Genomic DNA, 57,671 nt, shown 5'->3' with positions numbered 1-57,671 from the left:
TCAACTCGGCTGGATCGACAGCTATCTCCACGGCGGCGTGACTACGATGGTGTCCGCCGGAGAAGTGCATACGCCGGGACGTCCGAAGGATGTTGTCGGACTCAAGGCCATGGCCATCTTCGCGCAACGCGCATTCCATGCGTTTCGTCCGGGCGGCGTGAAAATCTATGCGGGGGCGCCGGTCATCGAGCATGGAATGGTGGAGGACGATTTCAAGGAACTCGCCGCCGCCGGAGTCACCATTCTCGGAGAAGTCGGACTGGGAAGTGTGAAGGACGGTAAGACCGCCCGCCAGATGGTCGGCTGGGCCCGCAAATACGGTATCCAGAGCACCATTCACACCGGAGGCCCATCGATCCCGGGATCAAGCCTGATCGACAAAGACATGGTCCTTGAAACCGACGCCGACGTAATCGGCCACGTCAACGGCGGCCACACCGCGCTGCCGGACGATCAGATCACAGCACTCTGCGAGAAATCCACCCGCGCGTTAGAGATCGTCCACAACGGCAACGAGCGCGCCGGACTGCTCGCGCTGCGCACGGCGCGTGAACTGAACCAACTGCACCGCGTGATTCTGGGAACAGATTCTCCCGCCGGATCGGGCGTGCAGCCGCTGGGAATCATCCGCATGATCGCGATGCTCTCCGCGCTCGGTGACATTCCTGCCGAAGTAGCGATCTGCCTCGCCACCGGCAACACCGCCAAAATGCGCAAACTGAATTGCGGCCTCATCGCGCCCGGCCGTGAAGCCTCCTTTGTATTGATGGACAAAGCGCAGCACTCGGCAGGGAAGGATCTGCTCGACAGCATTCAGAAAGGAGATCTGCCAGGGATCGGGATGGTTGTGATTGATGGGGCGGTCAGTATTCAGCGGAGCCGGAACACGCCACCAGCGGGGATGGTGCCAGTGGTGGTGGAGCGCTAGTGAAGCTGCAGACTAATGAGTTTAGCCGTCTGAGTACTTGAATCATCTGGAATCGCCTAGCTTCGCTTTCGTACTAGGCCGCGCAAAATAGCAAGTCGATTTGCTGGCGCGCTGGGGGAAAGGAAGTCAGGAATGGTGTTCTTCGTACGGCGAGGACGAGACAGAAACGCGACAGGCCATTCCGTTATTCGTCGTTTCTTTATATGGGTATACTGGCCTGGATTTGGTTCTGCGATGTGTTCCTTCTGCAGGATTAGAGCAAGTGGCTTTTCTGCTCCTCGGGATTCCATTGAAAACCGAAGGGCGGCGGGGTAGGAGGTGAATGCGCGGTAATAATCGCTTCCATCTGCTCTGTCAGGTGCGCCGCGCTCAGGATGGCACCACACGCGATATTCCAAGACAGCATCCCAGACAAATCCTCCCCCGGCGTAGCTAGATGCGCGATATTTGCCGACTCGTGCCGGATCGATTGCCCTCGGAAATCGTGTTCGCTCCATCATCATTGCCTATTGTAAAAGGTTACGTCACGAGGCGAACCCTGTACGTTTCAATAGCTAAGGGGCGGATGGGCATCGTTGAGTGGATTCCCGTCGCATTGTGTGTCGAACTCATTCCATCCCGAGCGAAGCCGCAATCGACTTCTTATATTCCCGAGCCTTCGCAATCGCCGCCGCTTCATCCACTGTAAGCAGCTTGTGATCCCGCATCACGACGCGCCCGCCGATCACGACCGTCTTCACGTCTGACCCCTTCAGCGAGTACGCAATCGCCGCATAGATGTCATACATCGGTACCGCATTAGGCTCATCGAGGCTGATCAAAATCAAATCCGCCTTCTTGCCAACTTCGAGTGACCCAATCTCTTTCTCCATGTGCAGAGCCCGCGCCCCGTCGATGGTAGCCATCTCCACCACCGCCTTCGCATTCAGAGCCAGGGGACTCATCTTCGTAATCTTCGCCAACTTCGCCGCCAGGTCGATCTCCTCCATGATGTCGAGATCGTTATTGCTACCCGCCGGGCCGTCAGTGCCGAGGCCCACCGCGATTCCCGCAGCACGCATTTCCGGCACCGGAGAAACTCCGCTGGCAATCATCATGTTGCTCGACGGATTATGCACGCACCCCACACCCCGCGCCGCCAGAGTCTTACGGTCCGCCTCGTCGACAAAAATGCAGTGTGCCGAAACCACATCCGGCCCCAGCAGCCCGATCTTGTCCAGATACTGCACCGGAGACATCCCACTATTTTTCAGGCTGTCGTCCCACTCCTTCTTCATCTCCGAAGTGTGAATCAGAATCGGCGCGTGATACTTGCGCGCCAGCGCCGCTGCGTCCTGCAATGTCTTCTGCGAACACGTGTAGATCGAATGCGGTGCAGGAGCCGCATGAATCAGCGGATCGCCCTGCCACCTCTTTAGGAATTTTTCCGTGTACTCGAGCATCGCGGCGTTGGTTTTGTTGTCCGGCGCCGGGAAATCGATAAACGTCTCGCCCAGCACGCCGCGCATCCCGGCAGCTTTCGTTTCTTCCGCTACAGCATCTTCGAAGTAGTACATGTCGGCAAACGTCGTGACGCCGGAGCGAATCTGTTCCGCCGCTGCCAGTCGCGTCCCCCAGCGGACAAATTCTTCGGTTACATTCTTTGCTTCCGCCGGGAAGATGTATTTGTAGAGCCAGTCATTGAGCGTGACATCATCGTGGATGCCGCGGAAAAGCGTCATGGGGACGTGCGTGTGCCCGTTGACGAAGCCCGGGAGAACGAGCGAATTCTTTGCGTCGATGGTCTGTCTTGCCGTGTACTTTGCTTCAATATCAGCGCGCGGTCCGACTGCAACGATCGTGTCGCCCGTAATCGCCACGGCACCGTCGTCGAGTATCGCGCGCGGCCCGTCCATGGTGACGACCATGCCGCCGGTGACGAGAACGTCGGCGGAGACCTTAGATTGCGTATAGAGCAACTGCGAGGCCAGGACCAGTGAGGCAAAGAGAACTGCGAACGATCGTAGAGAGAGTCTCATGGGTGATAAGTATCTTGGGGAAATTTCTTCTCGAAATCCTTCCACAGCCATCCGGCCCTCAAATATCCCTCAAACAGGAAGATCGGGAGTAGGACCAGCCATATAACAAAGAATTGGGCCGAAAAAGCATGTTCTTGGTGCCTAAATAGTTCCGCCACGGGCAAGACGATCAGCCACACGAAAATGCTGCCGAGTGTGGTGCGAAACCGGAAGCGACGTTTTCCTTGTAGCTTAATGTGGAGCCAATATGTCTCTTCCGTATGTTTCGAAATAGTCATGTTGACTCGCTTCTACTATAGCGGGACAGAGGTCAACCCAAACATTCTCTTGTTGCGGCCTACGTTAACACAATTCACTTCAGTCCATCCTCGCCCTTAATCTGATCCTTGGTCAGCCCGCCCACTCGCGCCAGAGGACGCCCGCTATCCGTCACCGCAATCGCCACCATAATCTCATTCGCGCGTGGAGCATCGTTGATCCGCACTTCCATCCCATCAAAATGACTGCGCACGTAAGCCGCGTCCTTATGTCCTAGAGGAATATCGAGCACCACGCCCAGTCCGCCGCGCTTCTTCGATGATGGAATTAAGGCCGCGCCTTTTCCCAGCACGCGCCGCACGGGAGTTCCCAGCTTCGGATGCAAGATCGCTGCTACATGTTCGAGTTCGCCATTTTCGCCCACGGCAGCTGCCTTGCCATAACTCTCCGCCGCCGGCCCCGCGATCCCAAGCGCTGAAACCGCCCGCTGCGTGAGCAGTTCGCCCAATTCTTCGCCGATCTCCATCAGCTCCGACAAATCCTCGACGTACTTTCCCGCCAGAGGATTCTCAATGACCGCCACCGCCGCTGCCCGCCGTGTTGGCGGAGTGATCGTGCGCTCCATCTCCGTGACCGTCTCTTCGACAAACGTCGCGATCTTGCGAATCTTGGCTTTCATCGGAGTCCATCCTCTCCCTTAATCTCGGACGCTTTCAGTCCGCCCACGCGAGCGTGCACGCGAGAGCCAGTCGTCATCACCAATGCCAAGAGAATTTCATCGGCGCGCGGAGCGTCGGTGATGCCAACCTCCATTGCGTCAAAGTGGCTGCGTACGTACGACGCATTGATATGCGTGATCGGCACGTCGAGTCGTGTGCCGGGGCCGCCAACTTTTTTGGTGGAAGCGACAATTGCCTTGGCACCGCCCAAAACCTCGCGCATCGCATAACCGCCGGGGACATGCCACAGGGCGCCATGTTCGATCTCGCCCGCCGATCCAACAATCGCTCCTTTGCCGTAGCCTTCGATCACTTTCCCATCGCCGCCCAGTGCCTTCACAAGCGATCGCGCCATTTCCAAGCCAAGCGGCTTCAGGTCGTCCATGAAGCTTTCGATTTTTTCAACATACGACCCGGCAAACGGATTTCTAATCACGACCAGCGCTGCCGCTCTGCGCAGAGGTGTCGCCGCAATGGGACCGCCCTCGTGGAAAATCTCCTCGACCGAGAGAAATTTCTTGCGAACCTGAACCTCAGGCATGAATCAAACTCCCGTGGAATGAAGTGGCGATCGTACTGGCGTTACGCTCTTGGCTGGAAATGTACGTCTCTCCTTGGAGTTTAAGCGCAGCGGAACGAATCAATCCCTCGCTTCGAAGCTGTTCTGCCTTTCGGAACCCCGCCGATAGCGCATCGTGAATCTCAGCAGGACTCAGTTCACCCACCGATTGCGTGACCATAAGTTCGCCCAAATCGCTGTCGGGCGCGAGTTCACAAGCGGCAACCCGCTTGATCTTCGAATACCCCGGCAAGTTTACGGCATTGGCAATGACTGTCGCTGCCGCGTCCGCCATCGCGGCATTGTCGGCGAGCACCGTGACCGCATCGGCAATTCCGAGGGAGAAACTCCGGCCGCGCCAGCCGCTGGTCGCGATGCCGCGTACCGGATCATTTGAGCTGATCGTAGTTGTCCCGAACAGTGATGGGCGCTCGGGTCGATCGACCATTCCTACTACGAACTTTTCTCCGGGAGCCATGTGAAGCGCGATGTCGCCGCCGTTGTTCACATAGGCGCGCGCGAGTTCCGCCGCATACGTCATCGAACAGAGAATCTCTTCAGCCACGGCTCCTGCTACGGCGGCCATCGGTGTAATAAAAATTGCCGAAGCGTAGGGAGAGACCGCATTCACCATCCTGCGCGCAACCGATCCCTGCGGTGACGCCCCATCCGCCTGGGTCGGTTGCCGAAGGAATTTGAGTTCACCGCACAGTTCGTCCAGAATCGTGAGAAAACGTTCGCTTGCGGCGCGATAGCTCGCCTCAACTTCAGAAGGAGCGCCGAAGGCTTCGATCACGAGATCGATGGGACCATCGTGAAGGTGCAGGCGGCGGCCGTCGGGGAGCAGTCGGATCCGAGCGCGTGTGTTCATTCTTCCGCACCCGTTTTTCGAAGTGGCCAAGGATTGTCGACTCGGGACGTCACACGCCGTTGCGCTTCATTGTCGCGTTGGATCGAACGCAACGGCCTCACGTGATCCATGTAGCCGCCCAGAGTTTTGTAATTCGACAATTTCAAAGTGAACTCAATCGGAGCCACCAGCGCGGGTGTGGGCACATAGCCGAAGGCGTTAGCGGGCATCCGGCTTACGTCTGCCATGATCGTGATCCCGCCGCCCGGCCACACGTACACAGGCGCGCCGCCGCACGTCACGCGAGTCAACGCCTCTCGTACAGAGTGGGTGAGCTTCACCGGATTTTCAGTGACACCCGCTCGCAGCGATCCACCTGCTCCACCCATAAACAGAACGGTGCAGAGCGCTGGTTCGCAATTTTCCCTGATGCGCTGGACTGACTCCCGCAACGGTGTTGGCAAATCTTTTTCGATGGGTTGCAGCGTCTCGTCCAATTCAAAATATGCGAACTGTTCTCCCGTGGTGCTGACCATCAACAAACGCAACCCCGGTTTCGCCACTTTCGGATCGAATGGAGCGAGGATCGAGAGCGGGTCGGAAATGTTCGTTCCTCCCCAGGATGTGCCGGGCTCGGCGACTCTGAAATATCTCCCTGGAGTGGACCGCCGCCCCAGCAGCTTGATGCCAGTTTCAGCGACGCCCAACAATTTCCCCGCTTGATGTTCCGAGAGCACTCCGGTGATGTGATCGTCGACCACCACGACCTCATCGACTTTGCCGAACCACTGCTTGGCAAACATGCCGATCGTTGCAGAGCCGCATCCGACGCGCATGCGTTCTTCTTGCATGCCATCAACAATCGGCGGCTTGTCGGCCTGAACTACCACCTTTGCGCCGCCATCGATCTCTAATTCGACGGCCTTGCCATTGCACAGATTCAGAAGTGCGTCGCAAGTCGCCGTTCCCTCCTGGCGGCTGCCGCCGGTGAGGTGGCGCACGCCGCCGAGAGAGAGCATCTGCGATCCATATTCGCCCGTGGTCACATGGCCGACGGCTTCACCCTGTGCCCGCACCGTGTTGCATTCAGCTCCCAAATGCCGGTCGGTGTCGATCTTCAGCTTCACGCCGCAATAACTGAAGATCCCTTCGGTAACGATTGTGACCATATCGATGCCTGCAACTTCCGATGAAATAATGAACGGCGCTGGCTTGTAGTCGGGATAGGTTGTACCCGCGCCAATCGCAGTCACGAATGTATCTTCGTCGCGGACGAGCGTGCCGTCCCACTCGCGGCTCTTTTCAAGAAACGGGACCAGCGACTCTCCGCGTGATCGGGCTTGCTCCAGCATCACGTGGGGATCGAGGCGCACGAGTTGTCCATCGCGATTGCCGTAGCGATCGCAGGAACCGGTTCGGCCGGGCTTGATGTAGCAAAGCACGGGGCAAGCGTCGCAACGAATGGCGTCGTCAGCCAACTTTGCCTCCCATTTTCGATTGAGCCAGAATCGCCGCCCGTACTCGGTCCGGCGTCGCTGGAATCTTACGTAAACGAATTCCTGCCGCATCGTGCAATGCATTCAGGATCGCGGGAGCAGTTGGAATCACGGCCTGTTCGCCAATCCCTTTCGCTCCAAACGGGCCGACCGGCGAGGGATCTTCGATCAGGATTGATTCGATCGGCGGAATATCCCCGGCGGAAGGAATCAGGTAGTCGTGAAGATTCTCGCCCTTGCCAGGGAAGAATTCCTCCATCAGCGCCATGCCCAGACCTTGCGCCACACCGCCTTCAATCTGTCCTTCGATCAGGGTCGGGTTGATCGCCTTGCCTACATCATGTGCCGCCGTAATGTTCAGAACGCGCACCGTGCCGAGTTCGATGTCCACCTCAATTTCAGCCATGTGTGCACCATACCCGAACACGGCATACGGAGATCCTTGCCCATCCTGGTCGAGCGGACTCGTAGGCGGATCGAACGTAGCTTCGGCAGTGATCACGTATCCATGCTGATCGAGCGGCAAGCCGGCGAGATCGAGCACGTGAGAGTTGTCTCCGTCTTCAAGGACGACGCGGCCTTCCTCGAAGCGAATATTCGCGCTCTCGGAACGCTTAGCAAGCGCACGGATCGAGTTGCGCAACTGTGTCCCCGCCATGTGCGCGGCTTTGCCGGTGACGAATGTCTGGCGCGATGCGGAAGTCTTGCCGCAGTCGGGAGTGATCGCGGTGTCGCCGGAGAGTAGGTCAAAGCAATCAATGGGCGCGCCGAGCGCGTCAGCGCAAATCTGCGTGACGATCGTGTTCGATCCTTGCCCAATGTCCACCGCCCCCTGGTGCAGTGCGATTCGTCCGTCGCGCTTCAATCCGATACGAACCGTGGAAGGGTTGGGAAGGGAAGTGTTGCCGCAGCCATACCACATGCCCGCCACTCCCACGCCGCGACGCAGCGGTGCATCGGTGTTGGAGTTGAACGCCGCCGCCTCAGTCCGCGCAGCCTGCCATCGTGGACGCAAGGCTTCCAGGCAAGCGCGAATGCCGACGCCCGCTCCCATCACCTGTCCAGTGACGGTGGGAGTCTGATTGTCGAGTGCATTCAGGATGCGAAACTCCAGTCGATCCATGCCCACACGATCCGCGAGTTCATCATAGAGTTGCTCTTGCGCGATGGCCGCCTGCGGCACTCCGAAGCCGCGAAACGCCCCGGCTGGCACCAGGTTCGTGTGCACGGCCCGGGTCAGCGCCCTGTAGTGCGGAACATAATAAGGACCAGAAGCATGCACGGGAACTCGTGCCGATACGGTCGGACCCCACGAAGAATACGCTCCGGTGTTGAAATCAGCGGAGAAATCGAGAGCGAGCAACTTGCCGTCCCGCGAGCAACCCGCCCGCAGACGCATTCTTGCAGGATGCCGCTTGGTCGTCGAGAGGATTGACTCGGTGCGTGAATAGACCATCCGTACCGGCTTCCCGAGATGCCACGCTGCCAGCGCGAGGAACGGCTGGACTGACAAATCGAGCTTCGACCCGAAACCTCCGCCGACTGCAGTGGGAATGATACGGACCTTTTCCGGAGCGATCCCGAGAATGGTCGCGATGTCGGCGCGGTCCATGTATGGCGCCTGCGTGCACGCCTGAATTTCGATTCCGTCGCCAACGCGCCGCGCGAAGCCTGCTTCGGGTTCGATGTAAGCGTGCTCGACGAAGCCAGTCTCGTATTCGCCTTCGGCAGTAATGGCAGCGTCGGCGAGTGCCCGGTCAACATCTCCGCGGACAACTCGTCCCCGCACCAGCACGTTGTCTTCGCGCCCCTCGTGGATGCGCGGCGCTCCTGTTGCCAGGGCTTCGTCGATTTCTTTGAGGGCGGGCAGTTCGCTCCATGTGATCGGAAATTTTGCCGGGTCGAGAGCTTCGACAACTTCTGTTGCTCCCACGATGGCCGCAACGGCTTCACCCCGGTGACGCGCTTCCTGGTGCGCAAACACTGGCTGGTCGGCGAAACGCGGAATCACTCCATAGCAGTCTTTACCAGGCACGTCTTTTGCGGTGAGGACGGCCTCGATTCCCGGATGCGTCCGAACGAATTCGTCGAGATCCCCAAACTCAAATCGCGCACGATGGTAAGGGCTGCGGATCACTCGAACTGATAGCGCTCCGGCGGGCACTTCGTCCGCGCCAAAAACCTCGCTGCCTTCGACTTTCTTCTTTCCGTCGAGGCGGACTAGTCGCTGGCCGACCGCGCCACCAGCTGGCGGCGAGACTTCATCCGTGCCTGACGATTGCGAATCAAGAATGGCAGAGACAATCTTGCGATAGCCGGTGCATCGGCATAAAACGCCGCCGATGGCGTCCATAACCTCAGCTTCGCTGGGTGCCCTTTTTGTTTCAAGCAGCGCCGCGGCAGCAATCAGCATGCCCGGAGTACACGCTCCACACTGGGCAGCACCATGATGCAGGAATGCCTGCTGCAGCCGCATTCCGACTGGCGATTGGTGCAATCCTTCGATGGTGGTGACTTCACATCCGTCAACTTGCCCCGCCGCCACCAGGCACGCGCACACGGGATCGCCGTCGAGCAGGACGGTGCAGGCTCCGCAATCACCTGCGTCGCAGCCAACCTTGGTCCCGGTCAGCCCAAGATCCTCGCGCAGCACGCGCGAGAGGCGTTGCATCGGTGGAGTACAGATCGAAACACCGTGTCCGTTCACGGAGAACGCGATTATTTTCTGGTCGAGTCCCGCGCGTAGGTCGTGGGTTGTCGCCATCAGCGGGTCTCCACGCAGGCATCAAGGGCGCGTTTTGCCAGAGTCAGAGACGCATCGAGGCGATATTCAGCGGTGGCCCGAACGTCGGCGATCGGAGAAAGCGGAGCGAGGTGCGCCGGCGTCACAAGCGCGCTCAGTCCATCGCGCACAGAAGCGCCTGACAAATCGCTTTCCAACTTATGTAGCCGTCTAGCGACCGCCGAGCACGATCCAACTGCGATGCGAGCTGTTTCGACTCGGCCGCCTATGGTGGAAATGATCGCTGCCACCATCGAGATGGAAATCACCAGATAGCGTCGCGCTCCCAGTTTCAGGAATGACGAATGCGCCTCCTCGATCGTGCGCGGAATCCAGATTGCCGTCAGCAGTTCGTCCCCGCGACGGAGTGTCTTCCGGTTCCCCACAAGGAACTCCGCCAACGGCATGCGACGTGTTGCCGCACTCGACGTCAGTTCTATTTCCGCATCCAGAGCGAGCAGAGGAGGCACTCCGTCGGCAGCCGGAGAGGCGTTGCATAGATTTCCGGCAACCGTGCCCCGGTTCTGGATCTGCACTGAACCGACTTCACGGGCTGCGCTCTTCAATGCATCGAAGCAGCGGGGAAGAGGAGCGCGAATCACGTCGGTCCATGTGGTTAAGCCACCGATTCGGATGTGGCTGGCAGTGCTCGATATTCCGCGAAGTTCTCCGATGCCGGAGATGTCCATGACGGGGTCTTGCGCGACCCGATCCCCCAGCGAGGGATAGAAATCGGTGCCGCCGGATAGGACTTGAGTTCCCGGCAGGGCAAGTTGGACCACCGCTTCGTCAAGGGTTTTGGGCCTGAGATACAAGTTCGAGATCCTGGGCCGGGTGGCCGCCCGCGGAGAATGATAGCGCCCATCTTATACGAACGGCTCCATTTGTACAGGTCAGGTGTCGTCCGTTGAAATCCCCGATTACTCCCCCTCACCGACAGAGAGTTTGGTGTATGTCGATTGCCCTTCCAGACCGTAAAATGGAGTGGGGATGGTCTAGGCTCGGGGAAAGTCCTGCCTGATTCAGCCGATGAAATCCCATAAGACCCTAAGTTTGCTTTACGGAGGCATTACCAGTTTGGACCAACACCAGGAAGCAGTTGAGGATCGGGAGCTGGATGTGAATTTTCAAGGCGCAAGCCGCGTTCTCAGGCTGGACGAAATTGCCAATCTGGCGGCCGAGGGGGGCAAGCCCGCCGAAACCCTGATGAATGTCGTGGCCTTGATCGCGCGGCGATTTGAGACCGACGTTTGCTCGGCCTACTTGCTCGAGCCTGATCGCGCCAACCTGGTGCTGGCCGCGACGCTTGGATTACGCCGCGAGTGTATTGGCACGCTTCGCATGGGCATTCACGAAGGCTTGGCAGGACTGGTGGCAGAACAGATGCGCCCGGTCGCGGTCGAAGAGGTCAAGAATCATCCGCGGTTCAAGTATTTCAAGGAATCCGGAGAGGATGCCTATCATTCGTTCCTCGGTGTTCCGCTGATCGATCGTGGAATCTTGCAAGGCGTTCTGGTTGTCCAGACCGTGGCGCCCAGGGTCTTCCCGGAAGACGAAATTCGCATGCTGACCGCAGCAGCGACACAAGTCGCCCCAGTCGTCAGCGAAGCGCGCACGCTCGATCGTTTCATTGCTCCCTCGCAAGAACGGCTCTGGGCTTTGGCTCGCAACTTGTGGTGGAGTTGGGACCACGACTCGGTCGGGCTGTTCCTTGATCTCAACCCATTACGTTGGAGCGCTCTCAATCACAATCCCGTTTCCCTACTATCGGAATTTCCGCTGGCCAAGTTGGAGTCGCGAGCCGCTGAACTCGCTTTGCACAGCCGTATCAACTACGCGTATCGGCGCTTGCGGGAATATCAGGAGGCTGAGCGAACCTGGGGTGCACGGCATGCCGGCATTTTACGGACGCGCCCGGTTGCATATTTTTCCGCCGAGTTCGGGCTTCATGAATCTCTCCCGATCTACTCCGGTGGATTAGGAGTGTTGGCCGGGGATCACATCAAAAGCGCTTCCGATCTCGATATCCCGCTGGTCGGTGTCGGCCTGTTCTATGGCCAGGGATATTTCCTGCAACGGCTGGACCGTAGCGGCTGGCAGCGCGAGGAATATCTTGAAACGGACGTCAGCCAGTTGCCGATGGAAACCGCGATTGGCAAAAATGGTGCGCCGGTCGTCGTACAAATCGATACGCGTGCGGGATCGATTCGTGCAAAAGTCTGGCGTGTAAAAGTCGGACGCTGCGATCTCTTTCTGCTCGATTCCGACGTCGAAGGCAATCATCCCGAAGACAGAACGCTCACATCACGCCTGTATGGTGGCGATCGTCGCATCCGTATCCGGCAAGAATTGCTGCTCGGCGTAGGTGGCCTGCGCGCCTTGCGGGCGATGGGCATCCAGCCTGGGGTGCTCCATCTCAACGAAGGACATAGCGGGTTTGCCGTGCTCGAAGCGGTGCGCATGCGGATGGAAGACGAAGGCATCAGCTTTGAAAGAGCTGTGCCTCGCGTTTCCCGCGAAGTCGTTTTCACGACTCACACACCGGTCCCTGCCGGGCATGATCGCTTTGAGGCCGACCTGACTGAAGAACATCTTGGACCCCTGCGCGATGCGCTGGGTCTTTCGCAACAGAGCTTCATGGGGCTGGGTCGCGAAGATACCAATGCTGATGAAACCTTCTGTATGACCGTGTTGGGCTTGCGCATGTCGCGTCGCGCCAATGCAGTCTCCGCGCTGCACGGTGAGGTGTCACGCGCGATGTGGACTGGACTATCACCGGGCAAGCCCGAAGATAGTGTTCCCATCGGCCATATCACCAACGGAGTGCACGTCCCCTCGTGGCTGGCTCCGCAGATGTTCCGCCTCTACGACCGCCATCTTGGTACCGGATGGCATCTGCGCAGCAGTGAAGCCAAGATCTGGGAAGGAATCGATAACGTCGACGACGGCGAACTTTGGGAGACGCATCTTAACCTGCGATCGCGCCTGCTGGAGTTTGTGCGTCGTCGTGCTGTAGAGCAAGCGGCGCGCCGGGACGAACCACGAGAAACGCTTCAGAGACTCGAGCGTATTCTCAGCCCGGATGCACTCACCATCGGTTTTGCTCGCCGCTTCGCCACCTATAAGCGGGCCAATCTGATTTTGCGTGATCTTGAAAAGCTCGTATCGATGGTCAACGATCCAAAGCGGCCGGTCCAATTCGTGTTTGCGGGCAAGGCTCATCCTCACGATGAACCGGGAAAGCGCGTTCTCCAGCAAATTGCGGAACTGATGCGCGATTCGCAATTTGGCGATCGGTTCGCGTTCGTCGAAGACTACGACATCAACGTGGGACGACACTTCGTGCAAGGCGTTGACGTGTGGCTGAACAATCCACGCCGGCCGCTCGAGGCCTCTGGAACCAGCGGCCAGAAAGTGGTTCTCAATGGCGGGCTAAATCTCTCCGTCCTCGATGGCTGGTGGGCTGAGGCGTATGACGGTCTCAACGGCTTCGCCATCGGTACCGGCCGCACTCATTCCAATATGGATGTTCACGACGCGCGTGACGGTGATGACCTGATGCGCGTTCTCACGGACGAAGTGATCCCGCTTTTTTACAATCGCGATCGTGATGGCCTGCCGCGTGGTTGGATCAAACGTATGAAGCGCACGATCCGGACTCTCGGCTGGCGTTTCAACGCCGATCGCATGGTGATGGACTACACCCTGAACTGCTATATCCCCGCCGCTGGGGGGACTTCGAGCGACATGCGTCCCAGCGTTTAGAGCGCTTGAAGAAGCGTGAATGCGATATATGTGCAAGGCCAGCGCGTAAAGCTGCAACGCTTTTGCGCTGGTCTTTTTTCTTGGCATGGTCGGCCTTGACGGGGCCAATCCCATGGGGCTACGCTTCGGGTACAGTAGGATTCCGTCACTCTAGTCAGCCTATAGACCCGAACTGGCCTCTGGTAGCCGACTTCAGATGATCCCAGGGAGTTTCCAATGCAAGGAATGAAGAGACAAAGAGGTTTTTCACTCATCGAGTTGCTGATCGTGGTTGCGATCATCCTGATCATTGCCTCGATCGCCATCCCGAACCTTTTACGCGCTCGCATCAATGCCAATGAAACATCGGCCGTGGGTTCGATTCGCGCCATTAACTCCGGCATGATTTCCTACATGTCTTCGTATCCGACGGTCGGTTTTCCGGCCACGCTCAGCGCGCTCGGCGGTACTAATTGTGCTCCGCCCAGCCCAGCCAGTGCTTGCTTGATCGATACGCAGCTCGCGACCGGCAGCAAGAGTGGATACAACTTCACACTCGTGGGTGTGAGTGGAACTCCAGCCTCGACTTATCAGGTGATCGGAGCCCCGGCCGTTGCTAACCAGACTGGTGTGCGATATTTCTGTTCTTTCGCGGATAGCGTTGTGCGCGCTTCGGTCACTCCGATCGCAGCCTGCGACTACACGACGACGCCCTTACAGTAGCAGCGTTGTCGAAGCACTCAAGAATCCCACGGCACAGGCCGTGGGAGCGTGGAATTGGCGGCAGCCCCGAAGGGGCGCAAGAAATCTTGAAGACCAGCCCAGCCGCCGTTCCACCCAGAACACAGCGTCTCGAAAGCTAGCCGGCATCCGATAGATCCAACCTGTTGCCGATTTCTCCCTTGCAGTCCGTGTACTTCGCTGGGAATGACGCGACCCTGCGTCGAAATCGTACTTGGGGAAGTTGTGATCCAAAACGTGGGCGTGAATGGGGTTTACCCACAAACCTGCGCAAGCGTCGCGAGGCCGGAGGAAATCGCACCGGCGCATGGAGGACGTCCTAGCCCCGAGATACAAGACAAAAAAAAGGGCGAATCCGATGCTCTGGATCCGCCCCACTCTCTACAAACTAGAACTGGAACCGTGCTCCGAATTGCATCTTGCGGAAGTTACCCGTGGTCGATTCCACTTTGCCGAAGCTTCCGCCAAGTTCCCAGCCTGCATTTGGGAACGCGAAGCGCGGGGTGTTGGTTGCGTTAAACATCTCGGCTCGAATCTGCAACTTCATGTCCTCGCGGATTTGGAACTCCTTCGAGAGGGAGAGATCCAGATTCCGAATCCCCGGGCCACGCAGGTTCGAGAAATGGCGGGGTGCATTCCCCGCGATGTTGTCCCCGGGATCAGCGAAACAGTTCTCGTTCAAGTACGGTGCGCCCGTTGCCGCCGCCTGGTAGAAGTTGATTCCAGTCCGCAGGTTTGGACAAGTCACGTTGGGCCGCTGATTGCCATCGGTAAGTCGCCCGCTTGCCATCTGAATGGCGATCGGCTGCCCGGTTTGCAGGGTCATGACCGTATTGAGCGACCATCCCCCCACAATCGCGTCCGCCACACGATTCATCTCGGTCCCGATCAAGCGCCCGCGGCCAAATGGCAGGCCGTAGACTGCGGCGAGAACAAAGCGGTGGGTAGCATCGTTGGAACTGATCCCGTGTTCTGCTTTCAAATTGTCGAGGATCTGCGGGTTATCGAACTGCAAATTCCCGATCCACGCGTTCGATCCTGAGGAAGAATCATCGGTCGCCTTCGAAAGAGTGTAGTTCCCCTCGAAGCTCAGGTTGTGGCTGGTTCGTTTCTGGAACCGGATCTGCAGCGAGTGATACGTGGATGTTGCTCCCAAGAGCGGCAGCCCCGTGAACGCGCCGTCGAACTGGGGATACGGCCGCACCAGGTTCAACTGCGGAATCTGGGCGTCGTTGTAGATCGAGTCCGCCTCGCCAAAGATCGGCGCCGCGGCGCAAGGATTGCCCTGCGCATCCACAGTATTGAACAGACAGCGGAAAGGGTTATCCACATTCGTGTTCAGGAAATCCGAGACCGCATTGCTCTCTGGGTCGTGCGACGGGTTGAGGTCCTCTACCAACTGGTTGCGGACAGCCGAAGACAGGAAATTACGATTGCGTGTGCTGTTCGTTCCCGCCCACGGTAGATGGGTGCTGCGATTCGCGGAGTAGTCTGCCCCCAGCACAATGCCCCATGGGAACAAGTGCTGCACTCCCAAATTCCACTGGTAGATTTCCGCGTTGCGCGCCGTCTGTGTCCCCAGATCGTTGCCATTGTCGAATCCCCACTGTGCCAGCGGCCCATACTTGTTCCCCTGCGCCGGCGACAAACCGCTCGGGAATGGATCGGCAAACGACCCGAATTGCGTCTGGTAGTTATCCTTCGTGAATTTGATCTGGGCCGACTTGCGGAAGGCCGTGCCAGCGTACTGGAAGTTCGTGGCCACGTTCATGCCATAGAACACGCCCAATCCGCCGCGCAAAACGGTGTTGGATCCCAACTGGTAAGCAAAGCCGAACCGGGGGGCGAAATTGTTTCGATCGATGGGGGCCGATCGCCTGGAACCGCCGGCAAAATTCGTCGTGCCCATGATTTCGCCAATTCCGGGCACGTTAATTCCTGAATCCCCGGTGAAATTACTGAACTGCGAGCGATCGAACCGTTCGGTATAAGGGGTGCTCCACTCGTACCGCAATCCCAGGTTGACGGTGAGCTTGGGAGTGACCTTAAAGTCATCCTGCACGAAGAAAGCCGTCTCCTGTGATTTGTCCGCTACCGCCGGGATAATGTTGATATTTCCGCCGTAGGCAAATCCTGTCAGCAGCGTGGCAAAGGAGAACCCTTCGTTCGCATCGCCCAAGCCTGCGTTGGGTTGCGATGTGGTCACGTCGCGGGAGACGTCGAACAGTCCAGTCGGATTGTTGGGCTGCCAGAAGTTGTTGAAGAACTCGCGCTGTTCACCGCCGAACTTGATCGAATGTTTACCCGCAGACCACTGCAATGCCGCTGAATAAGTCCACAGGGTGTGAGCGAAGTTCGTATCCACGCAGCATTGATCGAATAAATTGAGACCTTCTCCCGACGTTTGGATCGTCGGCATGCGATGTAACCCGTTCGACGCCAGAATCGCTGGGAAACCTACGCTTTCGAGCGTCGGGTAGTGGTTTGAGATTCCCGGAGCGACAACCCGGTCCAGGCTGAGCCGGCTCGAGAACAACATCGTCGGCTTGACCGCCCAGTTGTACTCCAAGCCCACGTTGTGCACGCTGGTGAGATAGATCACGCCATCGCCGTCATTGCCCAGCACAGTCGGAACTGTGAATTCCGAATGATTGTGGCTGTAGCGGCCATTGATCTTGTGGTTCTGGCTAATCTGGTGATCGAGTTTGATGTCGTATTGCCAGTACGGCGCGGTACTCAACAAGACCTTGCGGAAGTTGGGATCGGGGAACACGGCATCCGCCACGTTCGGTTCCGGATACAGGTTGATGATATTTTGGCCGATCGGATCGATTTGATCTTGCGGAATTACATTCGGCGTTTCGAACGGAGCACGCGTGCAGCCACCCTCGCCGCACGATATGTTCTTCGGATCGAAAATCGTAACTGGACTATCGAGTGCCAGCAACTCGGAAAAGTCACCTTGTCTCATCAAGTCGGTTGGAACATACCCTTCCAGGTTCACGGGGTCGCTCTGGCGGAGCTTTTCGATGTCGAAGAAGAAGAATGTCTTGTTCTTGACGATCGGCCCGCTGAAGGCTAGTCCGTACTGGTCGCGGATGTGATCGGGCTTCTCTCCATTGTTGAAGAAATCACGTGAGTCAAACTGCGGGCGCTGTCCGAACCACCAGCCTGCCCCGTGGAACTTGTTGCCGCCCTGCCGAAGCACAAGGTTCACGACCGTGCCGCCGTTGTTTCCAAACTCAGCCGCGAAACTATTGTTCTGAACCTTGAATTCCTGCACGATTTCGACCGAGGGGGTGTAGTACACATTGGTGTTTCCGCCCTCGCCCTGTTCCGGCGCCGTCAGTGGGCTGCCATCAAGCCGAATTTCGGCAGTCGCGTTCCGTTGGCCATTCGATACAAAGTTTGTGCCCGACGGGTAATTGTCGTTGATCCCGGAACCACTCGTTTCCGTCACGCCGCCCGCCAGGTACACCAGACCAAACAAGCTCCGGTTGTACAGGGGGATGTCGCGGACGTATTCGTTGGTCACGTCCGTGCCGATGGCTGCACTTTCGGTATCGAGTAGAGGAGGCGCGCCCGTCACAATGACGGTCTCTGTGACCGTGAGCGGATTCAGGGCGAAATTGACCGTTGTATCCTGGCTGACCGCGAGCACGACATCTCTTCTCTCGACGGCGCGGAAACCCGTGGCCTCGACCTTCAGCGTGTACATCGCTGGACGCAGCCCGGTCAGGATATACAACCCTTCCTCGTTGCTGTGGGCGGTTACGCTAATGCCGGTGGCATTGTTGGTGATCGTGATCAACGCGGCGTGAACCAGCGCGCCCGACGGATCCGTAATCGTTCCGCGAATCTGGGCGGTGTAGCTGCCCTGACCGAAAACGAGAGAAATTCCGCAGAGGAGAAACAGCAGGGAGGCGATCAGTTTTTGGCACATCGACATATAGGACTCCTTCGAAAGGCGGCTTTCGATGTGGCTTACGTATTATTACGATTACATACTTTTACTTATCTTTGGCACAGGAGTCAAGGACTTTGCGGGGTGCGGGTTCCTTCCTAAAGCAATCAGCCTATGACTTTTGGAAGGAATTCCTCATGCAGGGACTGGGCCAGGGAGGTTTGCCGGTTTGCGTCCAGTTTGGCTCCATTTGCGGTGAGGTAGAGGACGTCGATGGCCATCTGGCCTTCGGTTTCGATCAGGGCGATTTCGATATTGCATCCCTGTTTCGAAACCTGCGAGCACATCTGGTAGAGCAGTCCAGGGCGGTCCTGCGTGATGACCTGCAGCAGAGTGCTGTGACTGGAACAGCCGTCGTCAAACTCGATCTGGGTTGAGATCTTCACTTTCGTGGATATCTTCTTCTCGGATCGCATTCGATCCTGCAACATCCGGGCCACATCCGCCTTCCCGCTGATCACCGCGGCGAGGCTTTGTTTCAATCGTTCCCATTCCTGGAGATTAAGTTCGAGCGTACGAAACCGGTCGGTAAAGAAAAAGGTGTCGACGACGACGCCCGCGCTATTGGAGAACGCGTTGGCCTTCACGATATTCATTCCCCATGCCGCCAGGGCCCCTGAAACCGTTGCAAATAGAAATGGCCGATCGGTGGTGATCAACGTCAACTCGTACCAGTGGCGGACCTGCTTGAGGCTCAACTGAACAGAGTCTTTGCCAACCTGCGCTGCCATTTCGGCATGGGCCAGCACGTCGCTGACTCCGTGCATACGCAAATACCGCTGCGGCAGGCCCTCCAAGAAATTGTTGATCTTCTTGCCCGCGACCGGCGCCAGTGAACGCAGATGCGCGAGCGTCGAATCATTGTTATCCGTATGGACGCGCTCGTCGGCGCTGCGGCTCAAATAGTTGGCCGCCGCAATATAGAGTTGCCAGAGGTTGTCCGCCTTCCATGCCGTCATCGCCTCGGGGTTCACGGCTTTAATGTCAGCGTATGTCATCAGGCAGAGCATTTTGAGCCGCTCGGGAACCCCGACCTTTTCCGCGAACGCTTTCACGTTATTCGGATCGAACACATCGCGGCGGGTGGCTGCTGACATATCGAGATGCCCGCCAACGAGGTACCGCACTGTCTCGCGGTCAACGGGTTCGAGGTCGAGCCGGTCGGCGCAGCTATCCGTAAATTGCAGACTGCCTTCCACGTGGTTGTCGCCGGGTATTGCTTTGCCGGAATCGTGCAGCAATAAAGAAAGGTGAAGTAGTTCGGGCTGCTCCAGTTCGTCCAGCAGTTCCGCGAAGCGCCGGTCCCACTCGGTTTTTGAATCGCGGAGTCGATGAAGGTTTTCGATTGCCAGGAACGAATGTTCGTCCACGGTGTAGCGATGGTAAAAGTCCCGCACCACCAGCGCTTCGATCCCTTTGAGTTCCGGCAGTAGCAGCGGCAACAGGCGTAACGCATTCATCGCACGTAAAGCGTCGGCAGCATGCGGCTGGCACAATGTTTCCTGCAGATAAAGCCAAAGTTCCGCGCCCCTCGGCGGCGTGGAAGCCAGTGCCGGCAGCACTTGCTCAATTTTGTACTCCGTAGTTGTACTCAATTTCAGGCCCTGTTCGGCCATGAAGTGAAACAGGCGCAGCAGCGTCTCAGGGTTCTGCAGGGAGTCGGGCTTTTGCACGAAGATCAGTCCGTCGACGACGGAAAAATCGGGCGTGGAAACGCGCGACCGCCAGCTTTGGAACTGGCGATACACGGAGGACCAGGCAGCTGGAATCTCCTCTAAAAGCTGCGCGCTCACGCGATGCACGGCGCGGGCGTGGCCGAAGTACACTCGCATCCAGTCCGCGGCATTGGCGATCTCGACCTCCGCCGCGCCGATCTTGCGAACCGCGGCTTCGTCCTGCGCTTCCCAAGTCAGAGAATTGTCGTGACGGCCATGCCGGAAGTGCAGAAAACAGCGGGTAGAGACCAGGAATTCGAGCGCAGCATCAAGCGCTCTCCGCGATGAAACCGGAAGCAATGTTTTGGGATCCGGCCAACTGCGCAATTTCTCCATCGCCGATATCAGCGCCAGCCAGTAAGTGACGTTGTAGTCGCGCAGTCCGCCGGGTCCGTCCTTCACATTCGGTTCGAGATGGAACACCGTGTTGCCAAATTTTTGATGCCGGGCGCGGGTGATCTCGCCCAGGTTCTGGATCAGGCTCTGACACTCGCGGGAAACCAGGCGCGGAATCACCTTTTCTCGCAATTGCGAGTACAGATCGCGGTCCCCCGCCAGATAGCGGCAGTCGAGAAGAGAAATTGCAAACTCCACATTGTTGGGATCGAATCGCTCGCACTCCGCAAGCGTGCGCGTGGCGGGGCTGAGCTTCAGCCGCAGATCCCATATTTCCTGGGAGAAGCGCCGAATGGGATCTTTGTAAGCGTCTTCGGTAGTTTCGTGAAGAAATAAGAGATCAATGTCGGAGTGAGGAAAGAGCCATCCTCGTCCGAAGCCGCCGGTGGCGACCAGCGTGAAGCCCGTTGGCCCGGCCGAGTCGGTTGAGATGAATTCGTTCCAGAGGCGGAGCAGAATGGCTTCTACGACAGCCGTGCGGCCAGACAGTGCCGCGTTCCCATTTCCGGTAGCGGAAAATTCTTCCTGGATACGCGCGGATTCCGTGGCGTACAGTTCCCGTAGCCCGCTACTGGAGATGGACGCGCTGTTCATCCCGGTAACATTCCCTCCGTCCTCCGGCGAAATCATTGCGGAGGAGGGAGGCTGGTCTCCGCTGTTTCCAAAGCCTGTCTAGCACGGACCTAAAGTGCGCCGTCGCCACGCTCGTCGTTGCGAATGCGAATCACTTCGTCAACCCGTGACAGGAAAATCTTTCCGTCGCCGATCTTGCCGGTGCGGGCAGCGGCCGTGATGGCCTGCACAACTTTTTCCACCATCTCATCGGCTAATACGATCTCGAGTTTCACCTTTGGGATGAGGTCGACGGTGTACTCGCGTCCCCGATAGAACTCGGTGTGACCTTTTTGCCGGCCGTGGCCGCGGGCTTCGAACACGGTCATGCCTTCAACGCCAATTTCGTGCAAGGCGTCTTTTACTCCTTCGAGTTTTGAAACCTGGATAATCGCTTCGACCTTTGTCATGATCCGTCTGTGCTCCGATCCATGGCCTCGTTCCAGACTGAACTAGCCTGGCGATTCCCAGTAGTATCCTTCCTCACCATGCTGCGAAAGATCAAGCCCCTGCACTTCATGTTCTTCGGAAACCCGTAATCCGATCGTTACATCGACGACCTTCAGGATTGCCAGCGTTCCGACCGCGGCCAGCACCCAGGCAATCGCGACACCGACGAACTGGTTGAGCAACTGATGCGTGTTGCCTTCCAGTAGTCCTGACGCAAGTGTATTCCCTTGCGCGTCTTTGAAGATAGGATTCACCGCACTGGAAGCGAAGATTCCAGTAAGGATGGCTCCCAGCGTGCCGCCTGCTCCGTGCACGCCGAACGCATCCAGCGAATCATCGTAGCCAGCCAGCAATTTGACCTTGGCCACCATCAGGTAGCAGAACACGCCTGCCAGCAGTCCAATTGCAATCGCCGACATGGGTGAGACGAAACCTGCAGCTGGGGTGATCGCAACCAATCCCGCAACCGCGCCTGAGATCGCGCCCAACGCACTCGGTTTACCGTTCCTCCACCACTCCGCAGCGCTCCATCCCAGGGCAGCCGCAGCGGCTCCGAAATGAGTAGCCACAAAAGCGCTGGTCGCCAGGCTCCCCGCCGAAAGCGCACTGCCGGCGTTGAAGCCGAACCATCCGACCCACAACAGGCAAGCACCAATAAAACTCAATACCACGCTGTGCGGAGGCATTGGTTCTTTGGGATATCCAATGCGGCGCCCGAGATACAGAGCGCATACCAGCGCTGAAACTCCAGAAGTCACGTGGACCACGGTGCCGCCGGCAAAATCCAGAGTCGGGAAGCGGCCGCCCAGCGCGGCGTTCAGGAACCCTGCTTTTCCCCACACCATGTGCGCCATCGGCGCGTAAACCAACAGCGACCAGAGCACCATGAACACGCTCATCGCACTGAACTTCATCCGTTCCGCAAACGCTCCCGTGATCAGCGCCGGAGTGATAATCGCAAACATCAGCTGGTAGATCATGAATGTTTGCAGAGGAATGGTGGCGGCATAATCTGGATCGGGCTGGGCACCGACACCACGCAGAAAAACGTTTTGCAATCCGCCGATGAAGCTGTTCCCAGAGCCGAAGGCCAGGCTGTAGCCGATCAGTCCCCAAAGAATCGTGACGATCGCCATCATAGCGAAGCTTTGCAGCATGACCGATAGGACGTTCTTCTTTCGGACTAGACCGCCATAGAACAAGGCTAGGCCCGGCCCGGTCATCATCAGCACCAGCGCCGAACACATCAGCATCCAGGCGTTGTCGCCGGCACTCTTGGCATCGACCACCGCTTGCTCCAGCTTCGCGATTTTCGCAGCCTGCGCCTCGCTGGCGGCATTGGTTGCGGCAGGCGACGTAGCGGCGGACGTTTGCGCCAGCGCGCTGGTCGCCAACACCCACACGAGCGCGAACAACAAGACGAATTTCAGCACCTTGGCCATTGCGACCTGTTGACTCCTCATTCTCAAGAACAGATGCGACATAACACTAATAGTCTGGGACGCCCTACGGAAGTCAAAACTACTTATTCATGCGATTAGAATTCTTTATGTCGCCGGGTGGGAATCTCTGTGCTGCGGAAATCTTCATCTCAACTATCGAAATTCTGAGTTGTACATGGGCGGCCTCCGGACTGTAACAAAGAAGATGGCATTCCAGCCCCACGAGACACTAAGCGTCACAGGGAGGGGACAGCAACGAAGCCATGGCACAGTCTTTTTACAAGTCGAATCCGTACGACCTGCCGCCTGCCCAGGGGCTGTACGATCCAGCGCATGAGCACGATGCATGCGGCATGGGGTTTGTGGCCAGCATCCAGGGCCACAAGAGTCATGAAATTGTCCTGCAAGGCATTCAGATTCTGATCAGCTTGACGCACCGCGGAGCTTGCGGCTGCGATCCTGAGACGGGCGACGGCGCCGGCATCCTGATCCAGATCCCGCACAAATTTTTTTCCCGCGAGTGTGCCACGCTGGGATTTGCACTGCCCGCTCCGGGAGCGTATGCCGTCGGCATGACGTTCTTGCCCGTGGAGCAACATCAGCGGCTCCAATGCGAGGGCATTCTGGAGAGGATCGTCCGCGAAGAAGGGCTGACGCTCCTCGGTTGGCGGGATACGCCCGTTGATGGCGCCGCCGTCGGCCGAGTCGCACGCGTTTCGCAACCCTATATCCAGCAGGTTTTTGTCGGATGTCCCGTCGGCATGGACGAAGACGCCTTCGAGCGTAAGCTCTACGTCGTACGCAAGCGCACGGAATCGGAAATCGAAGCCTCTGAGATCGAAGACAAAGGGATGTTCTACATTCCGTCGCTCTCGGCCCGCACTATCGTCTATAAGGGCTTGCTGCTGGCACCGCAGATTGCCAACTTCTACACCGATCTCTCCGATCCGGATGTGACCAGCGCCCTGTGCCTCGTGCACCAGCGTTTTTCGACGAACACTTTTCCGAGCTGGCAACTGGCCCATCCTTACCGCTACATCGCGCACAACGGCGAAATCAATACGCTGCGTGGAAACGTCAACTGGATGCACGCCCGGCAGTCTGTGCTGAAGTCGGAGTTGTTCGCCGGAGACCTCGAAAAGCTTTATCCGATTGTTGCGCCCGGCGGCAGTGATTCGGCGAGTTTCGATAACGCCGTGGAACTACTTTTCCAGGCGGGACGATCCATCGCGCACGTCATGGCGATGCTGATCCCGGAAGCGTGGGCAGGGAATCCGCATATGAAGCCGGAAAAGCGATCCTTCTACGAATACCACGCTTCGCTGATGGAGCCTTGGGACGGCCCCGCTGCGATTGCTTTCACAGATGGGCGTGTGATCGGCGCGACGCTGGATCGGAACGGCTTGCGCCCGGGTCGATATGTCGTGACCCACGACGACCTGGTTGTGATGGCGTCGGAAACTGGAGTGCTCGACATTGCGCCGGAGCGAATCAAGACGAAAGGCCGTCTTCAGCCCGGGAAGATGTTCCTGGTCGATACGGTCGAAGGCCGCATCGTTGCCGACAAGGAAATTAAGAAGCGTTTGGCTGGTCGCCAACCCTACGGAGAGTGGCTGAAAGAAAATCAGATCACGCTGGATCAGTTGCCGGAGCCCGCACGATTGCAGGCTGCCGATCACGCGACCATCCTTTGCCGCCAGCGGGCCTTCGGATACACGGACGAAGACCTGCGCATGATCCTTGAGCCGATTGCGTCGACCGGCGATGAACCGGTTGGGTCCATGGGCACCGATACTCCCCTTGCTTGCCTATCCGACCGTCCGCAACCGCTGTTCAACTATTTCAAGCAACTCTTCGCGCAGGTGACCAATCCGCCCATCGATCCCATCCGCGAGGAAATGGTGATGTCGCTGGTGAGCTACATCGGTACGGAACGGAACATCCTCGAAGAGACCCCGGAAAACTGTCACACGTTGAAGCTGCCTCATCCTCTCTTGACCAACCGCGAGTTGGAGAAGCTTCGGCGGGTGTCGCGAGGGGACTTACTGGCCACGACGTTGCCTGCACTGTTCCGCGCAAGTGAAGGCGAGGCTGGACTCAAGAGCGCCTTGGATGAGCTGTGTCGCCGCGCGTCCTTAGCTGTTCGGTCCGGTTACACGCTCCTTATTCTGTCGGATCGCGGCGTGGACAAGAATTACGCTCCCATTCCAAGCCTGCTGGCACTGGCGGCTGTGCACAACCTGCTGGTCCGCGAAGAAACACGTACCCAGGTTGCGTTGATCATCGAGTCCGGCGAACCGCGCGAGGTCATGCACTTTGCGTTGCTGATCGGATACGGAGCGAGTGCGATCAATCCGTATCTCGCTTTCGAAACGCTGGCCGACCTTGCCTGGCGAGGCATCTTGCCCGACGGCGTCGACGCGGAACTCGCGCAGAAGCACTTCATCAAGGCGATCAACAAGGCGCTGCTCAAAACCTTTTCGAAGATGGGCATCTCGACGCTGCAAAGCTATCGCGGCGCGCAAGTGTTCGAAGCGATTGGGCTCAACAAAGACCTGGTAGACGCCTATTTTGTCGGCACCACTTCGCGCCTGGAAGGTATCGGGCTGGAAGTGCTCGCGAACGAAGCGCAGCGCAAGCACGAGCACGCATTCCGTCCGGTCACGGAATACGAGACTGAACTCGCCGTCGGAGGGAGCTACCACTTCCGCGCGAATGGCGAATATCACCTGCTGAATCCTCTGACGATCAGCAAGCTGCAACACGCTGTGCGCCAGTCGAGCTTCAAGACATTTCAGGAATATACCGATCTGATCGACGATCAGAGTCGCAACCTGGCAACCTTGCGCAGCCTGCTGCAAATCAAGAAGGCGGACACTCCAATTTCGATCGACGAAGTCGAGCCGGCCAAAGAGATTGTGAAACGATTCACAACCGGCGCCATGTCATTTGGTTCCATCAGCAAGGAAGCGCACGAAACGCTGGCGATCGCGATGAACCGGATCGGCGGCAAGTCAAATACTGGAGAAGGTGGCGAAGACGAAGGCCGATTTAAAGCAGACGCTAATGGCGATCTGCGCCGCAGCGCCGTCAAACAAGTGGCCTCGGCTCGTTTTGGAGTGACCGCCAACTATCTTGTGAATGCCGACGAACTCCAGATCAAAATGGCGCAGGGCGCGAAACCTGGTGAGGGCGGCCAACTTCCGGGTCACAAGGTTGACGACGTCATCGCGCGTTTGCGGCATTCCATCCCCGGCGTGGGACTGATCTCGCCGCCGCCTCATCACGATATCTATTCGATTGAGGACTTGTCGCAACTCATTCACGACTTGAAGAACGTCAATCCACAGGCACGCATCGCGGTGAAACTCGTCGCCGAAGTGGGCGTAGGCACCGTCGCTGCCGGTGTCGCGAAAGCCCACGCCGATGTGGTCTTGATCAGCGGAGACAGTGGTGGCACGGGCGCCTCACCGCTCAGTTCGATCAAGCATGCCGGAATTCCCTGGGAACTGGGACTGGCCGAGACCCAGCAGACACTGTTGTTGAACGATCTGCGCAGCCGCATCCGCGTGCAGACCGACGGCAAATTGCAAACCGGGCGTGATGTGGTGATTGCGGCGTTACTGGGCGCGGAGGAATTTGGATTTGCTACCACGCCGCTCATCGCGATGGGTTGCATCATGATGCGCAAATGCCATCTGAATACATGCTCCGTCGGCATTGCCACGCAGGATCCCGTGCTCCGCAAGCAATTTCAAGGTCAACCTGAGCACGTCATCAATTTCTTTTTCTTCCTCGCCGAGCAGGTACGCCAGTACATGGCGGAGATGGGCTTCCGCAAATTCGATGACATGGTCGGCCGCGTGGACATGCTGGATTCGCGTCCCGCCGTCAATCACTGGAAGGCGCGCGGCCTCGATTTATCTGCCATCCTTTACAACCCCCCACTTCCCGCGAGAGTGGCGCGGCATTGCATACACGCACAGGATCATGGCTTGCAGGACGCTCTCGATCACCAGTTCATCGAGCAAGCGCGCCCGGCCCTGGACGCACGACATCCCGTCAAGTTCAGTTTGCCGATCCGCAATGTGCATCGCTCCGTGGGCGCCATGCTGAGCGGCGAAATCGCGCGCCGCTACGGCTCCGACGGGTTGCCCGACGAAACCATTCAGGCCCAACTCACCGGGTCCGCCGGCCAGAGCTTCGGAGCATTCCTGGCGAGCGGAGTAACGCTCACGCTGGAAGGCGACGCTAACGACTATGTTGGCAAGGGCCTCTCGGGCGGACGGTTGGTGGTCTACCCACCCAAAAATTCTGGTTTTGCCGCAGAGGAAAACATTCTCGTCGGCAACGTTGTTCTCTACGGGGCCACCAGCGGAGAAGCGTTCTTCAACGGCATTGCCGGCGAACGTTTCGCGGTCCGCAATTCCGGAGCCACGGCAGTTGTCGAAGGAGTGGGTGACCACGGCTGCGAATACATGACCAAGGGCTTGGTGGTTGTGCTCGGAGCCTGTGGTCGAAACTTTGCCGCCGGAATGAGCGGCGGCGTCGCCTATGTGTTTGACGACCGCATGGACTTCACCGAAAAGCGCTGTAATCGCGCCGGTGTCGATCTTGAACCCTTGATTGAACCGGAAGACATCCGGATCGTGCACGATCTTGTCACGCGTCACTTTGCATTGACGGGAAGCACCCGAGCCCGCTGGCTCCTCGACAATTGGCTCGAACTACTGCCGCGATTCATCAAGGTCTTCCCGCACGAATTCAAGCGAGTGCTGGGTGCGAGCCGCAGTACACAGGCCTACATTCCGGGCCAGAGTCTGCCTTCGCTCGCGGTAGAGCAGGTGCATCATGGGTAAGGCCACGGGCTTCATGGATCACGACCGCGAGCTGCCCACTCGCCGGCCCGTGTCGGAACGCGTAAACGACTGGTTCGAGATCTATCAGGATTTCCCGGAAGAGAAGCTCCGCCATCAGGGCGCGCGCTGCATGGATTGCGGCGTCCCGTTCTGCAATACCGGATGTCCCGTCAACAACATCATTCCTGACTGGAACGATCTCGTGTATCGCGGGCGGTGGAAAGACGCCGTCCGGCAATTGCACGCCACCAATAATTTCCCGGAGTTTACTGGCCGAATCTGCCCGGCCCCGTGCGAGACCGCTTGCGTGCTCGGGATCAACCAACCGCCTGTAACCATCAAGCAGATCGAAAAAAATATTGTCGAGCGAGGCTTCGAAGAAGGTTGGATCAAGCCGGAGCCACCCACCCAGCGCACCGGGAAAAGAGTGGCCGTCGTAGGTTCCGGACCAGCGGGATTGGCGGCAGCGCAGCAACTTGCCCGGGCGGGTCATGACGTGACCGTGTACGAAAAGTCGGATCGCGTCGGTGGTTTGCTGCGTTACGGTATTCCGCACTTCAAGCTGGAAAAAGAAATCGTTGACCGCCGCATTGCGCAGATGGAGGCCGAGGGTGTGAAGTTCGTCACGAACGCGCATGTGGGGACGAACGTGTCTGTGGAAGAACTCCAGCATATCTACGACGCAATCGTTCTTGCCGGTGGATCGGAACATCCCCGTGACTTGAATATTCCGGGACGCGAACTCAGCGGAATTCACTATGCGATGGAGTTTCTGCCGCAGCAAAACCGGCGCTGCGAAGGCGATGTGCTGAACGCGGGCGCAGATATCCTGGCCACCGGCAAACGTGTGGTCATCATCGGCGGCGGCGATACGGGAGCCGATTGCCTGGGCACTTGTCATCGCCAGAAGGCAAAATCCGTGCAACAGTTCGAAATCATGCCGATGCCTCCCGAAGAACGTTCTTCGCAAACCCCCTGGCCACTCTGGCCCATGCAGTTGCGGACCGAAGCCGCGCATGAGGAAGGCGGCACCAGGGATTGGAGCATCGCCACTACCGGCTTCACGGGTGATGCGGAAGGGAACGTAAAGCAGTTGCACGCGATTCGCGTTGGACCACCACCCAAGTTCGAACAGATACCGGGCAGTGAGTTCACGCTCGATGTCGACCTGGTTCTCATTGCCATGGGATTTGTTGGTCCGGTTCGCACTGGAATGATTGATCAGTTGGGAGTTGTCCTGGATCCGCGCGGCAATGTTGCGACGGACGAAAATTCAATGACGTCCGTTCCCGGAGTTTTCGCCGCCGGCGATATGCGTCGTGGGCAATCTCTCGTCGTCTGGGCAATTTCAGAAGGCCGGAAGGCTGCGGCTGGCGTTGATCGCTATCTGCGAGAGACATCAATTGCCAAGGGATCCGCTTCAACCAGATTGCCAACCTCAATTGCGGGATAGATGAAGTCGACGAATCATCACGCCTGCATAAGGCCGGTGTAGATTGCCATTCCGACGACTGCGTCCACCCCGATCGCGTGCAGCTGATCCACTTCCTCTTGTGATCGAATTCCTCCCGCGGCGATGAGCTGTCGTGAAGTTGCCTGCCGCAACGTTCGTACAATTTCCATGGGAATTCCTTGCAGCATTCCTTCCGTGTCGATGTGCGTATAGAGGAATGCGGCGCAAAAAGGGTCGAGGGCGCGGATCATCTCCAGCGCCGTGATCGTAGTTGTTTCTTGCCACCCGCGGATTGCGACCCGTCCACCTTTGGAGTCCACGGCGAAGACCAGTTTTTCGACCCCGAGATCCTCCGCCAACTTTCGCGCAAACGCAGTGTCGATCGCGCCATTTGAAATCAAAGACGAGCCGAGGATGATCCGGCGAGCGCCGAGTTCAAGCGACGCCCGAGCCGCTTCCAGCGTGCGGATCCCGCCGCCAAGCTGGCACGGCAGCCGTCGTGCAAAATCACGTACCAGTTCCGCGTTGTTGCCCCGCCCGGTTGCCGCATCCAGGTCAATCAATTGCACCAATGGATACTTCGAGAACCGATTTACCCATTCGTCGAAGTCATCGAACTCCAGTGCCTTCTTCTTTCCCTGAACGAGTTGGACGATCTTCCCGCCCATCAAATCTATCGACGGAATCAGCATGGCAGCCTCATCGGTATCCCTGCTGATTGGAGTGTTTGCTTCAGATCGACGAGTCGTTCCATGCCGTAGTGGAATATCGATGCGGCCAGCGCAGCGTCAGCGTGTCCTTTGCGGAAGACTTCGACGAAATGTTCGGCGCCGCCTGCCCCACCGGAGGCAATGACGGGGATGCGAACCGCATCTGCGACTGCTCGCGTCAACTCGCAATCAAAACCTGACGCGGTGCCGTCCCGGTCCATCGACGTCAGCAGGATCTCTCCGGCACCACGGCGTTCGGCGTCGCGAGCCCACACAACTGCATCTTTTCCAGAAGCAGTTCGGCCACCGCGCGTGAATGCTTCCCAGTGCTGGGTACTCTCTGACCGCTTGGCATCAATTGCCACCACCACTGCCTGCGAGCCGAACCGGTCGGCGATTCGCGTGATCAAAGCCGGATCCGCAAGGGCTGATGAATTAATACTGACCTTATCAGCGCCCGCTGCGAACACTGCGGCCGCATCTTCGAGCGTACGAATTCCTCCGCCAACGGTGAAAGGAATGAAAAGTTGGCGAGCCGTGCGGGACACGATGTCGAGGAGGGTCGCGCGATTCTGATGTGCCGCCGAAATATCGAGAAGCACCACTTCATCTGCTCCCGACTCGCTGTGGGCTTTCGCCAGTTCTGCAGGGTCGCCTGCGTCGCGCAAGTTCACGAATTGAACTCCTTTGACGACGCGTCCGCCGTCCACGTCGAGACAAGCGATGATTCGTTTGGTGAGCATGTCAGAGGGCACAGAAGTTCTGCAGAACACGGAGTCCGATGGCTCCCGATTTTTCCGGATGAAATTGAACTCCATAAAGATTGTCGCGCTCCACGGCTGCCGAAAATTTACCGCCGTATTCGCAGCTTGCGACCGTCTCTGCGGTCAATGGAACGCGAAAGGAGTGGGAGAAATAGACGAATGAGCCGGGAGAGATTCCCTTTAGCAAGCGGGAATCCGCTGAGATTGCGAGTGCGTTCCAGCCCACGTGCGGCGATTTCACTTTCGCGGGAAATCGTTCGCACGTGCCTTTAAGGACTCCGAGGCCAGCAACCTTCGGCGCTTCCGCGCTGTGCGCGAACATCCATTGCATCCCCACGCAAATTCCGAGAAAAGGCGCCCCGCAAGCGATTGCGGCGGTGATTGCCTTCTGCAAACCGGATCTGCCCAGACTCTCCGTTGCCGCAAAATGACCAACACCAGGGAGTACGACGCGCGCCGCAGTGGCAACCGTTTCGGAATCCGCAGTGATCGTGCATTCCTGCCCCAGCCAGTCCAGTGCTTTCTTGACCGAGACCGGATTGCCCGCGCCGTAATCCACGATCGCGATCATTACAGCACTCCTTTCGTTGTCGGAAGGAGGCGGATCATCCTCGCGTCACGCCAGCAGGCGGCACGCAGGGCGCGCGCGAACGCTTTGAACAGGACTTCAATCTTGTGGTGGCTGGAACGCCCGTAAAGAATTCGCGCGTGAACATTGGCGCGCGCGCCGCGGGCAAAGGCCTCAAAGAAGTCGTATACCAACTCCGCCTGCAGATCCCCCACCATGCGCGTGCGAACCTTGGTGTCGATCACCGCTGCCGTACGTCCGCAAAAATCCACTGCAACCAGGCCCAGGGTTTCGTCCATCGGCATCACGAAATAACCAGCCCGTAGAATGCCGCGCTTGCTGCCCAGTGCTTTGTCGAATGCCTGTCCGAGCACAATGCCGACGTCCTCCACGGTGTGATGCTGGTCGACGTCGAGATCCCCTCGGGCTTTGATTTTTAGATCGAATCCACCGTGATGTGCGAATAGCTCGAGCATGTGATCGAAGAAGCGGATGCCCGTCGAAATCTGGTAGCTCCCCCGGCCTTCGATCGTGAGCGACATCTGAATATTTGTTTCTTTGCTGACTCGTTTAATGCTGCTCTTCCTCATCGGGAGACTCCTTGCGCGACGCGGGACTCCTGCAGAGTTTCCTGCAGGGCTGCGAGCAGTCGGTCGGTGTGCGCGGGTGGGCCCAGCGTCATGCGAACGCAGCCCTCGCATCCATAGTCACTTGATCGGTCGCGGACCAAGATTCCCTTTTCCTTCATCGTCGCCGCGAAGGTCGGCAGATTGAAACGCGCGAGCACGAAATTTGCCTGGCTCGGCCAGAAAGGAATTTCGTTGGCTTGTAAGGATTTCTGTAGTCGTGCCCGCCCCGCGCAAACTTCGCTCACATATCGCCGGATGTATTCCTGGTCGGCGAGCGCATCAGGAAGGCAGTTGAGGGCGATGCCGTTTACGTTGTAAGGCGAACTTACCAGTCGCGCACTGCTAATCTGTTCAGCAGCGCCAAGCAGCACGCCCACGCGCAATCCAGCCAGTCCGTATGCTTTCGAAAACGTGCGCGCCACGAAGATGTTGGGTAGTTCGCGCCACGATTTCAGGAGAGTCTGACCACAGAATTCAAAGTACGCTTCGTCCACCAGAATTGCTGCGTCTGGCGCTGAGCGCGCAATCTTCAGCAGGTCCTCTTGTGGAGCCAGAGCTCCAGTCGGATTGTTCGGATTTGCCACCGCGATCAAACGCGTGCGAGGTGTGATTCTGTTTAGCACTGCATCCGTAGGGAACCGAAAATCTTGAGCCGCGGGAATCTCGACGACTCGCGCACCGGTCGCCGCAGCATAGATTCGGTACATCGAAAATGTCGGCACAACGATCAGAGCCTCGTCTTGTGGCTCCAGATATGTCTCGCACACCAGATGAATCGCTTCGTCGACTCCGTTGGTCAAAAGCAGTTCAGACGGATCCACGCCGAGAAATTCAGCAACGGCTCTCTCCACCGGCTCGCGCTCTGGATATCGCGCTAACTGTTCCGGATCGATTTGCCGCAAACGTTCCAGCACACGCGGCGAACATCCAACCGTATTTTCGTTGAAGTCAAGCCGCAGTCCTTGCCGGCCGCCGAGCGGAGGATGATAGGAAGGCAATGTGCGCACCGCTGCACGCGCGCTAAGCATGACTGCACCTCACGCGGATCGAGTGTGAATGACCCGCCAGTCCTTCAGTCTGTGCAAGACACTCAACAGTCTTTGCGATCCGCTGCAGTCCAGTAGAAGAAAGCTGCTGGACCGTGACGATCTTCACAAAATCCGTAACGCTCAAGCCTCCGCGAAAGCGGGCTTGACCCGCTGTCGGCAAAACGTGATTGGGACCGGAAGCGTAGTCACCCGCTGCCTGTGGCGAGTAGTCGCCCACAAAAATCGACCCGGCATTGCGAATGAACGGCAAGTCCTCTGCGTCGACGGTGATGTGTTCAGGGGCAAGGCGATTCGCCCACCCCCGTGCCTGATCGCGTGAGGAGGCTAGCAGCACCACGCCGTATCGAAGGGACTGCTGGGCGACCCGATTTTGTTTCGTCAACTCCTGGACTTCGTTTGCAACCGCGTCTGCCAATGCGCGTGTACAGGTGATGAATACGCCTAGCGCCTCCGGATCGTGTTCGCCCTGAGCCACCAGATCGGAAGCAATAAACTCTGGCGTTCCTGATTCGCTCAATACCACCGCCTCGGTTGGGCCCGCCAGTAAATCAATCGCACAGTCGAAGGAAACCAGTTTCTTCGCGGCCGTGACATACGAATTGCCGGGGCCAACGATTTTGTCCACACGCGGCACGCTCTTAGTCCCATATGCCAGAGCCGCAATCGCCTGCGCTCCTCCCACACGATAGAATTCGCGGACGCCCAGCAACTGTGCTGCGCCGAGAACCTCCAGCGATGGCTTGGGCGACGCAACCCGGATGTTTCCCACTCCTGCAACCTGAGCCGGAATCACAGTCATCAGCAAAGTTGAAACTAGCGGATAACGCCCGCCGGGCACGTAACATCCCACCGACTCCAGCGGAAGTACTGTCTGTCCAAGACGCATGCCATTGCGTTCTCGCATCCAGGACGCAGGCTTTTGCCATTCACAGAAACGCCGAATGTTCCCTGCAGCCTGCCGCAGGCTCTGTTTAAGCTGCGGCGTGAGAAATTCTGCCGCAGCCTCCAATTCTGCATCCGCTACGCGCAGAGATTGGCTTGCATCGAGCTCATCCCAGCGCTGGGCATACCTTCGCAAAGCGCGGTCACCATCGCGGCGGACGTCACGAATGATGCGCCGCACCATCGGCTCAACCGCAGCGGGTTGAAGTCCGCGCCTGCTGATGCGGTCCACGGCCCGCTCCGCAGCCTTTCCTGAAAGCACCTGCATTACATCACCACCTTGTTAAGCGGATATTCCACGATGCCCTGTGCTTGCGCCTCCTTCAGTCGTGGAACAATTTCCCACGACGCCGACTCCTCAATCACCGTACTGACGGCAAGCCAATTGGGATCGCTGAGCGTTGAAACCGTAGGATTCTTGAGAGCTGGCAGCACGGCCAGCACAGCCTCGAGGTTTTCTTTTCGAACGTTGAGCATGAGCCCGACCCGATCTTGCGCTTCCATCGCACCGCGTAACATGAGGGCGAGATTGTCGATCTTCCGGCGTTTGCCGGAGTCTGCGTAGGCAGTCTTGTTGGCAATAATCTGAGTATTGGACTCGAGCACGGTTTCAAGGATCCGAAGACGATTCGCCTTGAGGGAACTACCGGTCTCAGTCACCTCAACGATTGCGTCGGCCAGCATCGGCGGCTTGACTTCCGTAGCGCCCCAGGAAAATTCCACGCGCACGTCTACTCCCTTGCTGGAAAAATAGTTGCGCGTCACGTTCACCAGCTCTGTAGCGATGATTTTGTTAGAGAGATCCTCCGCCTTCTGGAACGGAGAATCTTCTGGCGCAGCCAGAACCCAGCGCACCTTTCCGCGGCTGCGCTTGGCGTAGATAAGATCGCTGACCGTCACGACTTCCAGTCCGCTCTCGATCACCCAGTCGAGACCGGTCAGGCCGGCATCAATTGCGCCGTGCTCGACATAGCGAGCCATTTCCTGTGCGCGAATCAACAGACATTCAATTTCCGGATCGGCAGTTTTCGCGAAGTACGACCTACCATCGGTATAGACGGGGAGGCCGGCACGCGCGAACAGTTGCAACGTGGCCTCTTGCAGACTGCCTTTGGGAATTCCAAGGCGTATCTTCACAACGCCTCCGTCGGCTGAGCCGCCACGGTAGAGCCGGCCGCGCGGAACGGAACCGCTTCCGTGAAGCACGAGCGCGTTCCCCGATGGCACACCAGGCCAGCACCCTCGACCTCCACTCCTACTAACACTGTGTCGCGGTCGCAATCGGTTTGGCAGGAAAGCAATCGGAGGCGGTTGCCCGAACTCTCGCCCTTGGTCCAGAGTTCGTTGCGAGTCCGGCTGAAGAACGTCACGTACCCGCTTTGCAGAGTCCGCAGCAACGCCTCGCGATTCATGAATCCCACCATCAGGACCTCGCCATTGGAGAGATCCTGCACAATTGCTGGGACGAGGCCGCCCATTTTTTCAAAGTCAATTTCGGTTGTCATAATTCCTCGCGCAAAAACAAAAAGCCCGCTGAACGATTTCTCGTCAGCGGGCCAAATCTCTGAAGGAGCGCCTGTGTTATCTCAGGTCAGCACCGCCGCCGACGCGCTGTGCGCGTGATGATGGTGGCGATGATGGCGATGAGATAGCATCTGCGTTGATTCAAAATACGCCGCCGGTCTTTTCCGGTCAATCGTGCTGGCCCCTCAATTTTTGAATCACAACCATTCAAATTCTCGATAGTTAAGTTCTCGTTACCCCACTCGACTATAATCACGTGCGACCACTCAATCTCTATTGAATCTATGGACTTCGATCAGCTCATTACGTTTCTGGAGGTTGCCAAACTGGGCAGCTTCTCGCGTGCCGGGCAGAAAGTGTTTCGCTCGCAGTCCGCTGTAAGCGCGCAGATCCGGCAACTGGAACAGGAGTACGGCGATCGTCTTCTCGACCGTTCCGGCAAGGACGTAACCCTCACTCCCGCAGGCCGCGTATTGCTTGCCTATGCGGAGCGCATGACGCAGTTGCGGGACGAATCGAAGCTGGCCGTAGCCGATCATGGCACCGCACCCCGCGGGAAGTTGGTTGTTGGAGCGAATGAAGCGACGTGTCTTTACGTGCTCCCCGATGTCTTCGCCAAATATTGCCACCTGCACCCTGAGGTACAACTCAGCATCTACCGGAACTTCAGCTACAAGATCGTCGAGAAACTGGAAAACGGCACGATTGATGTTGGCATCGTGACCTTGCCTATCAAGTCCGCAAAACTGAAAACTGTTCCAATCTATCGCGATCAGTTGATGTGGATGGTGAGCCCGCAGAACCGCCTCGCAAAACAGGACGCGGTTTCGATCGGCGAAATCGCGCATGAACCGATGCTTCTCCCTAAGACCGGTTATACCCGGCGCCTCATGGACAAGCTGCTTCGTCCGCACGAAGCCGAATTGCAGGTTCGGATGGAACTGCCGAGCGTTGGCATGATCAAGAGTTTTGTCGCTGCCGGACTGGGCGTGTCGCTCATCAGCGCCAGTTTCGCCCGCGACCAGGTACTGGCGGGACGCGTGAAACTGATTGCCCTCAAGGAAAAGGAATTGTGGAGGGAACTGGGGCTGGCATACCGGCGCGATCGTACGCTGACACAGGCGGCGCGAACCTTCATTACTTCGGTGCGGCAACTGGCTTCCGCTTCGCGGTGACTTTGCGCTTGACAGTCGCCAGCAAGACGCTATCATTGAATAACTATCCAGTAGTGTGGATAAATATGCGTTATGACCAAGCTTGCCCGACAGAAGGCCATCCTTGAGATTGTTCAGCAAGGACCGGTGGCCAGCCAGGAGCATCTGCAGCGCGCGCTGCTCAAGCGCGGTTGCGACGTCGGCCAAGCCACGCTTTCGCGTGACATCCACGAACTGAACCTGGTCAAGACTCCCGAAGGGTATGCACGCATGCCGGTCGCCTCGAATGGCGAGCCGGCTCTGCCGCCTGCATCGCGGCTGGTCAGGGAATTTGTGCTCGACGTGCGGCCTGCCCAGAACCTGCTGGTGATCAAAACTTCCGTGGGTAGCGCTCAGCCTGTAGCTGCCGCGCTGGACGCGGAGCGCTGGCCGGAAACCGTGGGGACAATCGCCGGTGATGACGCGATTCTGATTGTCTGCCCGGATACGAAATCTGCTGTACGCCTTGCCGCCCGCATCCGGGAGATGCTGGCGTAATGGGGGCGAAACTCAAAACTGCGGTGCTTGGGGCCACCGGTTATTCCGGTCTCGAGCTGACTCGCCTGCTCGCGCGGCATTCGCAAGTGGATACTCCGCTGCTGCTTCGGCGCGGCAACCAATCGGAGAGCGCCGGGCAATTCACCCTTCCCGTCTCCGGCAACGGCCACTCAGCGAGCGAGCCGTTTTCATGGGAGAAGCTCCACGAGAAACGCATCGAGCTGTTGTTCCTGGCGACTCCGCATGAGGTTTCTCGCGAGCTTGTGCCGGAAGCAATTGCCCGCGGGTTGCGCGTGATTGACTTGAGCGGCGCATGGCGGATCAAGCAGGATCAAAATCGCGCGGTCTATGGTTTCAAAGATGCCGACGCCGTAGCCGCCGCGGAGCTTACCGAACATGCTGTCTACGGATTACCTGAGTTTCATGCTGCGCAAATCCGAGACGCCGCACTGGTCGCCAATCCTGGATGCTACGCGACTTCCGTGATTCTTGGCCTGGCACCGCTGCTTGCAGCGAAGATCGTTGACCGTGAGAAGGGAATCATCTCCGATTCCAAGTCTGGCGTTTCCGGAGCAGGGAAGGAGCCAACGCCTCGCACTCACTTTGTATCTGTGGCGGATAACTTTTCTGCCTACTCAGTATTTGGCCATCGCCACACCGGAGAGATCCTTGAACAGCTGAAACTGGCATCGCCCGAATTTATTTTTACTCCTCATCTGCTGCCAATCCCGCGCGGAATTCTATCTACCATCTACGTGCATCTAAATTGTGAGACCACAGCTGCGGAAATCGCTTCCTGCTTCGGCAGTTTTTACAAAAAGCAACGATGGGTGCGCATTTTTGCACCCTCGACGTTGCCGCAGATTGCGGACTCGCTTCATACCAACTACTGCGACATTGGGTTTTCATTAGCTGGGGATGGACGCCGTCTGGTGGTGGTTTCGTGCCTCGATAATTTGTTGAAAGGCGCTGCGGGCCAAGCCGTACAGAACATGAATCTCATGTATGGCTGGAGCGAAGAGGAGGGACTGCTATGAAGGTCGTCGTAAAAATTGGTGGTGCGGCGCTCGAGGATAAATCGGTCCTTCACAAGTGCGCCCATGCAGTGGTGCAAATGGCGCAAGACGGCCACCAGATCGCCGTCGTCCATGGCGGCGGAACTGCGCTTACGCGCACGCTGAAACTGCTCGGCAAGACCAGCGATTTCATCAACGGGCTGCGCGTTACCGATGCGGAGACGCGTGACGTTGCGGTGATGGTGCTGGCAGGAATCGTCAACAAGAGTCTGGTCGCCGCGATTGCCATGGCCGGACAGCCTGCGGTGGGACTCTGTGGCGGTGACGGCGGCGCATTTCGCGCCCGCAAGAAACAGGGGCAGGAACACGATCTTGGATTCGTGGGGGAGATTTGTTTTTCCGAGCCGCGCTGGATCCGCGCCATCTGGACCGAAGGTGGAGTTCCTGTCCTCTCCTCGGTGGCGCTCGGAGCCGACGGCCAGTATTACAACGTGAATGCTGATCAGATGGCGGCCGCGTGCGCAGTGGCGTGTCAGGCGGACGCGCTCATTTTTTTGACCGACGTGCCGGGAGTCAAACAAGCCGACGGCTCGGTGATGCCTTGGCTGAATATCAAACAGGTAGCCGGGATGATTGAAGATTCCACCATCACCGGCGGCATGTTGCCCAAGCTTGAAGCCTGTACTGACGCGCTGAAGCACGGTGTGGGGCGCGTGCGCATCCTGCCCGCGTCCGAGGCCGACAGCCTGCCGCTCTTCTACTTCTCCAAATTGGAGTGTGGTACCGAGGTACTGCGCGCGTGAAGCGACCTTCCAGGAACGGAAGGCCCATGCGTACGCGTGAGGCGGTCCTTCCGGATGCCGAGCAGGTCCATTCCCTGATTGCGGCATACTCCGGCGACGGCACTTTGTTGCCTCGCACGCTGGCAGAGATCTGCGAGAACATCCGTGATTTTGTGGTTCTCGAATACGGTGACCGGATCATCGGCTGTGGTGCGCTGCATCTCTATGGGCCCCACCTTGCAGAGATTCGTTCGATCACCGTCGACCCCTCGCAGCAGAGCGGCGGAGGCGGCAAGCGTCTGGTGAAGGCTCTTCTCGCCCAGGCGGAAAAGCATCGCGTCACTTGCGTGTGCCTGTTCACGCGCATCCCGGATTTTTTCTCGCGTATGGGATTCACGGTCGCAGCACATCAGGATCTTCCCGACAAGATTCATAAAGACTGTTACAAATGCCCGCGTCTTCATTATTGTGATGAAGTTGCAATGATCCGCGGAGAAGTGCCACGCTTTGCGATTCTCCCCGCGCCCACCAATTGGTTGAAGATACAGGCATGACGACACTGCGCCGATCGCCAGAGAAGATCCTTCTGCCCCGCGGGTTTTCGTTTTCCGCGCTGGCAGCCAATATCAAAGCCAGCGGACGTCCGGACCTCGCGCTAGCCGAAGCCACCGCTGGTACAACTGCCGCTGCGCTCTTCACGAAGAACCGTGTCGTTGCCGCCCCGCTGGATGTGGGTCGCTCCTCCTTGCGGTCGACCGGCGGGAAGGTTCGAGCGTTGATCGTGAACTCCGGCAACGCAAACTGCGCGACTGGAACAGAGGGACGACAAGCGTGCGAGCGTATCTGCAATGAAATGGGCAAACTGCTCGGAGTGAGTGCAGAGGAAGTTTTCCCGTCTTCGACAGGCATCATCGGAGTGCGTTTTCCGACCGCAAAAGTCATCACGAAATTGCCGGAATTGATAGCCACTCGCAGTTCTGATCCAGCCGCCGCATCTGCCTTCGCTCGAGCCATCATGACCACCGATACGCGGCCCAAGACGGCTTCGTCGCGGTTCAAGGCAGGGGGCAGCCAAGTCACCTTGCTTGGCATCGCCAAAGGTTCTGGAATGATTCATCCCAACCTGGCCACGATGCTGGTGTATTTATTCACCGACGTAGCTGCGAGTTCCCGCGACCTGCAAAGTCTTCTGCGCGATGCGTGTGATCAGTCCCTGAATTCCATGTCCGTGGACGGCGACACCTCGACCAATGACACCGTGCTGTTGCTGGCCAGCGGGCAGAGCGGTTGTCGCATCGCCAATGCGAGTGTAAAGAAGCAATTCGGCGAAAGCCTGCGAAGAGTTTGCCAATCACTTGCCGAGCAGATTGTGACCGACGGCGAAGGCGTGCAGCACGTCATCCGGCTGTTCGTGGAGCAGGCTCGCAATCGCGACGAAGCCATGCAAGTCGCGCGCGCCATCGCTCACTCCGCCCTCGTAAAGACAGCCTGGGCCGGAGCCGATCCCAACTGGGGACGGATTCTGGCGGCGGTCGGGTATTCGGGAATCGACATCGATCCGTCGCGCGTCAAGATTTTCATTGGCAATCAGATGGTGTGCCGCAACGGAGCATTTCATGACTTCAACGAAGGACGCGCGCACCGCGCCCTTGCAAAACCGGTGTGCGACATTCGTGTCCAGCTGGGACGTGGTTCCAGCGATATCCGGTTTCTGACCACCGATCTGACGGCCGAGTACGTGCGCATCAACGCTGGCTACTCTACCTAGCGCGATTCCCATGTACCCGGCCGCAATCGCCCCTCAACCTTCCCCAGGAGAAGAAAGTCAGGCGGCCTTCCGTGGTGTGGATTTCACTTCCGGCACGTCGCCCGGTTTGGACTTCACGAACTCCACAATCGATGCTAAAGCGAAATACAAGCACACAGAAATTGAAAGATAGGCTCCGATGCCGACGGTAACGGAAGCTCCAGTTTCCAATCGAAAGAGGAACGTAGTCCCAGCGCCGATGATGAACAGCAGCGGTAGCAGTCCACCCAGCAATGCCGTCTTGTTCTTCCAGAAGTAATGAAGGAATGGGCCGGTCAAAGCGATGAACGCGACCAGGCCGTACACTCCGACAGCGGCAGGACTGCTACTGCTAAGTTCCAGAGTGTTGCTGGCATTGGGGGATCGAAGCATTCCCCAAACTGTGAATTCCGTTCTCTCGGAGAACGCGGTCTGCAACGACAATGCCGGCAGCAGAAACCACGCAGCCGCGAGCAAGCAGGCCGGTAGGAGATGTGCCAGGCCAACCCTCGCCACAAACGAAGAAGGCGTCACGCTGATTCTTGTCTGCCGCGTCCGCGCCAGCAACGCTTCGGCCTGTTCCTTCGCCAGTTGCTCGTTGGAAACGACCGTGATGTGCTGGACCTTGCCCTCCGCATCCAGCTCAACGTCTACGACCAGTCCGGGCCGGGGTCTTGTTTCGGACCTCCAGACCTGCTCCGCGGAGAAGTAGTATTGCTGGCCGTCCATCATGAATAGGCCTGGGCCAGAACTCGGTTCGCGCAGTATTTTGCCGCGTCTTTTCATGGCCTTAAGCGCTTTCGACTTGCGGACGGCACCGGATACTCCGGGGTTGTCCGGAGCCCATTTGAATGCTAAGATTCCAGCCTTGTGGGGTTACGTTTTTCCCCGCAATTCCTCCCCCCGTTGGGTCTGGTTCGCAGGCATTCAGTACGCAATGCGCAAGGAACCGGCCAAAACCGTCATCACCAGATATGGAATCGTCATGTGGGAACACATCGACGAGGGACAGCCAGATGCAATCGGAAAGACGAGCACTCGATGATTTGTTTAGTGTGACGTATGAGGAACTGCGCCGCCTTGCTTCCAGCGTCAAGCGCAGCGACCAGAGCGTCACGCTGACTCCGACTGCCCTCGTCAACGAGGCGTGGCTGAAGTTGGCAAGTTCTCCACGCTTCGCGTCCACTTCGCGATTGCACTTCAAGCGCATCGCTGCCCGTGCCATGCGCCAGGTCCTGGTAGAAGCCGCTCGCCGTCGCAATGCTCACAAACGCGGTGGACCCGACGCCATCGTCATTCCCATCGACGATGCGCGAGACGGAGGGACGTTGGTGGGCAAGGATCTGGTCGCCCTCGATCGCGCCCTCGACGAATTGGCGAAGATCGAACCGCGTCAGGCATTGATGGTCGAGAGCCGTTTCTTCGGAGGCCTCGATGTCGTCGAAACCGCAGAGTTACTGGAAGTTTCCGAAGCCACCATTCTTCGTGACTGGCGGGCCGCGAAGGCGTGGCTCGCGCATGAACTTCGCCAGGCAAGCTGACGCGCAAATCTTTGTAGCCCCTACTTGGAGGGAGAGTGGACAGCAGCCGTTGGGAACGAATCCAGGAATTGTTCCACGAAGCTGCTCTACTTCCCGACACCGCCGCGCAACGCGCGTTCCTTGAGTCCTCTTGCTCAGGCGAGCCGTCCCTGGTCGAAGACGTGGTTGCCTTGCTGAAGGAAGATGCACACAGCAATTCGCTCCTCGACCAGCCCTTCGCCGAAGTTGCGCACAGCGTCCTCTCTGATGAGAGAAACTCCCTGCCGTTTCCGGAACTGGGTTCCTATCGCATCCACAGCGTGCTCGGCGAAGGCGGCATGGGCGTCGTCTATCTTGCCGAGCGTCAGGATCTCGGCGGTCTCGTAGCCCTTAAGCTGTTACGGGATGCTTCGCTTTCTCCAGCGCGACGAGAACGCTTCGCCGCAGAACAGCGCACGCTGGCTCAGCTGAATCATCCGTCGATCGCGCGACTCTATGACGCTGACACGCTTGCCGACGGCACTCCATTCTTCGTCATGGAGTACGTGGAAGGTCTGCCGCTTACCGACTATTGCGTCGCGCATCATTGCTCGATCGAGCGGCGACTCCAGCTCTTTCGTCAAGTGTGTGAGGCAGTCCAGTACGCGCACGGCAATGCGGTTATCCATCGCGATCTCAAGCCGTCCAACATTTTGGTGAAGGCGGACGGTACCATCCGCCTGCTCGATTTTGGCATCGCAAAACAACTGGAGAGTCTCGACGTCCCGGCACATCAGACGATGACTGCTCTTCGGTTGATGACGCCTGCCTATGCTTCCCCGGAACAGATTCGCGGCCAGCGGGTTGGAATCCAGACGGATGTGTATTCGCTGGGAGTCATTCTCTATGAACTTCTCAGCGGCGATCTTCCGTTCGACCTGTCGAATCTTTCGCCTGCGGAAGCCGAGATGGTATTGGTCAGCCACGAAGCGCCGCGTCCCTCCGTCAAAGTCGCTCGCCAGACGAAGCCAGCTGACTCTCTCGTCGGTGCGCTGAGCGCGAGCGCCCGAGCCGACCTGGATGTGTTGTGTTTAACGGCAATGCACAAAGATCCGGAGCGTCGCTACCGCTCCGTGGAAGCGCTGGCGCGCGATGTCGATCACTATCTGCAGGGTGAACCACTGGAAGCGCGCCCCGACGCTCTGAGCTATCGTCTGGGAAAATTTGTAAGAAGGAACCGGCGTGAAGTGCTCGCCGCCTCCACCGCAGCGGCCCTGTTGGTTGGACTGATTATCTTCTTTACCCTGCGCCTTGAGAAGGCGCGTGATGCTGCCCTGGCAGAAGCGGCACGCACCCAGCGCATCCAGCATTTCACGATGAACTTGTTTCAAGGCGGTGACGAAGAAGTGGGTCCTGCCGAGGATCTGCGCGTCATTACTCTCGTCGGTCGTGGAGTGCAAGAAGCGCAGGCGCTTACCGGCGATCCCACGGTACAAGCCGAACTCTACGAAACGCTGGGCACCGTGTACGGCAATCTAGGAAAGTTCGACGAGGCAGAAAAACTATTGAATTCATCGTTAGAGCAGCGCAAGACCCGTTTCGGCGCCGACAGCGCGCCGGTAGCCGAAACTCTGATCGCGTTGGCCGGCCTGCGTGACTCACAAGCGAAGTTTGCCGATGCGGAGCAACTCGCTCGACAAGGCATTGACATGAGCAAGCGTCACCTGCCCCCGAATCATCCCGCGATCGGGAAGGCAACGGCGTTGCTTGGAAAAGTCCTGGAAGATCGTGGCCAGTACGAACCTGCGATCGCGGTGCTGGAAGAGGCGGCTCGGCTGCAGTCGGCGGCTCTGGTGCCGACCAACGAACTTTCCGGCACGCTCACGGAATTGGCGAACTGCCATTTCTATGCCGGGCACTATGACAAGTCCGAAGTACTGAACCAGCGACTTCTCGCGATGGATCGTCAGTTCTATGGCGAGCGCCATCCTCATGTGGCCGACGACTTGATTAACTTGGGGGCAATCCAATACGAACGCACCCGTTACAGCGAGTCAGAACGCTATTACCGCGAGGGTTTGGATATCACGGAATCTTTCTATGGCAAGGATCACCCGGCCACCGCTTCCGCTCTGACCATGCTCGGGCGAGGATTACTTTCCCAAGGGAAACTCGATGAAGCGGCCACCACACTGCAAGAGGCGCTTCGCATTCAGGAAAAGGTATACGGCAAGGTCCATCCACGCGTGGCGGGAACGCTGAATGAGTTGGGCAAGATCTCGCAACACCGTGGCAAGCTCGATGAAGCGGAAGCCGAACTGAGCCGAACGGTCGACATCTACCGAACGATTTATTCCGGCAAGCACTACTACATTGGGGTTGCGCTTTCGAACCTCGCTGGAGTTCTGGTAGACAAAAAAGAGTACTCCCGAGCCGAGCAACTGTTTCACGAAGCATTACAAATGTATTCGCAAACCCTGGCTCCCGATCATCAACTGGTCGGCATCGCACATGCGCGGCTGGGACGAGCGCTGCTCCGTGAGCGCCGCTTCGCTGAAGCAGAGTCCGAAAGCCGTACTGGGTACGACATCTTGACCAAACAGAGCAATCCACCCGTAGTCTGGATTCAGTTCGCGCGTACCGATCTCTCCGAGGTGTACGACGTGCTTCACCAGCCCGAAAAAGCCAGCAGATTTCGCGCTGAACTGGCAGCCAATGAGACCAAACCGTCCGAAACTGCTCGCAAGAACTAGTCCTCCTTCTCTCTTCAATGGTAAGCAGCTAGATGCGGCGAATTGACGCCGGAGGGGTTTGTGCGGTTGGATGGAAGCTGCGTGGCTTCAGAACCATTCATCCCCGAGGTGCGTTCCAGGCGGTTCGACTGGCTGGACGGCGTCTTGATGGCGTTCCTAGTCGGTCTCGCCTTCTTGCCTCCTCGCGGAGAGTGGCACAAACAGATCACGCTACTGGCGATTGGAATTGTCCAGTTGTTCGAAGGACAGTTGATCCGGCGCTTTCCTAAACAGGGCGTGTTTGGCGTTGTTGTCCTCAAAATCATTCTGGCAACGATTCTCATCGGACACACCGGTGAAGTTGGAATCAACAGCAGCTACTATCCGATCTACTACCTGCCGGTTGTGACTGCCGCGTTGTATTTCGGACCGTGGATGACTCTCGCGTGGACCGCCCTGTCGTCTGCCGTCTACTGCTCGTATCTCTACCCGGCGTTGCAGGAATATGACATCAACGACGCCGGTTTCGCGCAGCTCGCTCTGCGCATCATGTTCTTCTTTCTCGCTGCGATGCTGGTGAATCGTTTCGCGCAGGAAAGCCGGCGTCAGACACGGCGCTATCAGGACCTTGCCGAAGAGCTTGCTGGAACGAACCTCCAGTTGAAGCGGGCGCAGGCCGAAGCGCGCCGGTCCGAACGCCTGGCCGCGCTTGGACAGCTATCCGCAGGCCTCGCGCACGAAATCCGCAATCCGCTGGGCGTCATCAAAGGTTCTGCGGAGATGTTGACGCAGAAATTACAGGGCGCGGATGAACTCTCACGCGAGCTGGCAGGCTACATTTCAACCGAGGTGAACCGGCTCAGCGCGCTCGTGACCCAGTTCTTGAACTTCGCCCGTCCTCTACATGCTGAACTGCACACAGTGAATTTGACTGACCTGTTGGATCGCGTGCTGAAAAGAGTCAGCGACCACTGGAAAGGCAAGCCCGTGCAAGTGGAGCGGAGATATGCCAGCGACCTGCCGATGGTTCCGCTCGACGAGAGCCTGTGTGAACAGGCATTCATTAACCTGATACAGAATGCTCATGAGGCGATGGAAGAGAATGGCGGCACTTTGCGAGTCGAAGCGGCGCCAGCAGCGCAGAACGACAAAAATGGAATAATCGTTCGTCTTACGGATAGCGGCCCCGGCATTCCCGACAACCTGCGCGAGGAGATCTTTAATCCCTTTGTGACGACGAAGAAGACAGGTGTCGGGTTGGGACTATCGATTGTGTCAAAGATCATCGACGGCCATCATGGGAGCATCCGAGTGGAGAAGGGAGAACAGGGTGGAGCGTCGTTCGTGATCTTCTTCCCGCTCGAGGAAAGTGGTGAACAGCCTGCGTAGAGACGCGGCTTGCCACGTCTCGAAAGTGAATTTCGACATAGCTCTGTAGAAATCTAAAATATGCCAACCATTCTCATCATCGAAGACGAAGCCAAGATGCGCCGGCTGCTGGAACTCAACCTCGGCGAGGATGGCTTCAAGACCGTCTCCGCCGGCGATGCTGAGACTGGTCTGCAGTTGCTCGCCTCCGAGCCGATCGATCTTGTCCTCACCGACTTGAAGTTGCCGGGGATGAGCGGCCTCGAACTCCTGCAGCGAGTGAAACAGGAAGACTCCGCATTGCCCGTCGTTGTGATGACCGCCTTTGGTTCAGTTGAAACTGCCGTCGATGCGATGAAGGCCGGTGCCAGTGACTACGTCCTGAAGCCATTTTCCCTCGCCGAAATGCGAATGGTAGTGCATAAAGAGCTGGATGTTTCGCGTTTGCGCGAGGAGAACCGGTCACTTCGCGAAGCGCTTGGTGAGAAGTACAGCCACCCCAACGTCATTGGCGCCAGCCCGAAGATGCAGGAAGTATTGGCGACCGTGGGGCGCGTGGCTCCCACCAACTCAACTGTTCTGCTGGGCGGTGAAAGCGGCGTCGGCAAGGATTTGATCGCGCGCGCAATCCACGAAAAATCGCGCCGCGCTTCCGGACCGTTCATCAAGATCAACAGCACCGCCATCCCAGAAAATCTGTTGGAAAGCGAACTCTTTGGCTACGAGAAGGGCGCCTTCACCGGAGCCACCACCAGCAAGCCCGGTAAATTTGAACTTGCCGACAAAGGCACATTATTCCTGGATGAGATCGGCGACGTGCCCGCCGCCACGCAAGTAAAACTGTTACGCGTATTACAGGAGCGCGAATTCGAACGTCTCGGTGGAACGCGCACCGTCAAAGTGGACGTGCGCCTCATCGCCGCCACCAACCGCGACCTGCGCGCCGCGCTCGAAGACGGAACGTTCCGCGAGGATCTCTATTACCGGCTCAATGTAGTTCCCATCGACATCCCGCCGTTACGCGACCATAAAGAAGATATCCCCGACCTGGTCAACCTTTTCTTGAGGAAGTTCGCCAGCGACTCGGGCAGGCAAGTGACTGCGATTTCGCGTGAGGCCAACAACCTGCTACTCAGCCACTACTGGCCAGGCAACGTGCGCGAATTGCAGAATGTGATCGAACGTGCCTGCGCGCTCGCGAAAACCAGCAAGCTGGAAGTGGATGACATCCACCTCGACTCTCCCAGAAACCGCCCCGCATCTTCGGGAGACCGTTTCCTGCCCGATGGTGTGACCCTCGATCAGTGGGAAGACGAGATGATCCGCGAAGCACTGAAACGTGCCGGTGGAAACAAGTCGCAAGCGGCGAGACTGCTGGGGCTATCGCGGAACGCGCTGCGCTATCGGCTGTCGAAGATCGGGATTACTGATGAGGAAGGGGCGGAGTGACACTGGGGCGGTTGGCCTACCTCGCGGAACCCACCATCTCGGTCGCGCCCACTTTCGAAGCCGGAAAATAGCGACGCTGAAAATGAAGCGCTACATTCACTAAGGCGATCATCACCGGCACTTCGACGAGTGGACCAATGACAGCCGCGAACGCTGCTCCCGAGTTGATGCCAAACACCGAGACCGCGACGGCGATTGCCAGTTCGAAATTATTCGACGCAGCAGTGAAGGCGAGCGTGGCGGTTTTCGAGTAGTCGGCTCCCAGCTTCCTCCCCATATAGAACGAGACGAGGAACATCACCACAAAATAGATCAGGAGCGGTAGGGCTATCCGAAGGACATCGAACGGCAGCCGCACGATGTAATCACCCTTAAGAGAGAACATCACGACGATGGTGAACAGGAGGGCGAGCAACGTCAGGGGACTCACGCGCGGAATGAAGTTGTGGTCATACCACTCGCGTCCTTTTGTTCTTAGAAGGACAACGCGGGTAAGCATGCCAGCAAGAAAAGGAATGCCAAGGTAGATGAAAACGCTTTTTGCGATCGCCCCCATCGAGACATGAACCACGGCGCCTTGAAGGCCGAGCTTGGCGGGAAGCAACGTGATGAAGATCCAGGCGTAAAGCGAATAGAAAAGGACCTGAAAAACCGAGTTGAATGCCACCAGCCCAGCGGCATATTCCGTGTCGCCTTTTGCGAGTTCGTTCCACACGATCACCATCGCAATGCAGCGCGCCAGGCCGATCATGATCAGGCCCGCCATGTATTCCGGGTATCCGCGCAGAAACACGACTGCCAATATGAACATCAGAACCGGCCCGATTATCCAGTTCTGAATCAGGGATAAACCGAGCACGATTTTGTTGCGGAAGACTTCGTGCAATTCCTCATACCGCACCTTTGTGAATGGCGGATACATCATCACGATGAGTCCCACCGCGATCGGAATCGAAGTGGTACCAATGCTGAAGCCATTGAGGAAGGGAACGATGCCGGGGGCAAGCCATCCCAAAGTCACGCCGAGCGCCATCGCGGCAAATATCCAGGCGGTGAGATAGCGGTCCAGAAAACTGAGGCGGTTGCTTGTGCTCACGGCTGGCGTCCGATTTCGTCAACGGCCTTCTTCAATGCAAGACTGTCCAAGGTCGTTAACGGGAGAGAAAGAAACAATCCGATGCGGCGGTCGAGGAGGAAGAACGCGTTGCGAAACGCGCGCTCGATTTCGGCGGCCTCGCCTTTCACCGCTGCGGGGTCCGGAATCCCCCAGTGTGCGGTCATCGGTTGACCGGGCCAGACCGGGCACATTTCGTTGGCTGCGTTGTCACAGACGGTAAATACGAAGTTCATAACGGGTGCGCCGGGGCGGACAAATTCATCCCAGCTCTTGCTCCGCAGACCGGCTGCAGAGATGCTCGCACTTTCGAGCTGCCTTAGCGCTTCCGGGCGCACTTGTCCCGCGGGATGACTGCCTGCGCTGTAAGCAGTGAATTGGGCGTTACCCCTGTGATTCAGGAGAGCTTCCGCCATGATGGAGCGGGCGGAGTTTCCCGTGCAAAGAAACAAAGCGTTGAAGTGTGCGTTCATGACGATCTCTGTCTGCGCCTAGTTGCAGCAGGTTGGACCACAACAGGGAACCTCTGCCGGCTTCGGTTTTACTGCGCGCACGAAAGCACTCATAAACTTTTCGTCCACTTGCCCGGCGATTGCGTCCACATCGATCCCGGCCGACGTAAGAAAGTCGCGCGCTTCTTCCACTTTGTAGACTCGCGTGGGTTCGATTTCGACATGCTCAAAGCCTGCGGCGGAGAGTTTTGCGCGGTACTCGTTCTCGTCCAGGGCTCCGGCAATGCAGCCCACCCACAAGAGAATGCTCTTCCTTACTTCTTCCGCAATCGTGCCGCGAGTGACAACATCGGAAACCGCAAAGCGCCCGCCGGGTTTCAACACGCGGAACGCCTCTCGTAGCACGCGGTCCTTGTCCGCAGAGAGATTGATCACGCAGTTGGAAATGATGACGTCCACCGAGTTGTCAGGCAGCGGGATATTTTCAATCTCGCCTTTCAGAAACTCAACATTCTCCGCACCCGCCTTAAGTTTGTTTTCGTTGGCAAGAGCCAGCATCTCGTCGGTCATGTCCAGGCCAAATGCCTTACCAGTCGGCCCCACTCGCCGTGCCGACAGCAGGACATCGATCCCTCCACCGGAGCCAAGATCGAGCACTGTCTCGCCGGAATTCAGCCTGGCCAACGCCGTTGGGTTGCCGCATCCCAGGGAAGCCAGCAGAGCTTCCTCGGGAATCTGCCCGGCTTCCGCAGCGTTATAGAGGTTGGAAGTGATCGGATCACACGACAGTCCGCTGGCCGGCGCGGCGCCGCAGCAACTACTGCCGCCAGTCTTCACGCGGAGGGCGGCTTGACCGTATTTTTCTTTGACGACTTCTTTAATGTTGGTGCCTGCCATGTTGGAATCTCCTATTTACAGAGTGAAACGATTTCTTGCGGTTTGACCGCTCGATTGCGGGTACAGCATTCCGCGTACAGAAATTGGAGGATTTCCCGAAGCGCCTCGGTGTTCGCGGTGTAGCGCAGGAATGTGCCTTCGCGGCGCACTTGCACCAAGTCCTCATTCCTCAACTTGTCGAGGTGGTGGGACAGGGTCGAGTTCGGGATATCGAGTTCTTCCTGGATTTCAGTGACGACCAGACCGTCGGGATGGGCGGCGAGGAGCAGTTGCATGATGCGGAGTCGAGCCTCGGTGCCCATGGCCGAAAACATATCGGCATATTTTGCGACTTGTTGCGCGTTGGTTTGGACGACGGACGACATATTTCGATAATTGCAGAAATATAGATTAGTGTCAAGAGGTCGCGAACACCGATCGCCTAGCTCGGAAGTCTTCAACCTGGTTGAAAACCACCACAGCGGTGGATTCGGGCCACCAAGAGCCATTTTTTTCAAGGCCAGGAAGTCCACAACGTATTGAAAATAAGACAGTAATGGTGTCCGGTGTTTTGGCCCTCCCCCTGCATTAACCGAACTGCAAAGTTTCCCGCAAGGGCGGAGGTACTTATGAAATTCAGACTGATCACAGGGCTGGCAGCATTGCTGATCCTGATCTCGAGCGCAACCAGTGCACTGGCGCAATCCGAGCCGGCGCAAGCCGAGCCGACTCAATCGAACTCCGGCGTGGCGCGCGTCAGTCTCATTCACGGCGACGTTTCCACCCAGCGCGGAGACTCGGGCGATTGGGCGACCGCAGCGCTGAACGCGCCCATCGTTTCCGGTGATCGCGTCTCCACCGCCGAACGAGCGCGCACTGAAGTGCAGCTCGACTTTGCCAACATTCTGCGCCTTGAAGAGCGCAGCCAGGCCAACATCACGGACTTGAGCAACAAGCAGATTCAGATTCAGCTCTCCCGTGGATTGGCCAGCTACTCGGTCTTGAAAGACAGCGAAGCGGACGTCGAGATCGATGCTCCGAATCTTTCCGTTCATCCGCGCCGCGCCGATGGTCGGTACCAAATCACCGTGTTCTCTGACGATCGTGCTGAGGTCATTGTCCGCAAAGGCGAGGCCGACATTGCCACGCCCAGCGGCAGCACGCATGTTCGCAACGGCCAGATGATTACCGTTACGGGTACTGGCAACGACACGCACTACCAGGTTGCCGACGCTCCTTCACGCGACGATTTTGACCGCTGGGCCAGCGATCGCGACGGTACCATCCGCAATGCGCAATCGTGGTCGCGCACCAACCGCTATTACGTGGGAACGGAAGACTTGGACTCTTACGGGCGCTGGACGAATGTTCCCGACTACGGCAATGTCTGGATTGTCGCGGCCTCGCACGATTGGGCTCCGTATCGGGATGGACGCTGGGTCTGGGAACCGTACTATGGATGGACGTGGGTTTCGTATGAGCCCTGGGGATGGGCGCCGTATCACTACGGGCGCTGGTTCATGTACGGAAATTCGTGGGCATGGTGGCCCGGGCAGTCGTACGGGTATCGCCACTATCGTCCGATCTGGGCGCCCGCATATGTGTCGTTCTTCGGTTTTGGTGGAGGCGGGTTCGGAATCGGTTTCGGCTCGGTGGGATGGTTGCCCATCGGTCCGTGCGATGGCTTCTATCCGTGGTGGGGCGGATACCGCTCGCGCTTCAACGTGGTGAACATTTACAACGTCCACAATGTCTACAACTATCGCAACGGGGCAATCCCTCCGCTGCGCACTGGAAACCGCTATTCCAACTTGCGGCTTGCGATGGAAAACGATCGCATGCGGCAGGCTGTCTCTACAGTTCCGTCGCATGATTTTGGACGCGGACGCATCACCACGCAGCCCATATCCCGCGAAGCATTCCGCGGCGGTCGAATGGTAGCCGGCAATCTGCCGGTTGTTCCGAACCGTGAAAGCTTGTTGGCCGGGGAACGTCGCGCGGCTCCTCCAAGCGTAGCTCGTGGAGGTCAGTCGGAGCGTTTCTTCAGCACCAGGGCAAATGTTCCGGCGCGGACACAGTCGTTCGACCGGGAAGCGGCCGACGTGCACAACGCAATTCAGCGCGATGGACACTTCACCCCCATCGTTGGCAATCAGCGCACTACTGCTGGCGAGAATCCTCGTTCGAATACGCCGGGTGGCCGCACGCTGGAAAATCCTGGCGTAACGCGGCAGAATCCGAACGTTTCGGGCACCGGTTCGAACCAGAATACGAACGGTCGAATGCCGAACGGCGGAAACATCAATTCCGGATCGAACCCGAACTCTAACCAGGGTTCGAACCAGAACTGGCGCCGGATGGGCCAGCCCACGCAGCCCAACGCGCAGGGCGGGACGGCCGTGAATCCGAATTCTGGTCCACGCACGCAAACTGGTGGCAACAATTCGGACTGGAGACGTTCTCCAAATTCCGGCTCACCACAAGGAAATGCAGGGAGCGGTTCGTCGAATAACGGCAATTCGTCTGGACGGATCAATACTCCAGTCGACCGCCGCGACCAAAGTCCTGCTCAGCAAGGAAACGGGAACGGCAACCAGGATTGGCGCAGAGGGGGCCGGACCGCGGAGCCAGGGAACCGAGGAACAAACTCGACAGAGGCGCCAGCGAGGCCGGAGCGTGGCAATTCCACGGACCGTCCTCCTGCGAACAACTCGGGTTCGTCTCCTCAGTCTTCGCAGAGCGGCAACGATTGGCGCAGAATGCCGTCGACGTCCGAGCGCAATGAATCGATCGATCGTGGGTCCGCAGGCAACACAGGATCCGCGCAGCGCGACTCAGGTAACTGGCGTCAGTCAGTTCCTCGCGACAGCGGGCGCGAAACTTCGCGTCCGTCGCTCGATATGAGACAGCCAATCGTGACTCCGCGTTCCGCAGAATCGAGCGGAGGCTATCGCGGAAATAACGGTGGCGGCAACTATGGCGGCGCGCGTTCCGCTCCGAGTGGCGGCGGTGGTGGTGGTGGACGCCCTGCACCCAGCGGTGGCGGAGGCGGCGGACGGACGGCTCCGAGTGGCGGTGGCGGCGGTGGACATTCCGCTCCCAGCCACAGCGGCGGTTCCTCTGGCGGTAACAGTGGACCGCATCGCGGAAGATAAGAATTGTAAGCAGTTCTCTTTGGGCGGCGTCCCCAATCGCCGCCCTTTTTTATTTCTCTCCAAAGCGAAACGTGAGGCCGACGGTAACGCCCACCGGAGATCCAGGTGTCGCGTGAATTCGTGCTACACCAGTGGGGTCTTCACCCGGCAACCGGGAGACGAGATAGTTCTGCGTTTCCCAATACCGTTTGTTATTGAGATTGTCGATCGCGCAATTGAAATCAACTCCATGACGAATCTGTTTCGACATGCTCAGATCCACAATATCCAGCCCACTGGCGCGCTTGAGCGGATTATTCGGGTCCCGGCCGTCCAGAATGTATCCACTGACATGGCGATAACGCAAAGATCCGTTGAAGCCGCGCCATGCGGAAACGGTTAACCCGGTGTTCGCGACCGAGTGGGGCGCGCTGTCAACGTACTCGCGTGGTGAGGTTCCCCGGTAAAACGCGTTCGACACCTGCGTGAAGCCGCCGTTCAGAACCAGGTGACGAGTGATGGGGACTGACGTCTTGGCTTCCCATCCGTAGGAGCGGCTGGGTCCTTTTAGTTCCAAACTGCCGTCGTCCGGAATGTAGACCTGCTCGTTCGAGCGGTCGATCAGGAATATATCCGTGCTCAACGAAATTGTTTTCAGGACATGGGACGTTCCCACTTGGTAGAAATCCGTGGACGCGACTGTCGGAGCCTGCGGCTGGCGCACCACGCCGCGCGCGTCCTGGCTCGAGATGCCGCGTCCGTAGCTGGCGAAGAAGGTAACAGGCACGCGCAATGACGGAGTATAACTAGCGTTCGCTTTCGGCTGAAAAATCGCAGATCCCTCGATTCCGGAATGTGTGGGGTCAAGATGATCGTCGACGTCGAATCGAAAATAATCGAAGCGCAAGCCGCCGTCGAAGTGCAACCGACCCTGCATCAGGTCGATTCCCTGTTGTGCGTAGCCTGCCACGTTTGTCACGTGGGCATGCGCACTGGTCGTCACGTCCAGTACTTGTCGCTCTTTGGTATGCAGCAAGCCGACGTTGATCTGGTTGTCATGAAAATTGGATCCAATGGTGAGCAGTGCACTGCGTTCCAATAGTTTGTAAGGATGCAGATATTGCACGTTCACTCCCTGTTGCAATCGAGAGTCATGCTGCTGGATTTCGTCACCGTTGACCGGATCGTTCAGAAAGAAGGTGAAATTCGAGTAGAGATCAAAGAGTGATCGGCCCACGAAGCCTTCGACTTTCAGGATGTCACCGTTCGCCATCTCGCGCTTGTAGTAGGTGCCGAAAGTTCCGAGCCGAACTCTGCCGCCATCGAAGGGATCGATAAATCCGAAGCGATCAAGTTTTGCCGCGCTTACCTGATCCAGCGGAATTTGGCCCGAGGAATAAAAATCGTTCGTGCCCACGTTCAGCTTGAATCCCAGTGACTGTTTTTCGCTCAAGTGACGCGCATAGTTGCCGGTGACATTATTTCGCCCGTAGCGCCCGGGATTAATAAACGGCCCGTCGGTATGCGATCCTTCGTACGCGATAAACGCGTCTGCGTCTTTCAAGGACGGACTGTAGCCGACGAAACCGCGATAAGCGCCAAAGGATCCGCCTTGCATGCGCACCGTCAAAATGTCGGGCAAAGCTTCTTTCAGGCGAATGTGGACTACGCCCAGTCCCGAGAAGTCCCCATATGCGGCGCTGAATGGCCCGTTCAGGATGTCGACGTCGTCAACAAGTTCAGGCGTCAGAGTCTTGAGCGCGCCCAGGTAACCTTGCCCATGTCCCTGCGTGGATTGATTTTGTTGCACATCATCGACCAGCACTTTGAGTCCGCCGTTGACGCCGCCGTGATCGAGATTGAATCCGAAACGGCGAATCTCCAGCGATTTCCCGCCACCCTCGTGCTGTCCGGCATTGATGCCCGCCGCCAACGTATCGAAAACCTGATCATCCCGCGAGAAGAGCGAACTCTTGTAAACGTTGTCATTGCGCTGGTCGATCGTCGGATTGAGTGCCGTCGCCGAAATCACCATGCTTTCGTGAACCGGAGGGATCGTGTAACGCACGCGCAATATCATGCCTACGCTGGGATCGGTGGCTTGCAGATCAATGGGGTCGAAAGCCAGGTATTGCCCCACCACGCGCAGCGTCAAAGGCTCCACGGGCACGGATAAATGAAAATTGCCGCCCGCATCGGTGGTGGCTTGATTCTTGCCGGAGGCGCCTGCTGCGATCACAATAGCGCCGGGAACTGCGTCATTCTTGTCGGTGACGACCACGCCCGACAACACTCGCGAAGGAATATCTTTCGCGATGCCTGCTGTTGTGCCGAGAAATAACAGAGAGACTAGGATGAGGCTAAGCAACACTGGAGAGAAACCACGCGTAAAGACGAGGCTTGCCTCGTCTCTCGCGCGGACGCCGACCCTCTGCTCATTGGGGACACTGCAAGCCGCGTCTCCAATCACGGTGTGGGCCACCGTTCTCATCGTGTAACCTGCTGCATCCCAGAGTGAGTGAGCGTCGATAGAATTACCCGCGCCTGTTCGGATCCCCCGGCATTCAGGTCAACCGACTGTCGCAAATAATGTTCAGCCTTTGCCTTGTCTCCCAGCGCTAATGCGATCTCGCCTGCATGACGGAAGAATCGCGCGTCCCGTATCCCCACATCCAGAGCCGATGCAATCTGTTGTTGTGCTTCCACGTCCCGGCCGTTGCGGTGCAACGCCCAGGCATAGCAATCGATTGTAAAAACATCATGGCGACGTGCCATTTCGCGCTGCGCTACCGCCAGGGCCTTGGCAGGCTCCTGGGCGTAATCCGCATAATAGAGAATCAATTCGTGGTTCGAATTGTCGGCCTTGGTTGACTCCAGCAAGGACTTCTGTTCGAAATCCGCGAACGCCTTCTTGGACTCATCGGTTCGCCCGGCGAGTTGTAACGCTGCGGCGAGATCATACAGATTCTCCGCGTGAGCCGCGGCTGTATAACGTTGCTCAAGCAGGTTGACGGCTTCGTCGTAGCGCTTTTGTTGTATGCGGACTTTCGCGAGATTGCCGAGCGCATAGTGATAGCCGGGGAACAAGGTCAGCGCCCGCTGCAAGAGTGCCTCAGCCTCGGCAGTCTTTCCGATGGAAAGATCGAGGTGCGCCATCTGGGTGATGATCCAGGCCGCGTCTTCCACTTCACTCGGCGCCGTGGATTGATACGCCATATTCATCAACTCCAGCGAACCGTCCACGTCGCCAAGGAGTTCGCGGAGATAGGCCGCGCGAGTTACTCCTGGCAAGTTGCCTGGTTTCAGATCCAGCATCAATTGCGCAGCCTCTTCGGCTTCTTTGTAATTGCCGAGTTCGACATTGGCGTCGGTCTCAAACCCACGCACCATCACGTCATCCGGCATCTTCTTGATGAGCTTCAGAGCTTCTTCGCGGGCCGCTCCGAATTCGTGCTTGCCCAGCAGCAGCCATACGCGAATCCGCTCGCCATCAAAATTTCCTGGAGAAATCGCGAACGATTTTTGCAAAGTATCTTCTGCCTGGGTATAAAACTTCACGTCGGAGGTTTCCCGTGCTCGTCGCGAAAGCGCCAATGCCAGTGCGTTGTAAGCCTCGAAGTTTTTGGAATTCTTTTCAATCAACCGGTTCGCCTGCGCGATGCCGCGTTCCGCGGGTGAGAGATTGCCTTCCGGCGCAGGGGTTGTGCTTTGCGCAAATGCCGCTACAGCAACAAGCGTAATCAGGAGAGCTGCCAGCCGTTTCATATCGTCACTCGCTTTCGATTGTCAATCTTGGTGAGAAAAAGTCGTGGCTGCCGTCACAGGGGCGGCAGCCACGGGAGAGAGTTACTTCACAGGGCAAATACCTTTCGGTTGTCCACTGCAACCCTGCTGTCCGGGCCCGACGTGGTGGCTATCGCGGCCACTGTTGGCGGGCTGAACGTAAGGGAAGGTGTTGGCGTAGCCGTTCTCGTTGACGTTGACGCCATCGCCGATCGCCGCCCCATACTTCACAGGATCCGCAAGGATGCCCACGACCGCGCGTCCAGCGATGTCGACAACATCGTCGATCGGACGGCGGCCGTTCGGGAATCCAGCGCTGTCACCGGCCAGGAAGCCGAGACGTTTCTGCTGGCCGACCGGAGTCGGAGGAATTCCAGTATTGAGGCGCATCAGATCGGCCACTGGGCCCGTGTCTTTCGGCCCGCATCCAGGACAAATCGGTGCGGTGTATTGCACCAGAGGAAGCAGGTCCAGACGTGGGGCGTCGGGAATCGGAATGTTCAGGATCTGTGAGAACAGATGTGCAAGAAGCGGATCGAGGAAGAAATTGGCAAATTGGCCATCATCTGCAGGATCGGAAACACTAAACAGATCCTTTGAGCCCGTTCCGATGATCAGTTCGTTGATCAGCGAGTTGCCTTCGCGGTTTACCTGACGCCAGTTCCCCTTCGCGTCAATTTGACCGTTCGGCCGGCGAATCGAAATGCGCTGTCGCGAAGTCGATCCATAGGTGCCAATGACAGCCCGCTTGTCGCCCGCCGGATGGATCTGGCCATCGGAGGTCAACATTGTGATGGGAACTTCCAGAACGATCGAG

The 57,671-nt window shown here is 57.9% G+C and carries 43 protein-coding genes (2 of these 43 running past the window's edge); 16 read left to right on the top strand and 27 right to left on the bottom strand.

What is annotated here, in order from left to right:
• Window positions 1-928: the 3' portion of an amidohydrolase family protein gene (locus tag HY010_17325; protein ID MBI3477496.1), read on the top strand. The gene continues 272 nt to the left of window position 1, outside the view; only the last 928 of its 1,200 coding nucleotides appear in the window; the start codon falls outside the window, past its left edge; the stop codon is at window positions 926-928.
• 608 nt (window positions 929-1,536) lie between these two features.
• On the opposite strand, the gene HY010_17320 is transcribed toward HY010_17325, so the two are convergent.
• From HY010_17320 to HY010_17290, 7 genes are all read right to left on the bottom strand, one after another.
• Window positions 1,537-2,946: an amidohydrolase gene (locus HY010_17320; protein MBI3477495.1), complete on the bottom strand. Its 1,410-nt coding sequence runs from the start codon at window positions 2,944-2,946 to the stop codon at window positions 1,537-1,539.
• Between the two features lie 352 nt (window positions 2,947-3,298).
• Window positions 3,299-3,883 (bottom strand): amino acid synthesis family protein, encoded by a 585-nt coding sequence (locus tag HY010_17315; protein MBI3477494.1) that lies wholly within the window; start codon window positions 3,881-3,883, stop codon window positions 3,299-3,301.
• A complete protein-coding gene (locus HY010_17310; GenBank protein MBI3477493.1) occupies window positions 3,880-4,464 on the bottom strand; it encodes an amino acid synthesis family protein in 585 nt (194 codons plus the stop codon). The genes HY010_17315 and HY010_17310 overlap by 4 nt, the downstream gene beginning before the upstream one ends.
• Entirely contained in the window at window positions 4,457-5,353 is an 897-nt protein-coding gene (locus HY010_17305; protein MBI3477492.1) for a UPF0280 family protein, read from the bottom strand. The genes HY010_17310 and HY010_17305 overlap by 8 nt, the downstream gene beginning before the upstream one ends.
• On the bottom strand, window positions 5,350-6,810 hold the full coding sequence (locus HY010_17300) for a 6-hydroxynicotinate reductase (protein MBI3477491.1): 1,461 nt from the start codon (window positions 6,808-6,810) through the stop codon (window positions 5,350-5,352). The genes HY010_17305 and HY010_17300 overlap by 4 nt, the downstream gene beginning before the upstream one ends.
• Entirely contained in the window at window positions 6,803-9,592 is a 2,790-nt protein-coding gene (locus tag HY010_17295; GenBank protein MBI3477490.1) for a molybdopterin-dependent oxidoreductase, read from the bottom strand. The genes HY010_17300 and HY010_17295 overlap by 8 nt, the downstream gene beginning before the upstream one ends.
• Entirely contained in the window at window positions 9,592-10,425 is an 834-nt protein-coding gene (locus HY010_17290) for a xanthine dehydrogenase family protein subunit M (protein ID MBI3477489.1), read from the bottom strand. The genes HY010_17295 and HY010_17290 overlap by 1 nt, the downstream gene beginning before the upstream one ends.
• 214 nt (window positions 10,426-10,639) lie before the next feature.
• Between HY010_17290 and glgP the strand changes: the two genes are divergently transcribed.
• Window positions 10,640-13,375, top strand: a complete 2,736-nt coding sequence (glgP, locus tag HY010_17285) for an alpha-glucan family phosphorylase (GenBank protein MBI3477488.1) — start codon at window positions 10,640-10,642, stop codon at window positions 13,373-13,375.
• 225 nt (window positions 13,376-13,600) lie between these two features.
• A complete protein-coding gene (locus HY010_17280; GenBank protein MBI3477487.1) occupies window positions 13,601-14,077 on the top strand; it encodes a prepilin-type N-terminal cleavage/methylation domain-containing protein in 477 nt (158 codons plus the stop codon).
• A 406-nt stretch (window positions 14,078-14,483) separates the two neighbouring features.
• Here HY010_17280 and HY010_17275 read toward each other — a convergent pair whose 3' ends face one another.
• From HY010_17275 to HY010_17260, 4 genes are all read right to left on the bottom strand, one after another.
• Window positions 14,484-18,038 carry a TonB-dependent receptor gene (locus HY010_17275; protein MBI3477486.1) on the bottom strand — a complete coding sequence of 1,185 codons (3,555 nt, stop codon included), beginning with the start codon at window positions 18,036-18,038 and terminating at the stop codon, window positions 14,484-14,486.
• Window positions 18,039-18,166: 128 nt separating this feature from the next.
• The gene (gene glnD / locus HY010_17270) at window positions 18,167-20,764 is read right to left on the bottom strand and encodes a [protein-PII] uridylyltransferase (GenBank protein ID MBI3477485.1); all 2,598 of its coding nucleotides are present in this window, start codon (window positions 20,762-20,764) and stop codon (window positions 18,167-18,169) included.
• Between the two features lie 89 nt (window positions 20,765-20,853).
• Window positions 20,854-21,192 (bottom strand): P-II family nitrogen regulator, encoded by a 339-nt coding sequence (locus tag HY010_17265; GenBank protein ID MBI3477484.1) that lies wholly within the window; start codon window positions 21,190-21,192, stop codon window positions 20,854-20,856.
• Window positions 21,193-21,234: 42 nt separating this feature from the next.
• On the bottom strand, window positions 21,235-22,674 hold the full coding sequence (locus tag HY010_17260; GenBank protein ID MBI3477483.1) for an ammonium transporter: 1,440 nt from the start codon (window positions 22,672-22,674) through the stop codon (window positions 21,235-21,237).
• Between the two features lie 263 nt (window positions 22,675-22,937).
• Between HY010_17260 and gltB the strand changes: the two genes are divergently transcribed.
• Together gltB and HY010_17250 are read left to right on the top strand one after the other, a co-directional pair.
• Window positions 22,938-27,533 carry a glutamate synthase large subunit gene (gene gltB / locus HY010_17255; GenBank protein MBI3477482.1) on the top strand — a complete coding sequence of 1,532 codons (4,596 nt, stop codon included), beginning with the start codon at window positions 22,938-22,940 and terminating at the stop codon, window positions 27,531-27,533.
• Window positions 27,526-28,986 carry a glutamate synthase subunit beta gene (locus tag HY010_17250; GenBank protein ID MBI3477481.1) on the top strand — a complete coding sequence of 487 codons (1,461 nt, stop codon included), beginning with the start codon at window positions 27,526-27,528 and terminating at the stop codon, window positions 28,984-28,986. Before gltB ends, HY010_17250 begins: the two co-directional genes overlap by 8 nt.
• Before the next feature lie 17 nt (window positions 28,987-29,003).
• On the opposite strand, the gene HY010_17245 is transcribed toward HY010_17250, so the two are convergent.
• The 8 genes from HY010_17245 to hisI are packed head-to-tail and all read right to left on the bottom strand — an operon-like array spanning window position 29,004 to window position 35,153.
• A complete protein-coding gene (locus HY010_17245; GenBank protein ID MBI3477480.1) occupies window positions 29,004-29,678 on the bottom strand; it encodes a 1-(5-phosphoribosyl)-5-[(5-phosphoribosylamino)methylideneamino] imidazole-4-carboxamide isomerase in 675 nt (224 codons plus the stop codon).
• The gene (gene hisF / locus HY010_17240) at window positions 29,672-30,439 is read right to left on the bottom strand and encodes an imidazole glycerol phosphate synthase subunit HisF (protein ID MBI3477479.1); all 768 of its coding nucleotides are present in this window, start codon (window positions 30,437-30,439) and stop codon (window positions 29,672-29,674) included. The genes HY010_17245 and hisF overlap by 7 nt, the downstream gene beginning before the upstream one ends.
• 1 nt (window position 30,440) lies before the next feature.
• A complete protein-coding gene (gene hisH / locus HY010_17235; protein MBI3477478.1) occupies window positions 30,441-31,031 on the bottom strand; it encodes an imidazole glycerol phosphate synthase subunit HisH in 591 nt (196 codons plus the stop codon).
• A complete protein-coding gene (hisB, locus tag HY010_17230; protein ID MBI3477477.1) occupies window positions 31,031-31,618 on the bottom strand; it encodes an imidazoleglycerol-phosphate dehydratase HisB in 588 nt (195 codons plus the stop codon). The genes hisH and hisB overlap by 1 nt, the downstream gene beginning before the upstream one ends.
• Window positions 31,615-32,685: a histidinol-phosphate transaminase gene (hisC, locus tag HY010_17225; GenBank protein ID MBI3477476.1), complete on the bottom strand. Its 1,071-nt coding sequence runs from the start codon at window positions 32,683-32,685 to the stop codon at window positions 31,615-31,617. Before hisC ends, hisB begins: the two co-directional genes overlap by 4 nt.
• On the bottom strand, window positions 32,678-33,916 hold the full coding sequence (gene hisD, locus HY010_17220; protein MBI3477475.1) for a histidinol dehydrogenase: 1,239 nt from the start codon (window positions 33,914-33,916) through the stop codon (window positions 32,678-32,680). The genes hisC and hisD overlap by 8 nt, the downstream gene beginning before the upstream one ends.
• On the bottom strand, window positions 33,916-34,785 hold the full coding sequence (locus tag HY010_17215) for an ATP phosphoribosyltransferase (protein MBI3477474.1): 870 nt from the start codon (window positions 34,783-34,785) through the stop codon (window positions 33,916-33,918). The genes hisD and HY010_17215 overlap by 1 nt, the downstream gene beginning before the upstream one ends.
• Window positions 34,782-35,153, bottom strand: coding sequence for a phosphoribosyl-AMP cyclohydrolase (gene hisI / locus HY010_17210; protein ID MBI3477473.1), 372 nt, complete (start codon window positions 35,151-35,153; stop codon window positions 34,782-34,784). The genes HY010_17215 and hisI overlap by 4 nt, the downstream gene beginning before the upstream one ends.
• 303 nt (window positions 35,154-35,456) lie before the next feature.
• Between hisI and HY010_17205 the strand changes: the two genes are divergently transcribed.
• The 6 genes from HY010_17205 (at window position 35,457) to argJ (ending at window position 40,429) form a co-directional block, all read left to right on the top strand.
• The gene (locus HY010_17205) at window positions 35,457-36,347 is read left to right on the top strand and encodes a LysR family transcriptional regulator (protein MBI3477472.1); all 891 of its coding nucleotides are present in this window, start codon (window positions 35,457-35,459) and stop codon (window positions 36,345-36,347) included.
• Between the two features lie 72 nt (window positions 36,348-36,419).
• Window positions 36,420-36,863 (top strand): ArgR family transcriptional regulator, encoded by a 444-nt coding sequence (locus HY010_17200; protein ID MBI3477471.1) that lies wholly within the window; start codon window positions 36,420-36,422, stop codon window positions 36,861-36,863.
• Complete coding sequence (argC, locus tag HY010_17195) at window positions 36,863-37,900, top strand: N-acetyl-gamma-glutamyl-phosphate reductase (GenBank protein ID MBI3477470.1); 1,038 nt, start codon at window positions 36,863-36,865, stop codon at window positions 37,898-37,900. The genes HY010_17200 and argC overlap by 1 nt, the downstream gene beginning before the upstream one ends.
• Window positions 37,897-38,682, top strand: a complete 786-nt coding sequence (gene argB / locus HY010_17190; protein MBI3477469.1) for an acetylglutamate kinase — start codon at window positions 37,897-37,899, stop codon at window positions 38,680-38,682. Before argC ends, argB begins: the two co-directional genes overlap by 4 nt.
• A 26-nt stretch (window positions 38,683-38,708) precedes the next feature.
• Entirely contained in the window at window positions 38,709-39,215 is a 507-nt protein-coding gene (locus HY010_17185) for an N-acetyltransferase (GenBank protein MBI3477468.1), read from the top strand.
• The gene (argJ, locus tag HY010_17180; GenBank protein ID MBI3477467.1) at window positions 39,212-40,429 is read left to right on the top strand and encodes a bifunctional glutamate N-acetyltransferase/amino-acid acetyltransferase ArgJ; all 1,218 of its coding nucleotides are present in this window, start codon (window positions 39,212-39,214) and stop codon (window positions 40,427-40,429) included. Before HY010_17185 ends, argJ begins: the two co-directional genes overlap by 4 nt.
• Before the next feature lie 57 nt (window positions 40,430-40,486).
• Here the strand turns inward: argJ and HY010_17175 are convergent, their stop codons facing one another.
• Window positions 40,487-41,233 (bottom strand): hypothetical protein, encoded by a 747-nt coding sequence (locus HY010_17175; protein ID MBI3477466.1) that lies wholly within the window; start codon window positions 41,231-41,233, stop codon window positions 40,487-40,489.
• 230 nt (window positions 41,234-41,463) lie between these two features.
• On the opposite strand from HY010_17175, the gene HY010_17170 reads away from it, so the two are divergent.
• From HY010_17170 to HY010_17155, 4 genes are all read left to right on the top strand, one after another.
• The gene (locus HY010_17170; protein ID MBI3477465.1) at window positions 41,464-41,988 is read left to right on the top strand and encodes a sigma-70 family RNA polymerase sigma factor; all 525 of its coding nucleotides are present in this window, start codon (window positions 41,464-41,466) and stop codon (window positions 41,986-41,988) included.
• A gap of 35 nt (window positions 41,989-42,023) precedes the next feature.
• Window positions 42,024-44,699 carry a tetratricopeptide repeat protein gene (locus HY010_17165; protein MBI3477464.1) on the top strand — a complete coding sequence of 892 codons (2,676 nt, stop codon included), beginning with the start codon at window positions 42,024-42,026 and terminating at the stop codon, window positions 44,697-44,699.
• Between the two features lie 81 nt (window positions 44,700-44,780).
• A complete protein-coding gene (locus tag HY010_17160) occupies window positions 44,781-46,067 on the top strand; it encodes a DUF4118 domain-containing protein (GenBank protein MBI3477463.1) in 1,287 nt (428 codons plus the stop codon).
• 60 nt (window positions 46,068-46,127) lie between these two features.
• Window positions 46,128-47,495, top strand: coding sequence for a sigma-54-dependent Fis family transcriptional regulator (locus tag HY010_17155; protein ID MBI3477462.1), 1,368 nt, complete (start codon window positions 46,128-46,130; stop codon window positions 47,493-47,495).
• 16 nt (window positions 47,496-47,511) lie between these two features.
• On the opposite strand, the gene arsB is transcribed toward HY010_17155, so the two are convergent.
• The 4 genes from arsB to HY010_17135 are packed head-to-tail and all read right to left on the bottom strand — an operon-like array spanning window position 47,512 to window position 50,323.
• Window positions 47,512-48,591 carry an ACR3 family arsenite efflux transporter gene (gene arsB, locus HY010_17150; GenBank protein MBI3477461.1) on the bottom strand — a complete coding sequence of 360 codons (1,080 nt, stop codon included), beginning with the start codon at window positions 48,589-48,591 and terminating at the stop codon, window positions 47,512-47,514.
• Window positions 48,588-49,082, bottom strand: a complete 495-nt coding sequence (locus HY010_17145; protein ID MBI3477460.1) for an arsenate reductase ArsC — start codon at window positions 49,080-49,082, stop codon at window positions 48,588-48,590. The genes arsB and HY010_17145 overlap by 4 nt, the downstream gene beginning before the upstream one ends.
• Window positions 49,083-49,100: 18 nt before the next feature.
• Window positions 49,101-49,958, bottom strand: coding sequence for an arsenite methyltransferase (locus HY010_17140; GenBank protein MBI3477459.1), 858 nt, complete (start codon window positions 49,956-49,958; stop codon window positions 49,101-49,103).
• A gap of 11 nt (window positions 49,959-49,969) precedes the next feature.
• Window positions 49,970-50,323, bottom strand: a complete 354-nt coding sequence (locus HY010_17135) for a winged helix-turn-helix transcriptional regulator (protein ID MBI3477458.1) — start codon at window positions 50,321-50,323, stop codon at window positions 49,970-49,972.
• A gap of 243 nt (window positions 50,324-50,566) precedes the next feature.
• On the opposite strand from HY010_17135, the gene HY010_17130 reads away from it, so the two are divergent.
• Window positions 50,567-53,092, top strand: coding sequence for a FecR domain-containing protein (locus tag HY010_17130; GenBank protein ID MBI3477457.1), 2,526 nt, complete (start codon window positions 50,567-50,569; stop codon window positions 53,090-53,092).
• A gap of 49 nt (window positions 53,093-53,141) precedes the next feature.
• Here the strand turns inward: HY010_17130 and HY010_17125 are convergent, their stop codons facing one another.
• The 3 genes from HY010_17125 to HY010_17115 form a co-directional block, all read right to left on the bottom strand.
• Window positions 53,142-55,562 (bottom strand): TonB-dependent receptor, encoded by a 2,421-nt coding sequence (locus HY010_17125; GenBank protein MBI3477456.1) that lies wholly within the window; start codon window positions 55,560-55,562, stop codon window positions 53,142-53,144.
• Window positions 55,559-56,836 (bottom strand): tetratricopeptide repeat protein, encoded by a 1,278-nt coding sequence (locus tag HY010_17120; GenBank protein MBI3477455.1) that lies wholly within the window; start codon window positions 56,834-56,836, stop codon window positions 55,559-55,561. The genes HY010_17125 and HY010_17120 overlap by 4 nt, the downstream gene beginning before the upstream one ends.
• An 81-nt stretch (window positions 56,837-56,917) precedes the next feature.
• Window positions 56,918-57,671: the 3' portion of a DUF4331 domain-containing protein gene (locus HY010_17115; protein MBI3477454.1), read on the bottom strand. The gene runs 740 nt beyond the window's last position; only the last 754 of its 1,494 coding nucleotides appear in the window; the start codon falls outside the window, past its right edge; its stop codon occupies window positions 56,918-56,920.

This window comes from Acidobacteriota bacterium (assembly GCA_016196065.1).
Lineage (GTDB): Bacteria > Acidobacteriota > Terriglobia > Terriglobales > Acidobacteriaceae > Acidiflorens.
This window is presented reverse-complemented; position numbering and strand designations above follow the sequence as displayed.

Excerpts from the sequence above, each read along its gene's own strand:
- HY010_17320 (MBI3477495.1), bottom strand. The coding sequence starts at position 2,946 with ATGAGACTCTCTCTACGATCGTTCGCAGTTCTCTTTGCCTCACTGGTC.
- HY010_17315 (MBI3477494.1), bottom strand. The coding sequence starts at position 3,883 with ATGAAAGCCAAGATTCGCAAGATCGCGACGTTTGTCGAAGAGACGGTC.
- HY010_17310 (MBI3477493.1), bottom strand. The coding sequence starts at position 4,464 with ATGCCTGAGGTTCAGGTTCGCAAGAAATTTCTCTCGGTCGAGGAGATT.
- HY010_17305 (MBI3477492.1), bottom strand. The coding sequence starts at position 5,353 with ATGAACACACGCGCTCGGATCCGACTGCTCCCCGACGGCCGCCGCCTG.
- HY010_17295 (MBI3477490.1), bottom strand. The coding sequence starts at position 9,592 with ATGGCGACAACCCACGACCTACGCGCGGGACTCGACCAGAAAATAATC.
- glgP (MBI3477488.1), top strand. The coding sequence starts at position 10,640 with ATGAAATCCCATAAGACCCTAAGTTTGCTTTACGGAGGCATTACCAGT.
- HY010_17280 (MBI3477487.1), top strand. The coding sequence starts at position 13,601 with ATGAAGAGACAAAGAGGTTTTTCACTCATCGAGTTGCTGATCGTGGTT.
- HY010_17275 (MBI3477486.1), bottom strand. The coding sequence starts at position 18,038 with ATGTGCCAAAAACTGATCGCCTCCCTGCTGTTTCTCCTCTGCGGAATT.
- glnD (MBI3477485.1), bottom strand. The coding sequence starts at position 20,764 with ATGAACAGCGCGTCCATCTCCAGTAGCGGGCTACGGGAACTGTACGCC.
- HY010_17265 (MBI3477484.1), bottom strand. The coding sequence starts at position 21,192 with ATGACAAAGGTCGAAGCGATTATCCAGGTTTCAAAACTCGAAGGAGTA.
- HY010_17260 (MBI3477483.1), bottom strand. The coding sequence starts at position 22,674 with ATGGCCAAGGTGCTGAAATTCGTCTTGTTGTTCGCGCTCGTGTGGGTG.
- gltB (MBI3477482.1), top strand. The coding sequence starts at position 22,938 with ATGGCACAGTCTTTTTACAAGTCGAATCCGTACGACCTGCCGCCTGCC.
- HY010_17250 (MBI3477481.1), top strand. The coding sequence starts at position 27,526 with ATGGGTAAGGCCACGGGCTTCATGGATCACGACCGCGAGCTGCCCACT.
- HY010_17245 (MBI3477480.1), bottom strand. The coding sequence starts at position 29,678 with ATGCTGATTCCGTCGATAGATTTGATGGGCGGGAAGATCGTCCAACTC.
- hisF (MBI3477479.1), bottom strand. The coding sequence starts at position 30,439 with ATGCTCACCAAACGAATCATCGCTTGTCTCGACGTGGACGGCGGACGC.
- hisH (MBI3477478.1), bottom strand. The coding sequence starts at position 31,031 with ATGATCGCGATCGTGGATTACGGCGCGGGCAATCCGGTCTCGGTCAAG.
- hisB (MBI3477477.1), bottom strand. The coding sequence starts at position 31,618 with ATGAGGAAGAGCAGCATTAAACGAGTCAGCAAAGAAACAAATATTCAG.
- hisC (MBI3477476.1), bottom strand. The coding sequence starts at position 32,685 with ATGCTTAGCGCGCGTGCAGCGGTGCGCACATTGCCTTCCTATCATCCT.
- hisD (MBI3477475.1), bottom strand. The coding sequence starts at position 33,916 with ATGCAGGTGCTTTCAGGAAAGGCTGCGGAGCGGGCCGTGGACCGCATC.
- hisI (MBI3477473.1), bottom strand. The coding sequence starts at position 35,153 with ATGACAACCGAAATTGACTTTGAAAAAATGGGCGGCCTCGTCCCAGCA.
- HY010_17205 (MBI3477472.1), top strand. The coding sequence starts at position 35,457 with ATGGACTTCGATCAGCTCATTACGTTTCTGGAGGTTGCCAAACTGGGC.
- HY010_17200 (MBI3477471.1), top strand. The coding sequence starts at position 36,420 with ATGACCAAGCTTGCCCGACAGAAGGCCATCCTTGAGATTGTTCAGCAA.
- argC (MBI3477470.1), top strand. The coding sequence starts at position 36,863 with ATGGGGGCGAAACTCAAAACTGCGGTGCTTGGGGCCACCGGTTATTCC.
- argB (MBI3477469.1), top strand. The coding sequence starts at position 37,897 with ATGAAGGTCGTCGTAAAAATTGGTGGTGCGGCGCTCGAGGATAAATCG.
- HY010_17185 (MBI3477468.1), top strand. The coding sequence starts at position 38,709 with ATGCGTACGCGTGAGGCGGTCCTTCCGGATGCCGAGCAGGTCCATTCC.
- argJ (MBI3477467.1), top strand. The coding sequence starts at position 39,212 with ATGACGACACTGCGCCGATCGCCAGAGAAGATCCTTCTGCCCCGCGGG.
- HY010_17175 (MBI3477466.1), bottom strand. The coding sequence starts at position 41,233 with ATGAAAAGACGCGGCAAAATACTGCGCGAACCGAGTTCTGGCCCAGGC.
- HY010_17170 (MBI3477465.1), top strand. The coding sequence starts at position 41,464 with ATGCAATCGGAAAGACGAGCACTCGATGATTTGTTTAGTGTGACGTAT.
- HY010_17155 (MBI3477462.1), top strand. The coding sequence starts at position 46,128 with ATGCCAACCATTCTCATCATCGAAGACGAAGCCAAGATGCGCCGGCTG.
- HY010_17145 (MBI3477460.1), bottom strand. The coding sequence starts at position 49,082 with ATGAACGCACACTTCAACGCTTTGTTTCTTTGCACGGGAAACTCCGCC.
- HY010_17140 (MBI3477459.1), bottom strand. The coding sequence starts at position 49,958 with ATGGCAGGCACCAACATTAAAGAAGTCGTCAAAGAAAAATACGGTCAA.
- HY010_17135 (MBI3477458.1), bottom strand. The coding sequence starts at position 50,323 with ATGTCGTCCGTCGTCCAAACCAACGCGCAACAAGTCGCAAAATATGCC.
- HY010_17130 (MBI3477457.1), top strand. The coding sequence starts at position 50,567 with ATGAAATTCAGACTGATCACAGGGCTGGCAGCATTGCTGATCCTGATC.
- HY010_17125 (MBI3477456.1), bottom strand. The coding sequence starts at position 55,562 with ATGAGAACGGTGGCCCACACCGTGATTGGAGACGCGGCTTGCAGTGTC.
- HY010_17120 (MBI3477455.1), bottom strand. The coding sequence starts at position 56,836 with ATGAAACGGCTGGCAGCTCTCCTGATTACGCTTGTTGCTGTAGCGGCA.